The 54,810-nt window shown below is 69.0% G+C and carries 60 protein-coding genes (1 of these 60 only partly in view); 44 read left to right on the plus strand and 16 right to left on the minus strand.

What is annotated here, in order from left to right; translation table 11 throughout:
• Positions 1–236: hypothetical protein (locus ABZV58_RS05040; RefSeq protein ID WP_354998850.1), on the plus strand; the 236-nt coding region annotated here is incomplete at its 5' end.
• Positions 237–1,099: 863 nt separating this feature from the next.
• Positions 1,100–3,151 carry a CocE/NonD family hydrolase gene (locus tag ABZV58_RS05045; RefSeq protein ID WP_354998851.1) on the plus strand — a complete coding sequence of 684 codons (2,052 nt, stop codon included), beginning with the start codon at positions 1,100–1,102 and terminating at the stop codon, positions 3,149–3,151.
• 286 nt (positions 3,152–3,437) lie between these two features.
• On the opposite strand, the gene ABZV58_RS05050 is transcribed toward ABZV58_RS05045, so the two are convergent.
• Entirely contained in the window at positions 3,438–4,097 is a 660-nt protein-coding gene (locus tag ABZV58_RS05050) for an NAD(P)-binding domain-containing protein (RefSeq protein WP_354998852.1), read from the minus strand.
• Between the two features lie 496 nt (positions 4,098–4,593).
• Here ABZV58_RS05050 and ABZV58_RS05055 point away from each other — a divergent pair, with 496 nt between their 5' ends.
• The 3 genes from ABZV58_RS05055 to ABZV58_RS05065 all read left to right on the plus strand — a co-directional run bounded on the left by ABZV58_RS05055 (position 4,594) and on the right by ABZV58_RS05065 (position 7,248).
• Positions 4,594–5,067, plus strand: a complete 474-nt coding sequence (locus ABZV58_RS05055; RefSeq protein ID WP_354998853.1) for a helix-turn-helix domain-containing protein — start codon at positions 4,594–4,596, stop codon at positions 5,065–5,067.
• A gap of 259 nt (positions 5,068–5,326) precedes the next feature.
• A complete protein-coding gene (locus tag ABZV58_RS05060; RefSeq protein WP_354998854.1) occupies positions 5,327–6,562 on the plus strand; it encodes an ATP-binding protein in 1,236 nt (411 codons plus the stop codon).
• Positions 6,559–7,248, plus strand: a complete 690-nt coding sequence (locus ABZV58_RS05065) for a response regulator transcription factor (RefSeq protein ID WP_354998855.1) — start codon at positions 6,559–6,561, stop codon at positions 7,246–7,248. Before ABZV58_RS05060 ends, ABZV58_RS05065 begins: the two co-directional genes overlap by 4 nt.
• 102 nt (positions 7,249–7,350) lie before the next feature.
• On the opposite strand, the gene ABZV58_RS05070 is transcribed toward ABZV58_RS05065, so the two are convergent.
• From ABZV58_RS05070 to ABZV58_RS05085, 4 genes are all read right to left on the minus strand, one after another.
• Complete coding sequence (locus tag ABZV58_RS05070) at positions 7,351–7,683, minus strand: hypothetical protein (RefSeq protein ID WP_354998856.1); 333 nt, start codon at positions 7,681–7,683, stop codon at positions 7,351–7,353.
• 129 nt (positions 7,684–7,812) lie between these two features.
• Positions 7,813–8,277 (minus strand): hypothetical protein, encoded by a 465-nt coding sequence (locus ABZV58_RS05075; RefSeq protein ID WP_354998857.1) that lies wholly within the window; start codon positions 8,275–8,277, stop codon positions 7,813–7,815.
• Positions 8,278–8,471: 194 nt separating this feature from the next.
• Positions 8,472–8,966 (minus strand): hypothetical protein, encoded by a 495-nt coding sequence (locus ABZV58_RS05080; RefSeq protein WP_354998858.1) that lies wholly within the window; start codon positions 8,964–8,966, stop codon positions 8,472–8,474.
• 141 nt (positions 8,967–9,107) lie between these two features.
• On the minus strand, positions 9,108–9,986 hold the full coding sequence (locus ABZV58_RS05085) for a hypothetical protein (protein WP_354998859.1): 879 nt from the start codon (positions 9,984–9,986) through the stop codon (positions 9,108–9,110).
• Positions 9,987–10,051: 65 nt separating this feature from the next.
• On the opposite strand from ABZV58_RS05085, the gene ABZV58_RS05090 reads away from it, so the two are divergent.
• The 9 genes from ABZV58_RS05090 (at position 10,052) to ABZV58_RS05130 (ending at position 18,822) form a co-directional block, all read left to right on the plus strand.
• Positions 10,052–11,086 carry a Ppx/GppA phosphatase family protein gene (locus ABZV58_RS05090; protein WP_354998860.1) on the plus strand — a complete coding sequence of 345 codons (1,035 nt, stop codon included), beginning with the start codon at positions 10,052–10,054 and terminating at the stop codon, positions 11,084–11,086.
• Between the two features lie 114 nt (positions 11,087–11,200).
• Positions 11,201–12,817 (plus strand): hypothetical protein, encoded by a 1,617-nt coding sequence (locus ABZV58_RS05095; RefSeq protein WP_354998861.1) that lies wholly within the window; start codon positions 11,201–11,203, stop codon positions 12,815–12,817.
• A 139-nt stretch (positions 12,818–12,956) separates the two neighbouring features.
• A complete protein-coding gene (locus ABZV58_RS05100) occupies positions 12,957–13,832 on the plus strand; it encodes a sugar phosphate isomerase/epimerase (RefSeq protein ID WP_354999037.1) in 876 nt (291 codons plus the stop codon).
• 114 nt (positions 13,833–13,946) lie between these two features.
• Positions 13,947–14,834: a thioesterase family protein gene (locus tag ABZV58_RS05105; RefSeq protein WP_354998862.1), complete on the plus strand. Its 888-nt coding sequence runs from the start codon at positions 13,947–13,949 to the stop codon at positions 14,832–14,834.
• A 23-nt stretch (positions 14,835–14,857) separates the two neighbouring features.
• Complete coding sequence (gene proC, locus ABZV58_RS05110) at positions 14,858–15,679, plus strand: pyrroline-5-carboxylate reductase (RefSeq protein WP_354998863.1); 822 nt, start codon at positions 14,858–14,860, stop codon at positions 15,677–15,679.
• A gap of 191 nt (positions 15,680–15,870) precedes the next feature.
• Positions 15,871–16,161 carry a helix-turn-helix domain-containing protein gene (locus ABZV58_RS05115; protein WP_354999038.1) on the plus strand — a complete coding sequence of 97 codons (291 nt, stop codon included), beginning with the start codon at positions 15,871–15,873 and terminating at the stop codon, positions 16,159–16,161.
• Between the two features lie 244 nt (positions 16,162–16,405).
• The gene (locus ABZV58_RS05120) at positions 16,406–16,507 is read left to right on the plus strand and encodes an AURKAIP1/COX24 domain-containing protein (RefSeq protein ID WP_003402602.1); all 102 of its coding nucleotides are present in this window, start codon (positions 16,406–16,408) and stop codon (positions 16,505–16,507) included.
• 258 nt (positions 16,508–16,765) lie between these two features.
• A complete protein-coding gene (locus ABZV58_RS05125) occupies positions 16,766–17,797 on the plus strand; it encodes an NAD-dependent epimerase/dehydratase family protein (RefSeq protein WP_354999039.1) in 1,032 nt (343 codons plus the stop codon).
• Complete coding sequence (locus ABZV58_RS05130) at positions 17,794–18,822, plus strand: lysophospholipid acyltransferase family protein (RefSeq protein WP_354998864.1); 1,029 nt, start codon at positions 17,794–17,796, stop codon at positions 18,820–18,822. The genes ABZV58_RS05125 and ABZV58_RS05130 overlap by 4 nt, the downstream gene beginning before the upstream one ends.
• A 199-nt stretch (positions 18,823–19,021) precedes the next feature.
• On the opposite strand, the gene ABZV58_RS05135 is transcribed toward ABZV58_RS05130, so the two are convergent.
• Complete coding sequence (locus tag ABZV58_RS05135; protein WP_354999040.1) at positions 19,022–19,969, minus strand: HAD-IB family hydrolase; 948 nt, start codon at positions 19,967–19,969, stop codon at positions 19,022–19,024.
• Positions 19,970–20,156: 187 nt separating this feature from the next.
• Here ABZV58_RS05135 and ABZV58_RS05140 point away from each other — a divergent pair, with 187 nt between their 5' ends.
• From ABZV58_RS05140 to ABZV58_RS05165, 6 genes are all read left to right on the plus strand, one after another.
• A complete protein-coding gene (locus ABZV58_RS05140) occupies positions 20,157–20,441 on the plus strand; it encodes a glutaredoxin family protein (protein WP_354998865.1) in 285 nt (94 codons plus the stop codon).
• A 12-nt stretch (positions 20,442–20,453) separates the two neighbouring features.
• On the plus strand, positions 20,454–20,582 hold the full coding sequence (locus ABZV58_RS05145) for a hypothetical protein (protein WP_354998866.1): 129 nt from the start codon (positions 20,454–20,456) through the stop codon (positions 20,580–20,582).
• A 96-nt stretch (positions 20,583–20,678) separates the two neighbouring features.
• On the plus strand, positions 20,679–21,506 hold the full coding sequence (locus ABZV58_RS05150) for a redox-sensing transcriptional repressor Rex (protein ID WP_354998867.1): 828 nt from the start codon (positions 20,679–20,681) through the stop codon (positions 21,504–21,506).
• On the plus strand, positions 21,503–22,915 hold the full coding sequence (locus ABZV58_RS05155; protein ID WP_354998868.1) for a glutamyl-tRNA reductase: 1,413 nt from the start codon (positions 21,503–21,505) through the stop codon (positions 22,913–22,915). The genes ABZV58_RS05150 and ABZV58_RS05155 overlap by 4 nt, the downstream gene beginning before the upstream one ends.
• Entirely contained in the window at positions 22,912–24,003 is a 1,092-nt protein-coding gene (gene hemC / locus ABZV58_RS05160) for a hydroxymethylbilane synthase (RefSeq protein ID WP_354998869.1), read from the plus strand. The genes ABZV58_RS05155 and hemC overlap by 4 nt, the downstream gene beginning before the upstream one ends.
• Positions 24,000–25,562 (plus strand): bifunctional uroporphyrinogen-III C-methyltransferase/uroporphyrinogen-III synthase, encoded by a 1,563-nt coding sequence (locus ABZV58_RS05165; RefSeq protein WP_354998870.1) that lies wholly within the window; start codon positions 24,000–24,002, stop codon positions 25,560–25,562. The genes hemC and ABZV58_RS05165 overlap by 4 nt, the downstream gene beginning before the upstream one ends.
• Positions 25,563–25,710: 148 nt before the next feature.
• Here ABZV58_RS05165 and ABZV58_RS05170 read toward each other — a convergent pair whose 3' ends face one another.
• The 3 genes from ABZV58_RS05170 to ABZV58_RS05180 all read right to left on the minus strand — a co-directional run bounded on the left by ABZV58_RS05170 (position 25,711) and on the right by ABZV58_RS05180 (position 27,406).
• On the minus strand, positions 25,711–25,992 hold the full coding sequence (locus ABZV58_RS05170) for a hypothetical protein (RefSeq protein ID WP_354998871.1): 282 nt from the start codon (positions 25,990–25,992) through the stop codon (positions 25,711–25,713).
• A gap of 106 nt (positions 25,993–26,098) precedes the next feature.
• Complete coding sequence (locus ABZV58_RS05175; protein WP_354998872.1) at positions 26,099–26,482, minus strand: DUF4189 domain-containing protein; 384 nt, start codon at positions 26,480–26,482, stop codon at positions 26,099–26,101.
• A 129-nt stretch (positions 26,483–26,611) separates the two neighbouring features.
• Positions 26,612–27,406 carry a tetratricopeptide repeat protein gene (locus ABZV58_RS05180; protein ID WP_354998873.1) on the minus strand — a complete coding sequence of 265 codons (795 nt, stop codon included), beginning with the start codon at positions 27,404–27,406 and terminating at the stop codon, positions 26,612–26,614.
• Positions 27,407–27,614: 208 nt separating this feature from the next.
• On the opposite strand from ABZV58_RS05180, the gene hemB reads away from it, so the two are divergent.
• The 6 genes from hemB (at position 27,615) to ABZV58_RS05210 (ending at position 30,934) form a co-directional block, all read left to right on the plus strand.
• The gene (gene hemB / locus ABZV58_RS05185; protein WP_354998874.1) at positions 27,615–28,592 is read left to right on the plus strand and encodes a porphobilinogen synthase; all 978 of its coding nucleotides are present in this window, start codon (positions 27,615–27,617) and stop codon (positions 28,590–28,592) included.
• Positions 28,589–29,119 carry a hypothetical protein gene (locus tag ABZV58_RS05190; protein ID WP_354998875.1) on the plus strand — a complete coding sequence of 177 codons (531 nt, stop codon included), beginning with the start codon at positions 28,589–28,591 and terminating at the stop codon, positions 29,117–29,119. The genes hemB and ABZV58_RS05190 overlap by 4 nt, the downstream gene beginning before the upstream one ends.
• 341 nt (positions 29,120–29,460) lie before the next feature.
• On the plus strand, positions 29,461–30,063 hold the full coding sequence (locus ABZV58_RS05195; RefSeq protein ID WP_354998876.1) for a hypothetical protein: 603 nt from the start codon (positions 29,461–29,463) through the stop codon (positions 30,061–30,063).
• The gene (locus ABZV58_RS05200; RefSeq protein ID WP_354998877.1) at positions 30,060–30,308 is read left to right on the plus strand and encodes a hypothetical protein; all 249 of its coding nucleotides are present in this window, start codon (positions 30,060–30,062) and stop codon (positions 30,306–30,308) included. Before ABZV58_RS05195 ends, ABZV58_RS05200 begins: the two co-directional genes overlap by 4 nt.
• A gap of 73 nt (positions 30,309–30,381) precedes the next feature.
• Entirely contained in the window at positions 30,382–30,621 is a 240-nt protein-coding gene (locus tag ABZV58_RS05205; RefSeq protein WP_354998878.1) for a hypothetical protein, read from the plus strand.
• Positions 30,622–30,715: 94 nt separating this feature from the next.
• Positions 30,716–30,934, plus strand: coding sequence for a hypothetical protein (locus ABZV58_RS05210; protein WP_354998879.1), 219 nt, complete (start codon positions 30,716–30,718; stop codon positions 30,932–30,934).
• 134 nt (positions 30,935–31,068) lie between these two features.
• Here the strand turns inward: ABZV58_RS05210 and ABZV58_RS05215 are convergent, their stop codons facing one another.
• Complete coding sequence (locus tag ABZV58_RS05215) at positions 31,069–31,461, minus strand: hypothetical protein (RefSeq protein ID WP_354998880.1); 393 nt, start codon at positions 31,459–31,461, stop codon at positions 31,069–31,071.
• A gap of 167 nt (positions 31,462–31,628) precedes the next feature.
• Here ABZV58_RS05215 and hemL point away from each other — a divergent pair, with 167 nt between their 5' ends.
• The 7 genes from hemL (at position 31,629) to ABZV58_RS05250 (ending at position 38,901) form a co-directional block, all read left to right on the plus strand.
• Positions 31,629–32,966, plus strand: a complete 1,338-nt coding sequence (gene hemL / locus ABZV58_RS05220) for a glutamate-1-semialdehyde 2,1-aminomutase (protein WP_354998881.1) — start codon at positions 31,629–31,631, stop codon at positions 32,964–32,966.
• Between the two features lie 560 nt (positions 32,967–33,526).
• Positions 33,527–34,144 (plus strand): histidine phosphatase family protein, encoded by a 618-nt coding sequence (locus ABZV58_RS05225; protein ID WP_067792212.1) that lies wholly within the window; start codon positions 33,527–33,529, stop codon positions 34,142–34,144.
• Positions 34,141–34,797: a TlpA disulfide reductase family protein gene (locus ABZV58_RS05230; RefSeq protein ID WP_354998882.1), complete on the plus strand. Its 657-nt coding sequence runs from the start codon at positions 34,141–34,143 to the stop codon at positions 34,795–34,797. Before ABZV58_RS05225 ends, ABZV58_RS05230 begins: the two co-directional genes overlap by 4 nt.
• Before the next feature lie 28 nt (positions 34,798–34,825).
• The gene (locus ABZV58_RS05235; protein WP_354998883.1) at positions 34,826–35,650 is read left to right on the plus strand and encodes a cytochrome c biogenesis CcdA family protein; all 825 of its coding nucleotides are present in this window, start codon (positions 34,826–34,828) and stop codon (positions 35,648–35,650) included.
• Positions 35,647–37,308: a cytochrome c biogenesis protein ResB gene (locus ABZV58_RS05240; RefSeq protein ID WP_354998884.1), complete on the plus strand. Its 1,662-nt coding sequence runs from the start codon at positions 35,647–35,649 to the stop codon at positions 37,306–37,308. The genes ABZV58_RS05235 and ABZV58_RS05240 overlap by 4 nt, the downstream gene beginning before the upstream one ends.
• Positions 37,309–37,310: 2 nt before the next feature.
• Entirely contained in the window at positions 37,311–38,276 is a 966-nt protein-coding gene (gene ccsB, locus ABZV58_RS05245) for a c-type cytochrome biogenesis protein CcsB (protein WP_354998885.1), read from the plus strand.
• A gap of 232 nt (positions 38,277–38,508) precedes the next feature.
• Positions 38,509–38,901 carry a hypothetical protein gene (locus ABZV58_RS05250; RefSeq protein ID WP_354998886.1) on the plus strand — a complete coding sequence of 131 codons (393 nt, stop codon included), beginning with the start codon at positions 38,509–38,511 and terminating at the stop codon, positions 38,899–38,901.
• Positions 38,902–39,010: 109 nt separating this feature from the next.
• On the opposite strand, the gene ABZV58_RS05255 is transcribed toward ABZV58_RS05250, so the two are convergent.
• The gene (locus ABZV58_RS05255; RefSeq protein ID WP_354998887.1) at positions 39,011–39,811 is read right to left on the minus strand and encodes a hypothetical protein; all 801 of its coding nucleotides are present in this window, start codon (positions 39,809–39,811) and stop codon (positions 39,011–39,013) included.
• Between the two features lie 884 nt (positions 39,812–40,695).
• Here ABZV58_RS05255 and ABZV58_RS05260 point away from each other — a divergent pair.
• The 3 genes from ABZV58_RS05260 to ABZV58_RS05270 all read left to right on the plus strand — a co-directional run bounded on the left by ABZV58_RS05260 (position 40,696) and on the right by ABZV58_RS05270 (position 43,022).
• The gene (locus ABZV58_RS05260; protein ID WP_354998888.1) at positions 40,696–41,355 is read left to right on the plus strand and encodes a hypothetical protein; all 660 of its coding nucleotides are present in this window, start codon (positions 40,696–40,698) and stop codon (positions 41,353–41,355) included.
• Between the two features lie 224 nt (positions 41,356–41,579).
• Complete coding sequence (purN, locus tag ABZV58_RS05265) at positions 41,580–42,188, plus strand: phosphoribosylglycinamide formyltransferase (protein WP_354998889.1); 609 nt, start codon at positions 41,580–41,582, stop codon at positions 42,186–42,188.
• Between the two features lie 228 nt (positions 42,189–42,416).
• Positions 42,417–43,022, plus strand: a complete 606-nt coding sequence (locus tag ABZV58_RS05270; protein ID WP_354998890.1) for a hypothetical protein — start codon at positions 42,417–42,419, stop codon at positions 43,020–43,022.
• A 157-nt stretch (positions 43,023–43,179) separates the two neighbouring features.
• On the opposite strand, the gene ABZV58_RS05275 is transcribed toward ABZV58_RS05270, so the two are convergent.
• Positions 43,180–43,380, minus strand: a complete 201-nt coding sequence (locus ABZV58_RS05275) for a hypothetical protein (protein ID WP_354998891.1) — start codon at positions 43,378–43,380, stop codon at positions 43,180–43,182.
• 117 nt (positions 43,381–43,497) lie between these two features.
• Positions 43,498–43,710: a BldC family transcriptional regulator gene (locus tag ABZV58_RS05280; RefSeq protein WP_067792165.1), complete on the minus strand. Its 213-nt coding sequence runs from the start codon at positions 43,708–43,710 to the stop codon at positions 43,498–43,500.
• 184 nt (positions 43,711–43,894) lie between these two features.
• Between ABZV58_RS05280 and ABZV58_RS05285 the strand changes: the two genes are divergently transcribed.
• From ABZV58_RS05285 to ABZV58_RS05305, 5 genes are all read left to right on the plus strand, one after another.
• On the plus strand, positions 43,895–44,242 hold the full coding sequence (locus tag ABZV58_RS05285) for a DUF4229 domain-containing protein (RefSeq protein ID WP_354998892.1): 348 nt from the start codon (positions 43,895–43,897) through the stop codon (positions 44,240–44,242).
• Entirely contained in the window at positions 44,239–45,324 is a 1,086-nt protein-coding gene (locus tag ABZV58_RS05290; protein WP_354998893.1) for a PLP-dependent cysteine synthase family protein, read from the plus strand. Before ABZV58_RS05285 ends, ABZV58_RS05290 begins: the two co-directional genes overlap by 4 nt.
• A 109-nt stretch (positions 45,325–45,433) precedes the next feature.
• Positions 45,434–45,652 (plus strand): hypothetical protein, encoded by a 219-nt coding sequence (locus ABZV58_RS05295; protein WP_067792172.1) that lies wholly within the window; start codon positions 45,434–45,436, stop codon positions 45,650–45,652.
• Positions 45,652–46,230: a Clp protease N-terminal domain-containing protein gene (locus ABZV58_RS05300; protein ID WP_354998894.1), complete on the plus strand. Its 579-nt coding sequence runs from the start codon at positions 45,652–45,654 to the stop codon at positions 46,228–46,230. Before ABZV58_RS05295 ends, ABZV58_RS05300 begins: the two co-directional genes overlap by 1 nt.
• Positions 46,231–46,290: 60 nt before the next feature.
• A complete protein-coding gene (locus tag ABZV58_RS05305) occupies positions 46,291–46,683 on the plus strand; it encodes a phage holin family protein (RefSeq protein WP_354998895.1) in 393 nt (130 codons plus the stop codon).
• Between the two features lie 62 nt (positions 46,684–46,745).
• Here the strand turns inward: ABZV58_RS05305 and ABZV58_RS05310 are convergent, their stop codons facing one another.
• Positions 46,746–47,708 (minus strand): NAD(P)-dependent alcohol dehydrogenase, encoded by a 963-nt coding sequence (locus ABZV58_RS05310; RefSeq protein WP_354999041.1) that lies wholly within the window; start codon positions 47,706–47,708, stop codon positions 46,746–46,748.
• Positions 47,709–47,772: 64 nt separating this feature from the next.
• Positions 47,773–48,930 (minus strand): oxidoreductase, encoded by a 1,158-nt coding sequence (locus ABZV58_RS05315; RefSeq protein ID WP_354998896.1) that lies wholly within the window; start codon positions 48,928–48,930, stop codon positions 47,773–47,775.
• Positions 48,931–48,988: 58 nt separating this feature from the next.
• Between ABZV58_RS05315 and ABZV58_RS05320 the strand changes: the two genes are divergently transcribed.
• Together ABZV58_RS05320 and ABZV58_RS05325 are read left to right on the plus strand one after the other, a co-directional pair.
• Positions 48,989–49,969 (plus strand): ATP-binding cassette domain-containing protein, encoded by a 981-nt coding sequence (locus tag ABZV58_RS05320; protein ID WP_354998897.1) that lies wholly within the window; start codon positions 48,989–48,991, stop codon positions 49,967–49,969.
• A complete protein-coding gene (locus ABZV58_RS05325; RefSeq protein WP_354998898.1) occupies positions 49,966–50,802 on the plus strand; it encodes an ABC transporter permease in 837 nt (278 codons plus the stop codon). Before ABZV58_RS05320 ends, ABZV58_RS05325 begins: the two co-directional genes overlap by 4 nt.
• 99 nt (positions 50,803–50,901) lie before the next feature.
• On the opposite strand, the gene ABZV58_RS05330 is transcribed toward ABZV58_RS05325, so the two are convergent.
• On the minus strand, positions 50,902–54,231 hold the full coding sequence (locus ABZV58_RS05330; protein WP_354998899.1) for a BTAD domain-containing putative transcriptional regulator: 3,330 nt from the start codon (positions 54,229–54,231) through the stop codon (positions 50,902–50,904).
• A 222-nt stretch (positions 54,232–54,453) separates the two neighbouring features.
• Between ABZV58_RS05330 and ABZV58_RS05335 the strand changes: the two genes are divergently transcribed.
• On the plus strand, positions 54,454–54,810 hold the 5' portion of the coding sequence (locus tag ABZV58_RS05335; RefSeq protein WP_354998900.1) for an SRPBCC family protein. Its footprint extends 102 nt past the window's final position; the window shows 357 of its 459 coding nt (coding positions 1–357); its start codon is at positions 54,454–54,456; its stop codon lies beyond the right edge, outside the window.

Raw genomic sequence — 54,810 nt, forward strand, 5'->3', positions numbered from 1 at the left:
GGCCGCTGGGCCGCTGGGCCGCTGGGCCGCTGGGCCGCTGGGCCGCTGGGCCGCTGGGCCGCTGGGCCGCTGGGCCGCTGGGCCGCTGGGCCGCTGCGCCGCTGCGCCGCTGCGCCGCTGGGCTGCACGGCTACGGGGCCGCGGGACTGCGGGGCCGCCCCGAGCTGGTGGCGTTGGCCATTCGGGCTCTCGTGTGCCGAGGAGCGCCGTCCGAGGCGATCCGGCTGCGCTGCTGACCTGCCGCGCCGCTGGACCGCTGGGCTGGTTGAACTGCGGCCGCGGAGCTTTCGAGTTGCTGGGCCGCCGCGCCGCTGGGCCGCGGGCTGCGAGGCTGCGCGGCTGCGCGGCCGCGGGACTGCGGGACCGCCCCGAGCTGGTGGCGTTGGCCATTCGGGCTCTCGTGCGCCGAGGAGCGCCGTCCGACGCGATCCGGCTGCGCCGCTGACCTGCCGCGCCGTCGGGCTGCTGGGCTGCTGGGCTGCTGCGCCGTCGGGCTGCTGGGCTGCTGGGCTGCTGCGCCGTCGGGCCGCTGGGCTGTTGAACTGCCTGGCTGCGGAGCCTTCGAGTTGCTGGACCGCCGCGCCGCTGGGCCGCGGGGCTGCGCGGCTGCGGGGCCGCGGGACTGCGGGACCGCCCCGAGCTGGTGGCGTTGGCCACTCGGGCTCTCGTGCGCCGAGGAGCGCCGTCCGACGCGATCCGGCTGCGCCGCTGGGCTGCTGGGCCGCTGGGCCGTCGGGCTGCTGGGCCGCTGGGCCGCTGGGCCGTCGGGCTGCCGGGCCGCCTCGGGCCGAGGGCGTCGACCCACTCGCCCCCACGCCGGAGAACACCGCCCGGCGCGATCCGGCTGCGGAACTCGCGAATCCGCCCGATTTTGGCCTGCATTCCGGCGTGTACACGGGTCTCGGCGCGGTCGATACGGTAAACCTTCGTTCTGGCGCTCGGATCCCGCGAAGATCTCCATATTCAGCGGTTATTGCGAGCCGTCAAGCATATGTGAATGGGTATTCCAGACGAACTTCGCGAATCCGGGGGTACTTACCGACTGGTAAGTTGTGTATGCTTCCGGACGTTCGACAGTCCGAGAGGTGGATCACGTCCGATGAAGTACGCGCTACGGGCCACAGTCGCGGCGCTCGCCGCCGCCGTGCTCGTTCCATTCCTCACCACCGGTGCGACCGCCGCACCTGTCGCCACGGGTCCCGACGGCGGCGCGGCCGGAGCGGCGTGGGTCGCCACCGAGGACGGCGTCCAGCAGTACCCGAACGTGCACATCGAGTGGGATGTGCCGATCACCATGAGCGACGGCACGGTGCTGAAGGGCAACGTCTACCGGCCCGCCGACGCCTCCGGCCGCCCGATCGACGCGCCGACGCCGACCATCGTCAACATGACGCCCTACACCAAGCTGGTGTCGAACCTCGCCGATCACGCGCAGTCCGTTCCGGTGCTGTCCGAAGCGCTGCTGAACCTGTTCCGGCAGATCGATTTCAGCGGCACCCCGCTCTCCGGAGTCACCGATCTCACCAAGGCCTTCGGTGGCGGCGAGCTGCGCAACTTCACCGTGGACCGGCAGCTGATCAAGAGCGGGTACTCGCAGGTCGTCGTCGACGTGCGCGGCACCGGCTTCTCGCAGGGCGAATGGGACATGCTCCGCTCCCGGGAGCAGCAGGACACCCTCGAGGTGATCGACTGGGCTTCGCGTCAGCCGTGGTCGGACGGCAAGATCGGCATGAACGGCATCTCCTACTCGGGCATCAACCAGGTGCAGGCCGCGTCCAAGCAGCCGCCCGCGCTGAAGGCGATCTTCCCGGTGGTGCCGGGCAGCGACCTGGTCAACGACGTTCTCGCTCCCGGCGGCGGCTTCGGCTTCAACTTCATCCCGCTGTGGCTCACCGCGATCAACACCCTCAAGTGGGTGCCGGACGTGCAGTCCATCGTGAACGGCAAGTTCGACTGGGAGTGGCTCAACGATCGCGCCGCCTCCCCGCTCACCTTCATGGACGTGTTCCTGAACGCCTACACCGCGACGCGTTTCGAGGACGCGGACCCGCGCCTGCTCGACCTGCTCACACACAGCAGCCCCGAACGCGGCGACTACGTCAGCGATCCCACGCAGATCCGGGTGCCGACCTTCGTCGTCGGCGGCTGGCACGATTTGTTCACCTACTCGGAATCCAAGATCTACAACCAGATTCCGCTGCCCGCGGGCCAGAAGCAGCTGCTGATGGGCAACACCTACCACGTGAACTCCGGCAACGAGTACGGCAAGCCGGGCCTGCCGCCGCGGCTCGACGTGTTGCAGCGTGCGTGGTTCGACAAGTGGCTCAAGGGAATCGACAACGGCGTCGACAGCTACGGTCCGGTCACCCTGCGCCAGCAGGGCGGCGGCTGGGTCACCCAGAACGGCTTCGGCGATTCGGCCGTCGGCGAGGCTGCCGCGCGGCACCGCCGCATGTACTTGTCCGCGGCGCCCAGCGGCACGGCCCAGAGCGTCTACGACGGCTCGCTCACCGCTGAAGCGAACGCCGACACCGCGCGGCTGACCGTCGCGCCCGGCCTGACCACCCTGTGCTCCAACGACGCGGCGCAGGGCAGCGCGGGCGTGCTGTCGATCATCGACGGCTGTGCCAAGGACTCGCGGGTAGCCGAGCTGAACGCGCTCACCTTCACCAGCGCGCCGGTGGCCGAGGCGACCACCATCTCCGGCCCGATCGCGGTGCGGCTCAACACCGTTCAGGACGCGGCCGACGGCTACTGGACGGTGACCGTCAACGACGTGGCGCCCGACGGCCAGTCGACGGTGCTCACCTCCGGTCAGCTGATGGCCTCGCTGCGCGAGATCGACGAGGCGAACAGCAGCCGTTCGGCCAACGGCGACTACACCGACCCGCGCCCCTACACCTCGCTGGAGAAGCGGCAGCCGACGGTGCCCGGCGAGGCCACCACGCTGGACATCACGCTCAGCGCCACCGAGGCGATCCTGCAACCCGGCCACCGCCTGCGGGTGGACGTGTTCGCGAGCAACTTCCCGAAGGGACTGCCCGTCCTGCCGATGCTGCTCGACACGGAACTGAAGCCGCAGCACGTCCAGCTGGACCCGGCGCGGCCGAGCTTCGTCAACATCCCGGTCCGCGGCAACCACGGCTGGTGAATCCGGTCCTCTGACACCCGTTCTCGCTCAAGAGGCTCGGCGACCCCCTCGCATCCGGCACCGGAACCCCTTGCCGGTCAGCCCGAACCACCATTTCTCTCCCGTCGATAGAGAAATGGTGGTTGGGCCCAATCGACGGTGGTCAAATGGTGGCAAGTTGATCTTCAACAGCCACCTCTTGACTACCGTCGATTGCGTAGCCCCCTTGACAGGCTCACGGTCCGTGGCCGCCCACTCCAGAACGCACCAACCAAACCGGCGAACCCGCCCAACCGGACAACCTCCATCAATCCCGCGTAGCGAACGCCCCAGCCAACGGCGGCAACATCGCACGAGCGTCATACCCCCCGAACCAAAGCCCCACCGCCAGAACCGAAGCCGCTTCCAGATACCGAGCCCGATGCAATCCACCCGCGAGGAACGGTCGCAGCTTCAAATCCTCGGCCAACTCCGCGACGAGACGCACAGCAGCCGGATCATCGCCGCACAGAGGCACCGACAACGTCGCGCCCTCGAACTCGCGTATCTCCGCCGCCCACACCTCGGCCGCACACAGGTTGAACCCCTTCACCACCCGGGCGCCAGGAACGGTTCCGGCAATCCGCTCGGCCACCGCGTCTTCCCCGAGCACGAAGTTCTCCGTCCCGTCGGACGCCGCATCGGGCTCGAACGCATTGGTGCAGTCGACGAGTACGCGCCCGTCGAGCCCAGGCGTCCCCCGCAAGATGTCGTCCAACGCCTCGACCGGCACCGCCAGCAACACCACGTCACCGAACCCGGCCGCCTCCTCGATGCTTCCGCCCCGCGCGCCATACCCGACGGCAGCAGCGACTTCGGCCGCCGCCGCACCCCGCCGCGCGCCGAAGCAGACCTCGTGCCCCGCCGCGGCCCAACCACCGCCCAAGGCCCGTGCCATCGCACCCGCCCCGATGATCCCGATCCGCATGTCCAACTCCTCACTGTCGAATGTGCTTCCGACGCTAGGGAATTCGATAGGCACCTCCGGGTGCCCAACGCCGATGCCATGCTGAACCCATGCCCGCGTCCCACGCCTCTTCGGCAAACACCGGCTCGCTGCCTCGCGGCCTCTGCCACCCCACCCGGACGCGCCCGCGCCGACCTGCCCGTCGCCCGGCTCGCGACAAGCCCCGACCCAGGACTCTCAGCCGGACGCGCTGCCACGCGCGACCTATGGCTCACCACAAGGAGACTCGGCCGCGATGGCCCAGCAGGACGCGCCGCCCCGCCCGCCTCACAGCTCGCCCCGCTATGCCCCCACTCCGGTCTCTCCACCGCACGCACCCGCACCGACTCGCGTATCCCACGGCTCGTCGCAGCAAGACCCCCTGGTCGCCCACGCGGACGCGCCTACCCTGACCCGGGCATCCGACAGCTCGTCCCGGTATGCCCCTACCCCGGTCACCCAGCTGCCGGTGCCTACCTTGACTCGCGTATCCGACAGCTCGCCCCGGCACGCCCCTACTCCGGTCACCCAACTGCACGCGCCCGCCCTGACCCAGGCATCCTACGGTTCGCCACGGCAAGTCCCCGATCTCGTCACCTACCCGCCCTACGGCGACTACGAATCCGACTGCCCCGCCCGCATGGGCGTCGACCTGTTCGGTAACTCCTGGCTGCCGGTGATCGTCTACATGCTGCGGGACGGGCCGATGCGTCCCGGCGAGCTGCGCACCGCGATCGGCGGGATCAGCCAGAAGATGCTGACCCAAACGCTGCGCCGCATGGAACAGCTCACCCTCGTGCACCGCCGCCGCTACGCCGAGGCGCCGCCGCGGGTCGAGTACGAACTCACCGAAGCGGGCCGCGATCTGCTCGGGCCGATCTACGCGCTGGGGGAGTGGGTCGACAAGCACGGGCGCGCGGTGAACGCGGCGCTCGCGGGAGATGCGGATTGACCGTGCGGCCCAGTCTTTCCCGATCGATCTCGGCGACCCGAGCCGATTTCGACGGGCACTCAGCGCCGCCGAAAGTCGATCTTCGCGAGGCTGACGGCAACACTTCGAAGTCGATCTTCCCGGCGTCGCCCCTCCTCGGCACCCTCGAGTCCGAACAACGCGTAAACACACGGCTAACGGCCCTGGAAGGCCCCATGACCTGCGTGAAACTTCGTGTACCCGGCGTTGGTCAGTCGGTCGGCGACCGTACGATTCAAGTGTGAGTGTTCCGCAGGCCGTGTTGTTGGCAGTCCTCGCGGCTGTCGTCGGCCTGGCAGTCGGCGGGCTGCTCATTCCGTACGTGAACGCCCGCCAGGCCGCCCGAAGACAGGCCGATTCCGGACTGACCATGTCGCAGGTGCTCGACCTGATCGTGCTCGCCTCCGAGAGCGGCATCGCGGTGGTCGACCAGTACCGCGACGTGGTGCTCGTGAACCCGCGCGCCGAGGAGCTCGGCCTGGTCCGCAACCGCCTGCTCGACGAACGCGCCTGGGCGGCCGTGGAGAAGGTGCTCAACACCAGCGAGTCCGCGGAATTCGACCTGACCGCGAAGAACCCCATGCCCGGCCGCAGCAGGATCGCCGTGCGCGGCGTCGCGCGGCCGCTCTCGCCGGAGGAGACCGGCTTCACGGTGCTGTTCGCCGACGACGATTCCGAGCAGGCCCGCATGGAGGCCACCCGCCGCGACTTCGTCGCGAACGTGAGCCACGAGCTCAAGACCCCCGTCGGCGCGATGAGCCTGCTCGCCGAGGCGCTGCTGGAATCGGCCGACGATCCCGAGGCCGTGCGCCACTTCGGCGAGCGCGTGCTCGGCGAATCCCGCCGCCTCGGCAAGATGGTGACCGAACTGATCGCGCTCTCCCGCCTGCAGGGCGCGGAGAAGCTGCCCGAGCTCGAGGTCGTCGACGTCGACACGGTCGTCATGCAGGCGGTGGACCGCTCCCGCACCGCGGCCGAGGCGGCGGGCATCACCGTCAGCACCGACCGGCCGAGCGGACTCGAGGTCCTCGGCGACGAGACATTGCTCGTCACCGCACTGTCCAACCTGGTGGAGAACGCGATCGCCTACTCGCCGACCGGCTCCCACGTCTCGGTGAGCCGTTCGCTGCGCGGCGATCATGTCGCCATGGCGGTCACCGACCGTGGCATCGGCATCCCGAAAGAAGACCAGGAGCGGGTGTTCGAGCGGTTCTTCCGTTCCGACAAGGCGCGCTCGCGCGCCACCGGTGGTACCGGGCTCGGGCTCGCTATCGTCAAGCACGTGGCGGCCAACCACAACGGTGAGATCACCCTGTGGAGCAAACTGGGCACCGGATCGACGTTCACCTTGCGAATACCCGCCCACCTCGAGACCGACGGCGAGGAAGAAGCCGAGAGTCCCACGGTGAGCACGAAGGAAACCGGCCCGCGTCCCCAGGGGCCGGGCAGACCCAATGGTGTGGAGGCACGCAGATGACGAGTGTTCTTATCGTCGAGGATGAGGAGTCGCTGGCCGATCCGCTCGCGTTCCTGCTGCGCAAGGAGGGCTTCGAGGTCACCGTGGTGGGCGATGGACCCTCCGCGCTCGCCGAATTCGACCGTTCCGGCGCCGACATCGTCCTGCTGGACCTGATGTTGCCCGGCATGAGCGGCACCGATGTGTGCAAGCAGCTGCGCACCCGCAGCGGCGTGCCGGTCATCATGGTGACCGCGCGAGACAGCGAGATCGACAAGGTGGTCGGTCTGGAACTCGGCGCCGACGACTACGTCACCAAGCCGTACTCCTCGCGTGAGCTCATCGCGCGCATCCGCGCGGTGCTGCGCCGCGGCGCGGGTGAGGAGATGGAGGGCGGCAGCGAGAACGGCGTGCTGGAGGCCGGTCCGGTGCGGATGGACGTCGACCGCCACACCGTGATGGTCAACGGCAAGCCGGTGACGTTGCCGCTCAAGGAATTCGATCTGCTCGAGTACCTGCTGCGCAACTCCGGCCGGGTGCTGACCCGCGGCCAGCTGATCGACCGGGTCTGGGGCGCCGACTACGTCGGCGACACCAAAACCCTCGACGTGCACGTCAAGCGGCTGCGCTCCAAGATCGAGGCCGATCCGGCCAAGCCCGAGCACCTGGTGACCGTGCGCGGCCTCGGTTACAAGCTCGAGGCGTAGTCGACCGAACAGACAACGAGCCCCGGTTCCGCCTCCTCACCCCGAGCGCGGAACCGGGGCCCGTTCGTCGTAGGTACGTGAGCGGCCCCCGGCGGACTCCCCTTAGGGGAAATAGACCCAGGTCGGGCCGATGGCGGGAACATCGGTCTTGCGCAACGTGATCCAGCCGAGGTCGTCTTCCTGCATGCAGTCGTAGAGCGGCACGGTGGTGCCGTTGCCGCGGCAGGCGATGGTGCGGCTGACGCCGTAGGGGCTCATGATGACGTTCTTGCCCTCTTTGGCGGCGTTCACCGCGGCCGGATCGGTCGCGGGCACGAAGGTGGCGGTGAAGTCCGCGAACTTGGTCGGATCCGCGTCCGGCTCTGCGTGCGCGCCGCCTGCCATGGAGAGGGTCGCGCCGATGACGAGTGTTGCGAGGGTGAGCGCTTTCTTCATGACCCGAGATCAAACCCGAAACTGGTGACGCCCGCATGGCGAGCAGATGACCTGCCGGGTGCGTTCGGCGCACCCGAGCTGGTCGGCCGCTGTGCGGGTCGCCGAGTGACGACCCGCACACCGCGCGCGTCAGCTGCTGCCGAACAGGCCGCCGAGCAGCCCGCCGAGCAAACGTCCCGCACTGCCGGTCCCGCTGCCGGATGCGCTGCCCGAGCTGCCGGTGCCGCCGCTGCTCGCCTTGGACACCTCGACCATGATCGACTTCGTGCTGCCGCCCTGTTCGACGGTGATGATGTGCTCGCCCGGCGTGCTCGGCTTCCATTCGATGGTCGCGGTGCCCGGCGGCCACGGCACCTTGGGGCCGCCGATGAATTCGCCGTTGTCGCTGAAGTAGACGAGCAGACCGCCGGAGGCGCCGCCGACGTCGGCGGTGATCGTGTACGTGCTGCCGACCTTGTGGTTGCTGCCGTCGACGGAGACCGACTGCACGGCCGCGTATGCCGAGGGCGCGGTCAGGACGGCGACGGCGGTGGCGGCCGCGAATGCCGTGAGTCCGACGCCCGCCCCGCGCCGGATGCTGCTTGTTGATGTCATGGTGCTCCTCCTGTGCCGACCATGCGATCGACTGGACCCTACTCTTTGAAGCGGAGATGTTTCAGATTTCGGCTCGAGTTCGCCGAGTCGAAATATCGTGCGGCGCGGACTTTTCCGACGGCGCCTGCGAGTTGTGCCTGATGGGCATAGCCGGACGCGGGCCGCGCACGGCCGGAGCGAAGGCGGAGGTACGCCTAGCTCCCGTTGCCGAACAGGCTGCCGAGCAGCTTGCCCGCGCTGCCCGTTCCTGCGCTGCCGGTGCCGCCGCCCGGATCGCCGGGATTGCCAGGATCTCCGGGGTCGCCCGGATCTCCGGGATCATTCGGGTCCTTCACCTGGACGACGATCGTCTTGGTGCTACCACCTTGTGACGCGGTGATGAGGTGCTGTCCCGGGGTCGTCGGCGTCCAGCTCGCGGAGGACTCGCCGACGGGCCACGGTACCTTCGGCCCCGAGATGTCGTCGCCATTGTCCGACCAGTAGACGAGCAGCCCGATGCCCGCGCCGCTCAGCTTGGCGCGCAGCGTGTAGGTGGTGTTGATGGTGTGGTCGGCGCCCGAGACGGTGATCGAGTCGACGGTGGCGTGGGCCTGCGGCGCCGCGAAGACGGCGACGGCCGTGGCCGCGGCGAAACCCGCGAGCCCGGCGCCGATCCGGCGTCCGACCAGGGCGGAGGTGGTGTAACTCATGGTGTGCTCCCTGTGCTGCCCACTGGATGTGGGCCTCCGCACAGTAAGCGACCGAATGTGTGAAATGTGGACGTTTCGCAAAACTGGACAAGCGTCCGCTAGGGGTTATCTCTCTCGCGCTGTGCCGCGCCCAGCCCGGCTCTACTCTGCCGCGCCGTGCGCCGACTGCTCCGCATTGCGCTGCGCGTGCACCGTCGCGGGATGCACCGCGATCAACCCCAGCCCTTCGCGGCGCTTGCAGTGCCTGGCCAGTTCCTCGTAGGCCGGTTCGCCGAGCAGTTCCTTCAGCTCGGGCGCGTAGGACTGCCAGACCGGCCGCGCGCCGACGTGCGCGTCCGGCGAACCCGAGCAGTACCAATCGAGATCGAGTCCGCCTGGACCCCAACCGCGCCGGTCGTACTCGGTGATCACAGTGCGCAGGATCTGCACGCCGTCGGGCCGGTCCACCCACTCCTGGGTGCGCCGAATCGGCAACTGCCAGCACACATCCGGCTTCACCGTGTGCGGCTCCATACCGCGGCGCAGCGCCATCGTGTGCAGCGCGCAGCCGACGCCGCCCGCGAAGCCGGGCCGGTTCAGGAAGATGCACGCGCCCTCGAAGCGGCGGGTGCGCAGGGCGGGTTCGTCCTCGAGCTCGTCGAGTTCGAGATAGCCCTTCTTGGTGATCTTGCCCTTGGCGTTCTGGGCCTCGCCCATCAGCTGCCAGTCGGCCGGTGTGAGCATTCTCACAGCGTTGCGCAAGCGCTCCTGGTCGTCCTCGTCGGAGAGGAAAGCGCCGTGTGAACAGCAGCCGTCGTCCGGGCGATCGGCGATGATGCCTTGGCAGGCGGGCGTGCCGAAGACGCAGGTCCACCGGGACAGCAGCCAGGTGAGGTCGGCCACGATCAGGTGCTCGTCATTTGCTGGATCCACGAACTCGATCCATTCGCGCGGAAAGTCCAGATCGACCTCGGGTGCCGGGTCGATCTTCGCCGCTGGTCGGGGCCGGGTTCGGCTGTTCGCCGCTGCGCCTACCGTCACATCTGCAGACGCTAACAGTTCGATCGCCTGGCCTGAAGTGGTGGTCGACCCAGTACCGTGTTCATGTGCGGCTTGGGGTACTCGACGTCGGAAGCAATACCGTTCACCTGCTCGTGGTGGACGCCCACCGGGGTGGCCACCCGATGCCGATGAGCTCGACGAAGGCCACGCTCCGGCTGTCGGAGAACCTGGACGAAGAGGGGCGGATCACCGTCCAGGGCGCCGAGCGACTCATCAAGACAGTGGCCGAATTCGCCAATATCGCCGAGACTTCCCGCTGCGTCGAGCTGATGCCGTTCGCCACCTCCGCGCTGCGCGAGGCCACCAACTCCGAACAGGTGCTCGCCAGGGTGCGCGCCGAGACCGGCGTCGATCTGCAGGTGCTCACCGGCGTCGACGAGGCCCGGCTGACCTTCCTCGCGGTGCGCCGCTGGTACGGCTGGAGCGCGGGCCGCATCCTCAACCTCGATATCGGCGGCGGCTCGCTGGAGATGAGCAACGGCGGCGACGAGGAGCCCGATGTCGCGCTGTCACTGCAACTCGGGGCGGGCCGGCTCACCAGGGAGTGGCTGCGCGAGGACCCGCCGGGCAAGCGCCGGGTCGCGGTGTTGCGCGACTGGCTCGACGCCGAACTCGTCGCCCCCGCCAAACAGCTGATCGACGTGGGTAAGCCCGACCTCGCCGTCGGTACGTCGAAGACCTTCCGATCGCTCGCGCGGTTGACCGGAGCCGCACCGTCGGCGGCGGGCACGCGGGTGCGCCGTACACTCACCAGCTCGGGCCTGCGCCAGCTGATCGCGTTCATCTCGCGGATGACGGCGTCGGACCGTGCAGAATTGGAAGGCGTAAGTTCCGATCGGTCACAGCAACTGGTGGCTGGCGCATTGGTCGCGGAGGCGAGTATGCGGGCACTATCGCTGGATACGCTCGAGATTTGTCCGTGGGCGCTGCGGGAAGGACTGATCCTGCGCAAACTGGATACCGATATGAACGGTGGACCCAGAGCGTCGTTGCTGACGGGACCGGCGGCCGAACCAGGCAAGCCGGCGTCCGACGGTGGGGCGGGGCTTTCCGGTCCGGTCGAAACGGTGTCGTCATGAACGAACGCAGTGAGCCGAGCGTCAGCGAGGCGCAGGCATGAGCGAACGCAGTGAGCGAATCATGTGCCAGCGTGCATCGCGCATGCCGGAGCCGAGTGTCAGCGAGGCGCGGGCATGAGTGATGAGTCCAAGCAGCTATCCGTTGCCGAGCTGCTGGCCCGCAACGGGCAGCAGGGCGCGTCGTCCTCCGGCGGCGGTCGCCGCAGACGCGGTGGCCGCGGCATTTCCGTCGCCGAGCTGACGGGAGATCTGCCGGTCATCCGGGATGGCGGCAGCCACTCCGCGCACGCCGCGCCCGACGACGAGGTCGCCGAAGCGCCGCCGTCGTACGAGCCCGCTGCCTACGCGCCGACATCGTTCGAGCCACCGTCTTTCGAGCCGTCCTCGTACGAACCGGCAGCTTACGAGCCCGCCGCATTCGAACCGGTTGCGCCCGAGCCGGTTTCGTACACCGCCCCGGACCCCGTCGCGGAGCTGCCGAGCCACTCGCCGATGTCGGGCCCGATCACCCGCTACGACCCGCTGGCGCCGTTCCGGGAATCGACGTCCTATCCCGAGCCGACGCCCTACCCGGCGACGCCGTCGTACTCGGATCCGCCGCCCGGGCGCTCCAACCTGGTGATGCCGGGACGCGACATGTCCTCCGGCTCCCGGCACAGCGCGCCGGACCAGACGGAATCCGCGGCTTCCTACGCCGATCAGCTGTCGGAGGCGCCGCGTAGCGGTCGCGGCGGCCGCAGGCGCAAGCCGGACCCGGACGACGACGTCACCATGGTGGTCGGCCCGCCGCTGCGCGATCCGGTCGATTTCGACATCCCCCGCAACGGGCACCCGGAAGAGCCGCGCGGCTCGGACCGGCAGGAGCGGGGCCGCGGTGGCCGGGCCGCGCGCCGAAGGGCGGCGGAGGCCGACGAGGCAGGCCCCTCGACCGCGGCGTGGGCGCCGCCGTCGAACGATTTCGCCCCTGATTCCGCGCCCTTGCCGCTCTCTCCGCTGCCGGAACGCGCCAAGCCGTCCGGCCGCGCGCCGAGCCAGGAGCCGCGGGAGGAGCAGCGAAGATCCTCCCGGTCCGAGACGCTGCGAGCTCGTGCCGAGGGTGCGGTGCCCGCGTGGTCGGCGAGGAGGCACAAGCCGGAGCCGGAGAAGTCCGTCTCCGAGCCGGAGTCGGGCGGCATCCCGACCGCCGCGTGGTCGCTGGCCAGCCAGGATCAGCAGCTGCTCTCCGGCTCCACGGTGGCGGGCGACCTGCTACGCGACGGTGTCGAGCGCGCCGAGCGCGCGGGCGGTCGCGGTCGGTCGCGCGGCGGCCGCGCCCAGGTCGAGGTCGACGAGGGCTTCACCGATGTGCACGACCCGTTCCTGCTCGAAGACGACGAGGACGAGGACGACGCACCGGAGCCGCAGCGGAAGCCCGCCGCGCGTCCGGCACAGCGCCGCTCCCGCGCCGCGCGCAAGGCGGAGTACGACGCCAACCGCAAGCAGTGGATGATCCTCGGCGGCCAGAGCGCGGGCGCGGCAGTCGCCGGAATGTTGCTGTTCAAGGGTTTCGAGCGAATGTGGGAGATGCTCCCCTGGGTGGCGCTGGCGCTGGCGATGATCGTGATCCTCGGCCTGGTGGCCCTGGTGCGGATTCTGCGCCGGACCGACGACATCCTCAGCACGGTGATCGCCGTCGTAGTGGGCATCTTCGTCACGCTGGGACCGCTAGCCTTTCTTCTCAGTACGAACTGAGTAGGGAGCGGCTGTGGGGAACATCGGGCAGGCGGACGACACTCGGATCGGTAGCGCGGTCGGGGGACCGGCGCCTGATCAGAGCGGACAACCGGACGGGGGGACGCCGGGCGGGGCGGGGAGCCCTCCGGGCCGCGACATTCTGGTCGGGCTGTCCAGCGCGTCGGTCTACCCGCAGAACACCGAGGCGGCCTTCCGGTACGCGGCCGATCTCGGTTACGACGGCGTCGAGTTGATGGTCTGGGCCGAGCCCGCCAGTCAGAGCATCGCGACCGTGCAGAACTACACCCGCAAGTACGGCGTTCCGGTGCTCGCGGTGCACGCGCCGTGCCTGCTGATCTCCCAACGCGTGTGGGGCGCGGACCCGGTGGCCAAGCTGGAACGCAGCGTGCGCACCGCCGAGGCGCTCGGGGCGGACACGGTGGTCGTCCATCCGCCGTTCCGCTGGCAGCGCCGCTACGCGGAGGGCTTCGCCGAGCAGGTCGCCGAGCTCGAGGAGCACAGCCCGGTCGTCGTCGCGGTGGAGAACATGTTCCCGATGCGCGCGGACACGCTGTTCGGCCGCGGCGCGAACGCGGCGAAGCGGCTGGAGCGGCGCGGCGGTCCCGGTTGGGGCTTGACCGCGTTCAGTCCGTCCTACGACCCCACCGACACCGGCTTCCGGCACTACACCCTCGACCTCTCGCACACCGCGACCGCTGGAGCGGATCCGCTCGCCCTCGCCGCCAGGATGGGACAGGGCCTGGCCCACCTGCACCTGGCCGACGGGCGCGGCGCGGCCCACGACGAGCACCTCGTCCCGGGCGACGGCACCCAGCCCTGCGTCGAGCTCTGCGCGCAGCTGGTGCGCAACGGTTTCACGGGGCACGCCGTCGCCGAGATCAACACCCAGAACGCCCGCACCACCGCCCATCGCGCGGCGATGCTGCACCGCACGCTCGCCTTCGCCCGGCTGCATCTCAACGGCGTCGCGCTCAGTCCCGCGCCCGCCTCGGCGCAGGCGAATCGGGCATGACGCGAGCGCTTCGCTCGGTGTGATATCGATCGGCCTCCCCGCGGGGAATGTCCCTGCCGCTACCGCGGGTTGTACGCTGTACGAACGCTCGCAGGCGGCAGGACAGGAGTGACGATGACGCTGGAGTTGACCACCGACGCGGTCGAGCCGACGGCGGCCGACGCGCCGTTCGGCGAGGTGTGCGCGCTGACCGAACTGCTCTCCGCCGACCCCGAGCTCGGCCGGTACGCGGGCGTCATCGACAAGATCTGGACCATCGGGCCGAAGGTGCACGGCGGCACCATGGTCGCCGCGAGCGCCGCGGCCGCCACCCGCTGGCTGCGCGCCTCCGATCCGGCGCTCGCCGACATGGCCCCGATCGCGGCGAGCTCGGACTTCCTCGGCGCGCCCGAGCCGGGAGAGGTCGAGTACGAGGTGCGCGTCCGCAAGATCGGCCGCCAGATCTGCCTGGCCGACACGACCCTCACCCAGAACGGCCGCGCCATGGTGCGCACCGCGTTCACCTTCGGCCACCTCGACGACATCGAGCCGCTCTACGCGCCCGAGCACGGCGACATGCCCGCCGAACCGCCCGCCGGCGCGATGGGCTACGAGGGTTCGCCGATGGGCAAGATCGTGAACGTCGCCAAGGGCGCCGACCTCTACCTGGACCGGTCGTGGGCGCCGTTCCTCGAGGGCGCGAAGGGCGAGCCGCGGCTGCGGCTGTGGATGCGCCCGTTCGAGGGCGATCAGCGCGACCCCGAGGTGTCGATGTACTTCGCCATGATGGCGGCCGACATGAGCCCGCCGGTGCCGATGAACCTCGGCCACTTCGGCTGGGCCCCCACCGTGCAGATGACCACGTACTTGCGGCGCAGGCCCGCACCGGGCTGGCTGCGCGTCATCGCCACCTCGCACGAGGTGGGCGGCCGCATGTTCGACGAAGATCAGCTCATCCTGGACAGCACCGGCGCGGTGGTCGCGCAGAGCCGTCAACTCGCACTGATTCCCCAGCGCCGCTGACGCGCCCACTAACCTTGACCACCATGACGAGAATTGCGGTGATCGGTGGAGGCCGGATCGGGGAGGCGTTGATCGCCGGTTTGCTGGAGTCCGGCAGGGCGAGCAAGGATTTGGTCGTCGTCGAGACGCACGCCGATCGGGCCGAGCTGATCGCGAGCCGGTTCGGCGTGCGCGTCACGGGCGAGGCGGCCGACGCGGCCGTGGGCGCCGATCTGCTGGTGATCGCGGTCAAGCCGGGTGACGTCGACACGGTGCTGACCGAGCTGGGCAAGGCCGAGCTGAACGCGGGCGACCGTGACCAGGTGCTCGTCTCGCTGGCCGCAGGGGTGCCGACAACGCGGCTGGAGGCCAAGCTGCCCGCGGGCTTCCCCGTGGTGCGGGTGATGCCGAATACCCCGATGCTGGTCGGCCAAGGCATGAGCGTGCTCGCGCCGGGGCGCTACGCCAAGCCCGAGCAGCTGGAGCTGGTCACCGACGTGCTCGGCGCGGTCGGCAAGGTCGTGACCGTCGCCGAGTCGCAGATGGACGCGGTCACCGCCGTGTCCGGTTCCGGCCCCGCCTACTTCCTGCTGGTCGTCGAGGCCATGGTCGACGCAGGCGTCGGGCTCGGCCTGACCAGGGACGTCGCCACCCAGCTCGTGGTGCAGACGATGGTCGGTTCGGCCGCGCTGCTCGACGAGTCCGGCCAGAGCGCGGTGGACCTGCGCGCGGCCGTCACCTCGCCCGCTGGCACCACCGCGGCGGCGTTGCGCGAACTCGAGCGCGGCGGCGTTCGATCGGCGTTTCTCGAGGCTTTGCACGCGGCCAAAGAGCGTTCCGCCGAGCAAGGCGCGTCGGCGGAATAACACACAACGCGTACATCTAGCGTTCGCATTGGGGCAAACCGGGCGTCAGAAGCTGATTTCTCACACACGTCGCAGTAATCCCACTAGCCCCGCTAAGCTTCAAGGAGCACGTGCGTGTCTGTTCCGCCGGTGGGGAAGCCGGCGGCGCGGACGTGCCGGAGGTCAATGGTGCAATGATGTCTTCCAACAAGATGTCTGCAAATAGCTCGGGGACGTCGCCAGGTTCGTCCGGCCCATCAGGTGGCCGTAGCGGTGGCCGAGCGCAAGGCAGTTCGGGATCGTCGGGCCAATCGATACTCGGCGGTGGTACGCAATTCCTCACCGTCGCCGAAGTGGCGAATCTGATGCGAGTGTCCAAGATGACGGTCTACCGGTTGGTGCATTCGGGCGAGCTGCCCGCGGTGCGAGTCGGCCGGTCGTTCCGGGTGCACGCGAAGGCCGTGCACGACTACCTGGAGACGTCTTACTTCGACGCCGGTTGAGGCGGTTTCGACCACCAACGGGCCCCGCGTGGCATGCGGGAGCCCGCGAATGACGGCGTGCGTGCCCGCGAGGGCCGTTGCTCGTGCCGCCATCGGATACCGGTAGGATGAACCCTCGGTTCGTGTTCGCCTGCCTGCGGCGCCAGTTCGTGGTGTCCGGTGGCCGCTGGCGGCGCGGATGCCGAAATCAGCTAGGCGTACGCGACGGCGTGCGCGCCGAGTAGAGAGAACGCGAGGACACCCTATGGGTTCTGTGATCAAGAAGCGCCGCAAGCGCATGTCGAAGAAGAAGCACCGCAAGCTGCTTCGCCGCACGCGTGTTCAGCGGCGCAAACTCGGCAAGTGAGCATGCGCGCCCTTGGCGCGAGATGAGGCCCGTCACCAGACCGGTGGCGGGCCTCTGTTTTTGAAACGGTTCAGTTTGAAATATTTTCATGTAACCGGTGACTGAAGTCATCGTTAGAACCTGATTAATACCCTCGGCGACCCAGACGGCAGCGGCTACTCTGGAACCGCCGAAAAAACGTAAATGGGGGCCTGGTAGGTGGGATCGGGTGCTGCGGTGGGATCTGACATAAGAGACGGGCACACGCCCAAAGTCGTGATGGTGACCGGCGCCAGCCGCTTCTTCGGCAGCGCCGTGGTAGCCAAGCTCGCCCAGGATCCGGCCGTCGAGCGTATCCTCGCCGTCGACACCATGACCCCGAGCCGGGAGCTACGGCGCCGCATGGGCCGCGCCGAGTTCGTCCGCGGCGACATTCGAAATCCCCTGATCCGCAAGGTGATCGGCGGCCACGAGGTCGACACCGTCGTACACACCGCGATATTGGCCAAGCCGCCCGCCGGCGGTGGCCGCGCGGTGATGAAAGACCTCAACGTGCTCGGCGCCATGCAGTTGTTCGCCGTCTGTCAGAAGTCGCCTTCGGTGCGGCGCGTCGTGGTCCGCTCGACCTCGGCGATCTACGGGTGCAGCGCCAAGGATCCGGCGAAATTCACCGAGGAAATGAGTGCCCGCACGCCGCCGCGCGGATGGTTCGCGCGCGACATGATCGAAATCGAGGGTTTCGTGCGCGGCCTCGCTCGCCGCCGCCCCGATATCGCGGCATCGATTCTGCGTTTCGCGCCCATTGTCGGCCCGCGACTGGCCGGCCGCGGCGTACAGTATCTCCGTTCACCGGTAACCCCGACCGTCTTCGGCCGGGACCCTCGAATGCAGCTGTTGCACGAAGAAGATGCGGTGGCCGCGCTCGCACACGGGGCGCAAGCGGCCCCCGGTGGTACCTACAACGTCGCGGGTGATGGTGCGTTGGCGCTGTCGCAGGCAGTGCGTCGAGCGGGGCGCATCGAACTGCCGGTGCCGTTCACGGTGTTCCGCACCGCGGGTCGCGCGTTGATGGGGCCGGTGATGCGGGAATTCACCGGCGAACAACTCGATTACTTCCATTTCGGCTGTGGCCTGGACACCACGCGGATGCGAAACGAACTCGGTTTCGAGCCGCGCTGGACAACGGTTCAGGCGTTCGACGACTTCATCGGGGGCGCAGCGTTGCGGCCCGTCTTCGATCCGGCGTGGATCGATGCCGCAGAAAAGAAACTGCTCGGCCTCATCGGGGCCGGTACGGGAGCACACCAATGAACGACGTGGCGAAAGTCATCCAACTTCATGATCTGAATATCGAAACCAGGCAGCGCACCAGCACTCGTCGCTGGCCCGAAGCGCCGAAGGGCGAGACGAAGCCGAGCCGCGTCACGTCACTGACCGATCGGCTCGCCTCGGCCGTGCCGCAGACGCCGCAGTCGCTGTCCGACCTGATCCGCAAGGAGGTCGGCAAGCAGATCGGCCGCACCGCCGACTTCGCGCGCCGCCGCGTCACCGGCGACTACCAGGTCGACGAGTTCGGCTTCGACGAGCACCTGCTCGAGTCGGTCATCCTGCCCGCGCTGCGCCCCCTGTCGGACCTGTGGTTCCGCGTCGAGGTCAGCGGCATGGAGAACATCCCCGAGGTGGGCGGCGCGCTGGTGGTGGCCAACCACGCGGGCACCGTTCCGCTCGACGGCCTGATGCTCCAGCTGGCCATTCACGACCACCACGCCAAGCAGCGGGCGCTGCGCCTGCTCGCCGCCGACCTCATCTTCGAGCTGCCGTTCCTCGGCGTGCTGGCCCGCAAGGCCGGGCACACGCTGGCCTGCCGCGAGGACGCCGAACGCCTGCTGCGCTCCGGCGAGCTGACGGGCGTCTTCCCCGAGGGGTTCAAGGGCGTCGGCAAGCAGTACTCCGACCGCTACAAGCTGCAGCGCTTCGGGCGCGGCGGTTTCGTCGCGGCCGCGGTGCGCACCGGCGTGCCGATCATCCCGTGCTCGATCGTCGGCTCCGAGGAGATCTACCCGAAGCTGGCCGACATCAAGCCGCTCGCCCGCCTGCTCGGACTCCCGTACTTCCCGGTGACGCCGACGTTCCCGCACCTCGGCCCGCTCGGCGCGCTGCCGCTGCCCTCGAAGTGGTACATCGAATTCGGCAAGCCCATCGCCACCACGTCCTACGAGCCGGAGGCCGCCGACGACCCGATGACCATGTTCGAGGTCACCGACCAGGTCCGCGAGACCATCCAGCAGACGCTCTACAAGCTGCTCACCAAGCGCCGCAACCCGTTCACGGGATAGTTGGCTGTGTTTTTGGCGCGCTGGCGCGCGCGTGTTCGCGGCCTCTATGTCTCGCTTCCCAGCGGTCGAGACTCGCGACTTCGTCGCATGCGCTTCGACCGCTGGGAAGCGAGACGGCCGCGAACGGTCGCTCGTCGGGCTCGCTCCGTGCGGGGTGATCGGGTGCCGACGTTGTGTGTGGTGGTCTGCTAAGCCGCGGTCAGTGTTCGCGTCGCCTGGTGACCGCCGCCGCGACGGCCCCACCTGCTGCGCCCAGAGCGAGCGCCGTCGGCACGCCGATCTTGGCCGCCTTGCGTCCGGTGCGGAAGTCGCGAATCTCCCAGCCGCGGTTCTTGGCGACCTCGCGTAGGTCCGAGTCGGGATTGATCGCGACCGCCGTGCCGACCAGCGAGAGCATGGGCACGTCGTTGTGGCTGTCGGAGTACGCGGTACAGCGCTTGAGGTTCAGGCCCTCGCGGACGGCCAGCGTGCGCACCGCGTGCGCCTTCCCGAGTCCGTGCAGGATGTCGCCGACCAGGCGTCCGGTGAACTTGCCGTCGACGCTCTCCGCCACGGTGCCCAGTGCGCCGGTCAGGCCGAGCCGCTTGGCGATCACCTGGGCCAGCTCCACCGGCGTCGCGGTGACCAGCCAGACCTGCTGGCCCGCGTCCAGGTGCATCTGCGCGAGCGCCCTGGTGCCCGGCCAGATCTTGTCGGCGATGATCTCGTCGTAGATCTCCTCGCCGAGCGCCGCCAGCTCGGAGGTCGGGCGGCCCGCGATGAACGAGAGCGCCTTCTCCTTGCCGGAGGCCATGTCGGTGCTGCTCTCCTTGCCGGTGACGCGGAACTTCACCTGCTTCCACGCCACGTCGACCAGGTCGGAGGTCTTGAAGTACTTGCGCGCCGCCAGACCGCGCGCGAAGTGCACGATCGAGGCGCCCTGCACCATCGTGTTGTCCACGTCGAAGAACGCCGCGGCGGTCAGGTCGCGCGGCACCTCCGGTCCTATCGGCTCGGCCGCCGCGAGCTCCGATTCGTGCAGCGAGAGCGCCGCGTCGGCACTGGCCTCACCGGCCAGATTCGCCCGGACCTCCTCCTCGGTAGGTCCGAACGGGCTGCGGGAGATGCGGGCGAGCTGATCCTGCAGGCCCTGGCCGAGCGGGCCCAGGTGCCACCGCACCGGGAACTCGCCGAACCGGCCCGCGATGAACCCGGCCCTCTCCACCTTCGATCGTTCCGGCACCAGTACCTCCGCCCGTTCGCGCGAACCACGTCCACAGTAACTGGCTTCGGCGACAGTCACCCGGAGACCACGCGCACCGCGGGTGCGGTGGCGAGAGGATTTAATATCCGCCATGACCAATCCCACAGATGGCGCCGCCGCGCCGTCCGAACACGAAGTGATTTTGCTGACCAGAGCCGGCTGCGGGTTGTGTGCCAAGGCACTGGAGCAGTTGCGCGCGATATGCGCGGATTTCGGCATCGAACCGGGCGCCCTCGACGTCGATATCGCCGCGGAAACCGACCCTGGCCTGCGCGCGGAGTACGGCGACAGGCTTCCTGTCGTACTGCTCGACGGCCGCGAACACAGCTACTTCGACGTCGACGAGGCGCGTTTGCGGGCGGATCTGGGTCGCTGATCGGTGTGATCCGTGTCCGATTTGGCCGCCGCGCTGGTCGCGGCGGAAAATGAGGCCAATTTCACCGACTTTGTGCAGGGCTTCACAAGCGGTTACGGTGGTGGCAACGCGACCCGCATGCCGAGGCTGCGGACGCCTTGAAATCCGATACTTCGACCATGGCACCGGACCGCCGCCGGGCTCGAGGTCGAACGACGAACCGGACCTGTGCGCAGGCCGGAACGAGGAGCCGACGACGTGACAGAGCAGCATGAGGCGCCGGGCGGCGTCTCCAGGGCTCTGCAGAAAGACATCCCGCAGGCCACTGTGGCGCGGCTGGCTACCTATCTCCGGGTCCTCGCCATGTTGGCCGACGACGGTGTGCTCATCGTATCGAGTGAGGAACTCGCTGTCGCGGCGGGTGTCAATTCGGCCAAGTTGCGCAAGGACTTGTCCTTCCTCGGCCCCAACGGCGTCCGGGGCGTCGGCTATGACGTCGCGAAGTTGCGAACCAGGATCGAGGACGTGCTCGGTCTGTCGGGTGGACATCGCGTGGTGCTCGTCGGCGTCGGAAATCTGGGCCGGGCCCTGGTCGGCTACGGCGGCTTCCGTCGCCGCGGATTCAGCGTGGTCGGCCTCTTCGACGCCGATCCCGACGTGGTCGGCCGGTCGGTGGCCGGACTCACCGTGCGCGATGTGGCGGGCTTGGCCGCGGGCGTGGCCGAACTGGAACCCACCATCGCGGTCATCGCGGTGCCCGACGACGCGGCCCAGGACGTGTGCGACCAGCTGGTCGCCGCCGGGTTGCAGTCGATTCTGAGCTTCTCCGCGTGCGGGCTGATCGCGCCGCCCGCGGTGGAAGTCCGCCGGGTGGACCTGGCGGTCGAAATGCAGATGTTGTCGTTCGAACGGACCCGTAACGCCGAGCCGGAGCCGCTGCCCGAGGTGGCGCACGTGGGGTCCGGCCGGATCGCGCGCCGCGTGCCGACTCCGCACTCCCCGGCCGGGCACCCGGCCCTCACGCACTCGACGACCTCGCATTCGGCAACGGAGCCAAGCAGCAAGGGATCGGTGGTCACACCATGAGTATTCTGCTCGTCGGGATTTCGCATCGGAGCGCTCCCGTCGCAGTGCTGGAGAAGGTCGCCATCACCGATGCCGACCGTCCCAAGCTGATCGATCGAATGCTCGCCTCCAGCCACATCTCCGAGGCCATGATCGTCTCGACCTGTAACCGCGTCGAGGTGTACGCGGTGGTCGACGCCTTCCACGGTGGTCTCGCCGAGGTCGGCGATCTGCTCACCAAGCATTCCGGGCTGCCGCTGCCCGATCTGACCAAGCACGCTTATGTGCGCTACAGCGAGGCGGCCGCCGAGCACCTGTTCGCGGTGGCCAGCGGGCTGGACTCGATGGTCGTCGGCGAGCAGCAGGTGCTCAGCCAGATCCGCGGCGCCTACGCCACCGCCGACGCTCAGCAGGCTGTCGGGCGCACCTTGCACGAGCTGGCCCAGCACGCGCTGCGCGTCGGCAAGCGAGTCCACTCCGAGACCGGCATCGACCGCGCGGGCGCGTCCGTGGTGTCGGTCGCGCTGGACCGGGCCAAGCAGGTGCTGGGCGATCTGGCCGGCCGCACGGCCGTGGTGGTCGGCGCGGGCGCGATGGGCGGGTTGGCCGTCGCACATCTGTCGCGCGCGGGTATCGGCCGCATCCTGGTGGTGAACCGGACCATCGCGCGGGCGCGCAGACTCGCCGAGACCGCGGGTTCCTACGGCGTCGAGTCCTCGGCGCTGGAGCTCTCCCGGCTCACCGAGGCGATGGCCGCCGCCGACGTGGTGGTCACCTGTACCGGAGCGGTCGGCGCCGTGGTGACGCTGGCCGACACGCACCGCGCGCTGGCCGATCGCGATCGCGTCGAATTCCCGGCGACCGAGCGTCCGCTGGTGTTCTGCGACCTCGGTCTGCCGCGCGACGTCGAGCACGCGGTGGCGGGTCTGCCGGGTGTTGCGGTGATCGACATCGAGACTTTGCAGCGCGATCCGGCCGCGGGCGCCGCGGCCGACGACACCGCCGCCGCGCGGTCGATCGTCGCCGACGAACTCGCCAAATACCTGGCGGGTCAGCGCATGGCCGAGGTGACCCCGACGGTCGCCGCCCTGCGCCAGCGGGCCGCCGAAGTGGTGGAAGCCGAACTGCTGCGGCTGGACTCGCGGCTGCCGAGCCTGGCCGATCCGGAGCGCGACGAGGTGGCGCGCACCGTGCGCCGGGTCGTCGACAAGCTGCTGCACGCGCCGACCGTGCGGGTGAAGCAACTCGCGTCGACGCCGGGCGGCGACAGCTACGCCGAAGCGCTACGCGAACTTTTCGAACTCAAACCAGGTGCGGCGCAAGCGGTTGCCGCTCCGATGGAAATCAGCACGCTCACCGGTGATCTCGGTCTCGGCCTCGCCGACGATTTCACCGCGGGACATCTCGGCGAGGAGGGCAAGTCGGCATGACCGTCGTTCAGGAAGAGGACAACATGACCGCCGACGGCACCCGCGCGCCGTGGCGCATCGGCACCCGAGGCAGCCTGCTCGCGCTGACCCAGGCGGGCACCGTGCGCGACGCGCTGATCGCGGCCGGGCATCCGGCCGAGCTGGTCGTGGTGAAGACGCCCGGCGATCTCTCCTCCGATCCGGTGCAGACGATCGGCGTCGGCGTGTTCACCTCGGCGCTGCGCGACGAGCTGGCCGCGGGCACGATCGACATCGCGGTGCACTCCTACAAGGACCTGCCGACCGCGCCGGACTCCCGCTTCACCATCGCCGCGATTCCACCGCGCGAGGACCCGCGCGACGCTTTGGTCGCCCGCGACGGACTGGTGCTCGGCGAACTGCCCGCCGGTTCCCGCATCGGCACTTCGGCGCCGCGCCGCGCGGCTCAGCTGGCGGCCCTCGGCCTCGGCCTGGAGATCGTGCCGCTGCGGGGCAACCTGGACACCCGCCTGCGCAAGGTCACCGACGGTGAACTCGACGCGGTGGTGGTGGCGAGAGCCGGTCTGTCCCGGATCGGCAGGCTCGACGCGGTGACCGAGGCACTGGAGCCGGTGCAGATGCTGCCCGCTCCCGCGCAGGGCGCGCTCGCTGTCGAATGCCGCAGCGACGACGCCGAGACCATCGAGGCGCTTACCCGGCTCGACGACGCGGCCACCAGGGCCGCCGTCATCGCCGAACGGTCGCTGCTCGCCGAGCTGGAGGCCGGGTGCACCGCGCCGATCGGCGCGCTCGCCGAGGTCGTCGAGTCGCTCGACGACGACGGCCGCATCGTCGACGAGCTCTCGCTGCGCGCCTGCGCCGCCGCCGCCGACGGATCCGAGGTGCTACGCGCTTCGGTGGTCGGCGCACCCGCCGAGGCCGACCGGCTCGGCCGCACGCTCGCGCAAGAGCTCTTGGAGCTGGGGGCGCGCGAGCTGCTCGGTAACCCCGGACCAGACGACGCCACCGATGCGAGATCCGACGGTGACGTCCCGAACACGCAGCGGTCGCGACCGGGCGCGGCCGAAGGTCGTATCAGCAATCCCAGCCCAATGGAGAACAACCAATGAGCCGAGCCACCAAGAAGCACCCCGGTCGGATCTTGTTCGTCGGGTCGGGTCCCGGCGACCCGGCGCTGCTGACAGTGCGTGCGCGCGAGGTGCTCGGGCGGGCGACACTGGCTTTCACCGATCCCGATGTCGACAAGGGTGTGCTCGCGCTGATCGGCACCGCCGTCGAGGAGAACGAGGACGGCACCCGGCCGGTCGACGTGCGACCCGCGCTCGGTGAGCCCGCGGAGGTCGCCAAGACGCTCATCGCCGAGGCGCGCAACGGCCACGACGTGGTCCGCGTCGTCGCGGGCGATCCGCTGACCGCCGATTCGGTGATCACCGAGGTCACCGCGGTGACCCGTTCGCACATGGTCTTCGAGGTGCTGCCCGGCCTGCCGAACGGTTCCGCGGTGCCGAGCTACGCGGGCATCGCGCTCGGCTCCGGCCACACCGAGGCCGACGTGCGCGGCGAGGTCGACTGGGCCGCGTTGGCCGCCGCGCCGGGCCCGCTGGTCCTGCACGCCACCTCCGGCCACCTGGCCGAGACCGCGAGCGCGCTGGTCGAGCACGGCATGGCGCCGCAGACTCCGGTCGCGGTGACCGTGCGCGGCACCACCCGCCAGCAGCGCACCATCGAAGCGACGCTGGCCACGCTGAACAGCGCCGCCTCCGAGCTGGTCGGTCCGCTGGTGGTGACCATCGGCAAGGCGGTCGCCACCCGGTCGAAGATGTCGTGGTGGGAGTCGCGCGCGCTGTACGGCTGGACCGTGCTCGTGCCGCGCACCAAGGATCAGGCCGCCGAGATGAGCGAGCGGCTGGTCACCCACGGCGCCATCCCGATGGAGGTGCCGACCATCGCGGTCGAGCCGCCGCGCAGCCCGGCGCAGATGGAGCGCGCCGTCAAGGGTCTGGTCGACGGCCGCTACCAGTGGGTGGTGTTCACCTCCACCAACGCGGTGCGCGCGGTGTGGGAGAAGTTCGCCGAATTCGGTTTGGACGCGCGGGCGTTCAGCGGCGTGAAGATCGCCTGCGTCGGCGAGGCCACCGCGGACAAGGTGCGCTCGTTCGGCATCAACCCGGAGCTGGTGCCCTCGGGTGAGCAGTCCTCCGAGGGCCTGCTCGCCGACTTCCCGCCCTACGACGACGTTTTCGATCCGGTGAACCGGGTGCTGCTGCCGCGCGCCGACATCGCCACCGAGACGCTGGCCGAGGGTCTGCGCGACCGCGGCTGGGAGATCGACGACGTGACCGCCTACCGCACGGTGCGCGCCTCGCCGCCGCCCGCGGAGACCCGCGAGATGATCAAGACCGGCGGTTTCGACGCGGTCCTGTTCACCTCGTCCTCCACGGTGCGCAACCTGGTCGGCATCGCGGGCAAGCCGCACGCGCGCACCATCGTGGCCTGCATCGGCCCGAAGACCGCCGAGACGGCCATCGAGTTCGGTCTGCGCGTGGACGTGCAGCCCGAGACCGCGCAGGTCGGCCCGCTGGTCGAGGCGCTCGCCGAGCACGCCGCCCGGCTGCGCGCCGAGGGTCTGCTGCCGCCGCCGCGAAAGAAGAGTCGCCGTAGCCGGTAAGTGCCGTCCGCTCCGCGCCCGGGTGTGATCGGCGCAGCGAAACGCCCGCCCATGGTGGGCGTTTCGCGTTTCGGGGTCTCGCGCGCGGCGAAACGCCCACCGCGTTGTGGACGTTTCGCTTTCGCGCCCGGCCTTGGGCCGGACGTCGTCAGCGGCTGTAGCGCAGCAGAGTGCGCACCAGGCGGCACGTGGTGTCCGATGGCGGGCGGATGCCGACGACTTCGGCGGTGTGGCGGATCTTCTCGTTGCTCGCCTGGGTCGGCAGGTAGATCCCGGAGTCGAGAAGGGCGATGCTCAGCCGCATCGCCTTGAGCCTGCGGTTGTGCGTGACGTACCACTTGCGTGGACGTCCAGCAGGCAGCGGACGCTTTTCCAGCGGCCGGTAGGGCGTGATGATCGTGGACTTTCGGGCGGCTGCGGTCGCGGGCACTTGCGTCCTCCCCTCGCGATCGGGAACCCGGCGGATCCCCTCGAACACAGCTTCGATTCTACCCGCACCCACCGACAAAAACCGCTGGCCGCAACCCTTTTCGCACTCAGTCGGTGCACACCGATTGCTTGATCTGCGGGTTGCGTCCGGTCGCCGAGCCGATCGCGTTCGCGGTCGCGTCGGCCCTGGTCGGACCCCGGCCCCAGGACCAGCTGTTGTCTTTGGCTCGCGCGACGGCGCCGCACTTGTCGACGAAGTTCACCAGCACGCGGCAGTCGGACTTGCCGCACGTGTCGACAGCGACGCGTTCGGCCCTCGTCTTCGTGCTGTAGTTGCGCGCGCCGCCGGTGGCCCCGGTCGACGGCGAGTAGGCGATGGCGCCCCACTCGTCCGCACGCGCCACGGCCGGTCCCGCGGAGACGCTGAGCAGCGTTCCGGCGACGGCCGCGGTCAGCGTCACGCGCAATACGGTGGTGGTCAGCTTTTTCATCGGGATCCCCCAAAAGATCTGTCCGGCAGCTCGTTTGCCGCGTCGAATCGACCCTATCGAGCCTGCTTACCGTCCTCCGAACGATTCCTTAACACCTCGAACCCCTACGTCCCGAGGATGTGGTCGTCGTCAGGGCTCGAGGAGGAGGCGGAGGGCTTCGGGGTGGCCGAGGTCGGCGGCTTGACGGAGCCAGGAGGTCGACTCGTCGGCGGTGGGGGAGTCCAGGGTGGCGGGAATTCCGCCGTCCCGCAGGGCGATTGCCAAGTGGAACATGGAGTCGGGGTCGCCGGACGCCGCCCCTCGGCGCAGCCAGTGCTCGCCTCGATCGGTGTCGCCGAGGTCGAGATACAGGGCGCCGAGCACCGCCATCGCGTCGCGGCGGCCGCGGCGCACGGCTTCGGTGAGCAATCCGACGGCGCGCTCGAATTCACCCGCGCGGGCCGAGTACACGCCGAGACTGCGCATGGCCGTGGGGTTTCCGCCTTCGGCTGCGCGCTCGTACCAGCGCACGGCCGTTTCGTCGTCTCCGCGCCGGTGCGCGATGACGCCCATGTTCGCCATCGCCTCGGCGTCCCCGGCCGCGGCCCCGGGCTGTAACCAGCGCTCCGCCGCATCCAGTTCCCCGCGCTCCAGATACAGCGCACCGAGTTGCAGATCCGCGCCCGCGCAACCCGCGGCGGCCGCCTGCTCCCACCATCCGACGGCCTCCGCGACGCGTCCGTCCGCCTCGGCGAGCTCGCCGAGCGGGCCGAGCGCCGACACGCTCCCGAGTTCCGCGGCCCGCCGTAGGTAGTGCTCCGCACCGCCCGCGTCGTCGACCTCGCGCAGCGCCTCGGCCAGCCGCTCCATCGCCCACACGTCGCCGCCGTCGGCGAAGCGCCGCAGCGCCGCCACGCGCTGTCCGTACCGGTCGTAACCCGTCATCGCTCTGCCTCCGAATCCGGTTCGCCGAGAGGTGCCCCGTCGTCGAGAAACCTCATCTTCAGGATCGCGCAGAAATCTCGCTTTCGGTCGCCATGGCATCGATTCCGTCGACCGGTTCGGCGGCCACGCGTCGGTCGGGCGGTGGGCCGGATCACCACCGCCCCATGCGCTCGCGACACCTCCGCTCAGCAGGCGTATCGTGCGATTCATGACCGGAATGGACCGCCCGCGGCGGTTGCGCCGTACTCCCGCTCTGCGCCGTCTCGTGGCCGAAACCACATTGGAACCACGGCAATTGGTGCTGCCGATGTTCGTGGCCGACGGACTGGACGAGCCGCGCGAGATCGGCTCGATGCCGGGGGTCCACCAGCACTCGATGGACTCGCTGCGCAAGGCGGCGGTGGAGGCCGTCACGGCGGGCGTCGGTGGGCTCATGTTGTTCGGCGTGCCCAAGCCGGAGGACAAGGACGCCACCGGCAGTCAGGCCAGCGACCCGAAGGGCATTCTGAACCGGGGTCTGCGCGCGCTGTCCGAGGAGGTCGGCGACGCGACGGTGATCATGGCCGACACCTGCCTCGACGAGTTCACCGATCACGGCCACTGCGGCGTGCTCGCGACCAACGGCGCGGTGGACAACGACGCGACCCTGCACCGCTACGTCGACATGGCGATCTCCCAGGCCGAAGCGGGCGCCCACCTGCTCGGCACCAGCGGCATGATGGACGGTCAGGTCGGCGCGATCCGGCGCGGCCTGGACGCGGTCGGCCGCACCGACACCGGCATCCTCGCCTACGCCGCGAAGTACGCCTCGGCCTTCTACGGCCCGTTCCGCGAAGCAGTCGGCTCCTCGCTGGAGGGCGACCGCCGCACCTACCAGCAGGACCCGGCCAACCGCAGGGAGTCGCTGCGCGAGCTCGAACTGGACCTGGCCGAGGGCGCCGACATCGTGATGGTCAAGCCGGCCATGTCGTACCTGGACATCCTGCGCGACGTCGCCGACCGGTCGACGGTGCCGGTGGCGGCCTACCAGATCTCCGGCGAGTACGCGATGATCACCGCCGCCGCGCAGCGCGGCTGGATCGACCGCCGCGGCGCGATCCTGGAATCGCTGGTCGGCATTCGCCGGGCGGGTGCGGACATCGTGCTCACCTACTGGGCGACCGAGGCCGCACACTGGTTGTCGTGACGAACTACCCGAGACCGATGGGCGTCGCGCCGTTCCCGCAGCGGCCGCCGATGCCCGAAGACATCCGTACGGCCCGCCAAGTGTGGTGGGGAATCATCGGATTCGGCGTGGTGCAGCTGGTCGGCACGGTGCTCACCTCGTTGCAGCAGCGCGACGACCTCGACCAGCGGATGTTCGACCAGGGCAAGGCGGGCGACCCGAATTTCGCCATGGCCACCGCCGAACTGGTGGTGTCCCTGATGCTCGTCGGAATGGTGCTCGGTGGTCTCGCGCTGGCCGCGGGCGCGTTCGCCGTCGTGCACCAGTTCGGCCGGGGCAAACTCTGGGCGCGCACGGTCCTGACCGTCGTCGCGATCTGGCTGGTGCTCGGTGCCGTCGCGGCCCTGTTCGCCCTGGACGCGGTCACCGGTGTTGCCTCGCTGGTGGCGGGCGGCGCGGCTATCGTGCAGGGCGTGTTGGCCGGTGGCGCGCTGTATCTCAGCTACCGTCCGGAGTCCACGACTTGGTTCCAGCCGAACCGCCGCTGAACGGATGACCGCGGCGTCACCGAGTTTGTCGCCGTAGTGCAGACATGTATGGTGAGGGTTGTCACAGTAGACATGGGAACCGGTAGTTATTGGTCATGCGTTGTCTTGCGTTGCGTGAGGGCGTCATCCAGTGAGCTCCGGGAGATCGGAGGCATAGATGCGAGTGGTGATCCAACAGCCGCAGAGCATTCGGCGAGATTTGCTCGTCCTCAGCCTGCTGATCCTGTTCGGCGTGGTCACCGTCGCGGTCCTGCTGCTGCCGGGGCTGGTCGGCTGAATTCACCGGCGGTGCGAGCCGGAGCCCCGCGCGTTCGGATGCGCGATCTGATGGGTAGTGCGGCGTGAGCGACGGCGACGCGGTCTTGTTCGCGGAGCCGGGTGCGCGGTGGCGCGCGGTGGCCTACGGCCCGCTGCTCTGTCTTCTCGTCCTCGTGCTGGAACTGGTCACGTCCAGTCCGGCGCACTGGTTCGCGCTGATCTTCTGCGGCGCGCTGATCGCGGCTTTCGTTGCGCTGCAAGTTTTCGCGGGCCGCCGTCACGTCAGCGTCGAGTTGACCGAGTCGACCCTGCGCCAAGGCGCCGAGACCCTGCCGCTGACCGGCATCGCGAGCGTGCTGCCGGAGCGCGACGAGCACTCCTGGAATGATGAGGACTGGGAGTCCGCGCGTGCGCTCGGCGAGCTGAGCGGTGTGCCGCGCAGACGCAAGGGAATCGGGCTGCGGCTGCGCGACGGCGGACTCGTGCAAGCGTGGGCGCGCGATCACCGCGGCCTGCGGACCGCACTCACCGCGGTGCTGGATCGTGCGGGGGTCGCGGCGCCGGAGTCCGAGGGTGTTGCGGCGCAGCGGTCCGAGGACACCGTGGCGACGGAGATCGAGGGCGTCGCAGTGCGGGAGTCCGAGAGCAGCGAAGAACGGCACAGCGAGAACGGAGCGGACCGGTGAGACGTGACATGGAGGTGGCGGTCGGCGAGGCCCTCGCGGCCGTCGTCGCGCTGGTGCTCGCGGTGCTGAGCTGGAACCGCGGGACCGTCGCCACGGTGTTCGCGCCGCTCGGCGAGATGCCCGCATTCGAGGCGACCCGCTATGTCGGGCCGTGGCTGATGCTCGCGGCGTTCCTCGTCGCGGTGGCGGGCCTGCTCGGCATCGACGCCGTGACCCGCGTGCTGCGGTCCGCCGCGGAGAAATGACATCGACCGGACAACCCGGTCGACACGGATAGCCGCCCCGTTTCACCTGCGCGGGGGCGGGAACATCCACCCCATGAAGCCGACAATCCACGCGAAGAAGATCGCCATCGGGGTTGTGGCCGGTGGCCTGATCGGTGCGGCCGGTGCGGTCCCGGCAGCCGCGGCGCCCGTCGAATACACACCGCCGCCGCCGGTGCCGGTGACACCCGCGTTCACCGCGACCGAGCCGCCCGGACTGATGAAGCTGCTGCCCCCGCCACTGGCCTGTCTGGCCACCACCGGGTTCGCGTTGTTCTGCGTGGGCATCACCTGAGCCCGGCATCTGAAACGTACTCGCTTCGAGAGCCGATACGCCTTGTGGCACACCGGTATTCGCCGGTGAGCCTATCGAATGGAAGGTGTTGCTCGTGAAGGTTCTCGGTGCGAGGTTCGGTGCGGCCCTTGTCGCGTTCGCGGCGATCGGTTTGGCGGCCGCGCCCGCCATGGCGGACGGCGCGGGGTTGCCCTTGGAGCCGACGGCTCCCGTCGCCGGTCTGGTGCCGGAGACCGGGTCGGCGGGCGCGCTGAACGGGCTCATGTGCTCGTTGCAGACGCTGTCCGCCTCGGCTCCCTGCATCAACACATAGGCGTAGCTCCGCCTCCGGTCATGCGCGGTCTGCGGGCGGACTTCGTCCGGCCGCGTCCCTTGGGACCCGAAACCGCTGTAGCCGAATGATTTACGCTCGCCCGCGGACTCCGGTCCGCGGGCGAGTTCCTTCGTTCAGTCCGTCCAGCTCTGGAAGACGTCGAGGATCCGGCCGTTGCGGGTGCCGGGGGCGTTCACGTACACGGTCACCGTGCCGTCGGAATGTCTGGCGGTCTCGGCGATCACCTGGCGCAGCGAGGCGTGCACTCCGCCGTGCTGATCGCGGTGGAGTTCGGTGTCTTTGTGTAGTCCCGCCCCCATGCGGTCCAACGGCACGAACATCGTGACCACCGCGGGCACCGGGCCGGCCGCTAGCGCGACCGTCTCCTCGTGGCTGAGCCGGACGCCGACGCGACCCTGCGCGGGATCGGCGACCGGTACGGCCGCCGCGGCGGTTCCCGCGCCGAATACCGCTGTCGCGGTGGTGAATACGGCCAAGGTAGCCGTGCTGACGAGTGCGAACCGCATGAAGAGCCTCCCGAGGGTAGCTGCTGCGACGACCAATCGAGATTACGGACGAGTCGCCCGATATCGCCGCAAACGCCCGCTCGGCGTGTTGTCCCGGATTGCGGCGCGCGTCACTCTCCTACACCCTGTCGTCGACCGGGTTCGCCGGGGCTGCGACACTGGAGGCCGTGAGTTCTTCTCCGCGCGTGACCAGGGCATCGGTGCCGGTTTCCGCTCAGCTCTTCGACCGGGCGAGTTCGGTGATCCCCGGCGGTGTCAACTCGCCGGTGCGGGCGTTCAAGTCGGTCGGCGGCACGCCGCGGTTCATCGCGTCCGCGAACGGATACACGCTCACCGACGCCGACGGCAACGACTACGTCGACCTGGTGTGCTCCTGGGGCCCGATGATTCTCGGGCACGCTCATCCCGCGGTGGTCGAGGCCGTGCAGCGGGCCGCGGTCGGCGGCTTGTCCTTCGGCGCGCCGACCGCCGCCGAGATCGAACTCGCCGAGTTGATCGTCGAGCGCGTCGCGCCGGTCGAACGGGTGCGGTTGGTGAACTCCGGTACCGAGGCCACCATGAGCGCGGTGCGCCTGGCGCGCGGCTACACGGGCCGCACCAAGATCATCAAGTTCAGCGGCTGCTACCACGGCCACGTCGACGCGCTGCTCGCCGACGCGGGCTCCGGCGTCGCGACACTCGGCCTGCCCACCTCGCCCGGCGTCACGGGCGCGCAGGCGAGCGACACCATCGTGCTTCCGTACAACGACCTCGAGGCGGTGGCGGCGGCCTTCGCGGCGCACCCCGGTCAGATCGCCTGCGTGATCACCGAGGCCGCCGCGGGCAACATGGGCGCGGTCGCGCCGCTGCCCGGTTTCAACGAAGGGCTGCGCGCGCTGACCGCCGAGCACGGCGCGCTGCTGATCATGGACGAGGTCATGACCGGGTTCCGGGTCAGCCGCTCCGGCTGGTTCGGCCGCGACGGCGTCACCGGTGATCTCTACACCTTCGGCAAGGTGATGAGCGGTGGTCTGCCCGCCGCCGCGTTCGGCGGACGCGCCGAGGTGATGAACCAGCTCGCTCCGCTCGGCCCCGTCTACCAGGCGGGCACGCTCTCGGGTAACCCCGTCGCCGTCGCCGCGGGTCTCGCCACGCTGCGCGCCGCCGACGACGCGGTCTACGCCGCGCTGGATCGCAACGCCGAACGGCTCGGCGGGCTGCTCGCCGAGGCGCTCGGCGCGGCAGGGGTCGAGCACCAGGTCCAGTTCGCGGGCAATATGGTGAGCGTGTTCTTCTCCGACCGTCCGGTCACCGACTACGCCACCGCCAAGGCCAGCCAGACCTGGCGTTTCCCAGCCTTCTTCCATGCGCTGCTGGACGGCGGCGTGTACGCGCCGCCGAGCGCGTTCGAGGCGTGGTTCGTCTCCGCGGCGCTCGACGAGGACGCATTCGACCGAATCGCCGCAGCTCTGCCCGCCGCCGCGAACGCGGCCGCGGCCGCAACCCCCGAAGGATCCCGCGCGTGAGTTCCGACCACGACCAGCCCGGCGCCGCCCGCCGCGAACTACCGAACAACCCGGACGAAACGACCGACGTCCCCCCGAACGTCGACTCGCCCTTCAGTGAGGCCGAGGCCGTCGGCGCGCTCACCGAGGCCGACATCGCCGAGGAAGCCGCCGCCCGCGCCGCGGCATCGGCGGCCGCCGCGGCCGAGCCCGTCTCGCCGGTCGACGAGGTCGTCGCGGATGCGCCCGCTTCGACCGAAGGTGACGCCGCCGCTGAGACCGACGAGCCTTCCGGTGCCGAGTCTCGGACCGAGATCGACGAACTGGCCGCCGCCGACGCCGCCGCTGAGGCCGAGAGCGCTGCCGCTGACGTGAACGCCGCCACCGGAGTCGAGAACGCCGACGCCACCGACTCCGCATCCGAGCTGCCCACGACCGCAAGCACCGCCGACGCGACCGTTACCCAAGCGGTCGCCGACGAGCCGCCCGCCGTCGCCAAGGACTCCGAAACCACCGCGCGCGTCACCACCAAGCCCCGCTCCGCCGAACCCGAGTTCGAGGCAGGCCCCGACGTCGAGACCATCGTGCATGTCCTGCGGCACGGCGAGGTGCACAACCCGAAGGGCATCCTTTACGGCCGCCTGCCCGGCTTCAGCCTGTCCGTCGCAGGTCGGGCGCAGGCGGGCGCAGTCGCGCGGGCGCTGTCCGATCACGACATCGCCGTGGTCATCGCCTCCCCGCTGCAGCGCGCGCAGGAGACCGCGGCGCCGATAGCCGAACAGCACGGCGTGCTCGTGCGCACCGACGAGAACCTCATCGAGGCGGGCAACACCTTCGAGGGCCTGCGCGTGTCCGTCGGCGACGGCGCGCTGCGCAAGCCGCGGCACTGGTGGAAGCTGCGCGACCCGTTCACCCCGTCCTGGGGCGAGCCGTACTTGCAGATCGCCCACCGGATGCTCGCGGCCGTGAACAAGGCTCGGGTCGAGGCGGCCGGGCGCGAGGCGGTGCTCGTCTCGCACCAGCTGCCGGTCTGGACGCTGCGCCGCTTCCTGCAGGGCCAGCGGCTCTGGCACGACCCGCGCACCAGGCAGTGCTCGCTCGCCTCGCTGACCTCGCTGGTCTACCAGGGCGACACGCTGGTCGACATCGTCTACTCCGAGCCCGCGGGCGGTTCGGATCCCACGGTGCACGGCGCATGATCCGCTCCACCGCGTCATTCGCGACAACCCGGCCGGCCTCCGCACGGAAGCTGGCCGGGCGGGTCGTGCCGGTGCTCCTCGCGTGCGTGGCCTTGGTCGCCGCGCTCGCCGGCTGCTCGACCGGATCGGACGCGGTGGCCACCGGCGGCACCTTCCAATTCGTCTCGCCCGGCGGCAAGACCGACATCTTCTACAACCCGCCCGCCGCGCGCGGCACCATCGGCGAGCTGTCCGGCCCGGATCTGATGACCGAGGGCAAGACGATCTCGGTCGCCGACTTCCCCGGCAAGGTGGTCGTGATCAACCTGTGGGGCCAGTGGTGTGGGCCGTGTCGCGCGGAGGCGCCCGCGCTGGAGCAGGTCTACGAGGCCACCAAGGACAAGGGCGTCGCCTTCCTCGGCATCAACGTCCGCGATCCGCAGCGAGACAAGGCGCAGGACTTCGTCACCGACAACAAGGTCGGCTACCCGTCCATCTACGACCCGTCCATGCGCACCCTGCTCGCGCTCGGCGGCAACTTCCCGACCAGCGTCATCCCGACCACTCTCGTCCTGGACCGGCAGCACCGCGTCGCGGCCGTCTACCTGCGGTCGCTGATCGCGGACGACCTGCGGCCGATCATCGAGACACTCGCCGGGGAGGCCCAGCAGTGACGCGGTGTGTGACCTCGCGGTGCGTGCGGTGACGGTGCTCGCGAGCGTGGGAGATTCGTTCCAGCAGACGGCGGCGACCGGGCCGCTGCTGCTGGCGCTCGGTGCGTGCCTGCTCGCCGGACTGGTGTCGTTCGCTTCACCGTGCGTCGTTCCGCTGGTGCCCGGCTATCTGTCGTACCTGGCGGGTTTGGTCGGCGCCGAGGCTCCGCCCGCGACCGCCGAATCCGCGAAGAGCCAGTCGGCGGTCGCGGTGGCCCAGCGCGGCGCGAAGCTGCGTGTTGCCGGTGCGGCCGGACTGTTCGTCGCCGGGTTCACCGTGGTCTTCGTGCTCGCGACGGCCACCGTGTTCGGCGTGATCCAGACCCTCAACGTGAATCGCGAACTGCTGCAACGCGTCGGCGGCGTGGTCACGATTCTGATGGGTCTGGTGTTCGTCGGTCTGGTGCCCGCGCTGCAGCGCGATACCAGGATGGAGCCGCGCCGCCTGACCAGCCTCGTCGGCGCACCGCTGCTCGGCGGCGTCTTCGCGCTCGGCTGGACGCCGTGCCTCGGACCGACGCTGTCCGGCGTGATGGCGGTGGCCGCGGGCACCGAGGGCACCACCGCCGTGCGCGGCGTGGCGCTCATCGTCGCCTACTGCCTCGGGCTCGGTCTGCCGTTCGTGATCCTGGCCTTCGGCTCGGCAGGCGCGCTGCGCGGTGTCGGCTGGCTGCGCCGCAATTCGCGAACCATCCAGATCGTCGGCGGCATCCTGCTCATGGCCGTCGGCGTCGCGCTGGTCACGGGGGCGTGGGATCAGTTCGTGGCCTGGGTGCGCGACGCGTTCGTCTCCGAGGTGACCCTGCCGATATGACCGTGACCGACCATCCGGTGACCGAATCGCCCCGCCCGCCCCGCCAGTCGCTGTTGGGCCGCGCCTGGGCGCTCGTGCGCAACACCTGGCGCGGGCTCACCAGCATGCGCACCGCGCTGGTGCTGCTGTTCCTGCTGGCCTTGGCCGCGATCCCGGGCGCCCTGCTGCCGCAGCGGAACCTGAACGAGCAGAAGGTCAGGGAGTACATCGCCGACCGTCCGACGCTCGGACCGTGGATGGACCGGTTCGAGCTGTTCGACGTGTTCTCCAGCTTCTGGTTCACGGCCGTCTACGTGCTGCTGTTCGTCTCGCTGGTCGGCTGCATCCTGCCGCGCACCTTCGATCACTACAAGGCGTTGCGGACCCCGCCGGTCCGCGCGCCGCGCAACCTCGCCCGGTTGCCGCACCACTATTCGGGCGAGTCGACGAACAGCCCCGAGGCGTTGATCGAGCACGCGCGCGCCCAGCTGCGCGGCTGGCGCACCGAGGTGCGGCCGGGCAACCGCGAGGGCGAACTCACTCTCTCCGGTGAGAAGGGCTACACCCGCGAATTCGGCAACCTGGTGTTCCACCTGGCGCTGGTCTGCCTGCTGGTGGCCATCGCGGTCGGCAAGCTGTTCGGTTACGAGGGCACCGTCATCGTGATCGCCAACAACGGTCCCGGTTTCTGCACCACCTCGCCCGCGGTGTTCGACTCCTTCCGCGCGGGCAACGTCAACGACGGCACCGGCATGACGCCGATCTGCGTGCGCGTCAAGGATTTCCAGGCCGACTACCTGCGCACCGGTCAGGCCGAGATGTTCACCTCGAACATCAGCTACCAGGCCGGATCGGATCTGACGACCGACACCTGGCGCGACGCCACCCTCCAGGTCAACCATCCGCTGCGCGTCGAAGGCGACCGTCTCTACCTGCAAGGCCACGGTTACGCGCCGACCTTCACGGTCACCTTCCCGGACGGCCAGACCAGGACCGAGACCATCCAGTGGCGGCCCGACGACGCGCAGACCTTCCTGTCCAGCGGTGTGCTGCGCATCGACCCGCCCGGCGGCCTGTACGCCACCGACGAGGAGCGCCGCAAGAACCAGATCGCCATCGAGGGCCTGTTCGCGCCGACCGCCATGCTGCACGGCAACTTGCTCACCTCGGTGTTCCCGAGTATGGACGACCCGGCCGTCGCGGTGGACATCTACCGCGGCGACACCGGCCTCGACACCGGACGCTCGCAGGATCTGTTCTCGCTGGACCAGGAGATGGTGCGGCAGGGACGGCTGACCAAGGAAGCGCGAGTCAACCTGCGCCCCGGCGAGTCGGCGACGCTGCCCAACGGCACCAAGGTGACCTTCGACGGCGCACACGAATTCGTGAACCTGCAGGTCTCGCACGACCCGGCGCAGCAGTGGGTGCTGGTGAGCGCGCTGGCCATGATGGCGGGCTTGCTGGTGTCGCTGCTGGTGAAGCGGCGGCGGATCTGGGTGCGGGTCTACCCGGCCGAGGAGTCTGCCGGTACCGTTGACCAACGACGCACTGTAGTAGAGATGGGCGGGCTCGCCAGAACCGATCAGGCGGGCTGGGGCGGCGAGTTCGACCGGCTCCGCGCGCGCCTGCTGGACGCTGGGGGCGACGTGAAGACCGACCGCGCAAGCACGGGAGAGTGAACATGCCGATCGACGAGACCCTCGCCGGGTACAGCAACCTCGCCTTCAAGTCGGCGTTCGTCATCTACGTGCTCGCGCTCGGCCTGCTGATCGCGCAGTACGCGTCGGTGCAGACGCGCAAGGCCGAGGCGCGCGAACTCGTCACCGTCGGCGGCGGAGCGGGCCCCGGCGTCCCCGGCAAGGTGGCGCCGCCGCCGCGCCGCTCGCGCGCCGAACAGTTCGGCAACATGGCGTTCGCCGTACTGCTCGTCGGCATCTTCTCGCATTTGGCCTCGATCGTGTTGCGCGGCTTCGCGACCCACCGCTTCCCGCTCGGCAACATGTACGAGTTCATCACGATGGCGTGCGCGGCGGCGCTGATCGTCGGGCTCGGATTCCTGTACGAGCAGAAGTTCCGTGCCATGTGGGTGTTCCTGCTCGCGCCGGTGCTCGTCCTGATGTTCCTGGCCGGGCAGGTGCTCTACGCCGACGCCGCTCCGGTGGTGCCCGCCCTGAAGTCGTTCTGGCTGCCCATCCACGTCACCGTGGTGAGCGTCGGCAGCGGCATCTTCCTGCTCTCCGGCGTCGCGAGCCTGCTCTTCCTGTACCGGATCCGCCAGCCCGAGGGCCAGGAGTCCGACAACCTCCTCGGCAAGATCGCCCGCAGGCTGCCCGACGCCCGCGCCCTCGACCGCCTCGCCTACAAGACCACCATCATCGGCTTCCCGCTCTTCGGCGCGGGCGTCATCCTCGGCGCTGTCTGGGCCGAAGCCGCCTGGGGCCGCTTCTGGGGCTGGGACCCCAAGGAAACCTGTTCCTTCATCGCCTGGGTCCTCTACGCCGCCTACCTGCACGCCCGCGCCACCTCCGGCTGGCGCGACACCAAAGCGGCCTGGATCAACGTCGCCGGTTTCGTCGCGATGCTGTTCAACCTCTTCATCATCAACATCGTCATCTCGGGTCTGCACAGCTACGCCGGGCTGAACTAAACAGCTTCTACCTGTGCGTTCAGGTCTCTCCGTCATCACTTGCGCCCGGCTCACCGGCCTCGGTACGCAGTGAGTACGCAGTGGAACCGGGCCACTCCCGGATCGCCGCACCGACGGCGGTACGAGTTGTCTCATCCGCATCCGGCCACAGGTGCGCGTAGTGGTAATGCCGATTACAGACTGTCGGTACCGACTCGTAAGGTGGCCTGGCCGAGTCGAAGGGTGGATGTTCGTGACTGAGACCATTACGGGCCTGACGGAAGAGGATGGGCAGACCATCGGGTTCGTGGTGAGCTGCTGGTACAACGATGTGATCGAACTTGCCGAGCTCCGCAAGTGGTGTGAGCACGTAATCATCACGAACGAGATGCAGGACATCCCTCACTACATGTTCGACCTGGTGAATGTCGACTCGCCCGGCGAGATCCTGGACATCATCGGTTTCTTGCCTGGCGAGGTATCGCGACAGGAGGACCGCGCGTTGTACGGCATCGCCTTTGGCCGCGGCCGGGATGTTTTCGACCCTCCCCTCAGCCGGACGGCAGCGCAGCGCGCGTTGCAGGCCAGACCGGATGTGCTGCAGCGATTCCGGGACGTTTTCCCGTTCATCGAACTGGATACATAGGCGCGGCAACGCCCTCTCCTGCCGATGAGCGCGTCGCCAGACGCGGTGCGACGGCATTCTGGATGCACCGACAGCCGCTGGATGGAGGACCTACGCGGTATCAGCCGCGCTAATCGGTCTGGAGTTGCCAGCCCTCCGCCTCGATGTGGTCGAATGCCGCATCGAGCATGGTTCGACCCGGGGCGTCTTCCTCCCACCACAGCGACCAGTGCACTGAAACCGACAACCTGAGTTGGTCGTAGTGGAAGTGAGTGTCGGAGTATCCGAAATCACGGTCGACATGCAGTGTCAGCGGTGTCCAAAATCCGAGATCCGGTCGGCTCACCCACGCAGTGTCCTGTCGACGGACCAGCGGTATCCGAAGGTCCCGCACCTTGTTGTCGTCGTCATCGACGATGAGGTAATCGACCTGCTCGGGAATCAGGTTGTCCGGCACGCGGACCGAGGTGTTCCACACATACATTTCCTCCCAAGCTGGCCATTGATCGGCAGCGAGTTCACACGGCGCGGCAGCTAACGTGTCGACCAGTTCGAGCATGGCAGCTGTATCGATCGTCTCCACCTCAGTGATGATCGCGCCGTTGTACACCGGATCGGTCGCTGCATCTTGGCGTTTGAGGTACCAATGCCACTCCGGCAGTTCTGACTCGGCCTTTAGCCACACGTCGTCCGGTCGGTGCATCACCCGCTTGGTGAGTCCGAATTCCTGGAACAGGACGAAGTCCTGGGAGAACTGCACCAATGCCGTGACGGCAGCTCGAGCGGCTTCGCGTTCTCGCTCGATTGCGGTCGTGTCCGAGTTGGCGTCCCACTCGAGTTCTCGCCAGTAGTCGACACCGTAAATGGTGTTGTAGATGCGATGACCAGAGTGTCCGCTCGGTTGCATAGTCGCCGATACTGCCTCTTTCATCGAGATCCGGGCAAACGGGTTGATCTGGAGTGGAATCGGTTCAGCCCTTGCCGCAGTACCTGTACCTGGACGCACTATGTTGCCGCTTATCGGCCGATTTCCCCGCCACTCATGGCCCAATGGTCTGACTTCAGTCCGGGCGAGTAACGGGCGCTACGCGTCACTACGTGATGCCTACGGCACCCTTGACTAGCCCTCCCTCAGCACAGGACGGCCAGTATGGGAAGCGGGGGAGAGCAGGTGTCGGACCGGAACGCAGACGGTACGCAGCGCCCGCACTCGGGACCATTCTTCGCCAACGCTGCCAGCCCTGAGAGCACGCCGATAGCGCCCGCCTTCCGACGGGCGCTATGCGATTCCGGTCAGTTCAGTCCGGCGTACGAGTGCAGACCCGAGATGACGAAGTTGATGATGAACATCCTCCTGGACGTTTGCGGAGGTGGGTAGGCATTGGGCCGGTGGGCTGACCTGGGTCTGGTCGCGACCGAAACGCCGGAATCGGCGTGGTCTCGGGGGTGGGGAATCCGGATTCGCGCGGGCTGCTGGGCGACTTCGGAACGTGTGGATGGACTCGGGACGCGCTGAGCTTCGGTGTCTGGTCGTCTGGCGGTTGTCCCCGCTGGACCAGCGGAAATGCGGGATATTGCGACGGTCGCCGTGTATCGCGGCAGCGGCGGTGACGGAATGCGCTCGGAAATTGCCGGGAATGCGCGCGACCCTCAAAAACCTTGCCCCCCAATCGGTTCCCTATTGTTCACAATCTCACAAGAGTTGCCTCGCCGATCTTGGAACGGCTACCAATAGGGCGTTCACATCGCACGACACGACGTTCGATTCGTCCACGTGGGGGGTGGGTCGGGGGTTGGGAGGGAGAAATGATTTCAATGTTGCACAACGCTGCACTGCGGGTCGGTCGGAAGGCGCTCATCGGTGCGCTGCCGCTGGTCGTGGCGACCACGTTCGCGGGCGCCGGAGCCGCGTCGGCCGACAACCACGCCGATCAGCAGGCGCGGTTGGCCGCGGCGATCTCGACGTCGGGCACGGCGGGGGAGCTGGGCTACCGCACCACCGTGGCGCCGGATCTGAGCACCGTCTCCGCCACGCTGGACGCGGGGACGTTCCAGCTCGGTGAGTCCTCGATCAAGGTCGTGGACAAGGCGGGCGCGGCGGTCAGCGAGCTTCCGCTCGAGCTGGCCACGCCGTCCGGCACCAAGATCGAGCTGGACGCCGCGGTTTCCGAAGACGGCCACACCCTGTCGGTGAAGACCCCCGAGGTCTCGGCCGCGACGGGCGCCGAGCTGAAGGACATCGCGACCAACCCGCACGCGCAGTACCCGGACCCGGTCCAGAACGGTGCGGCCGCGGGCGCGGGCGTCGGTGCGGTCCTCGCCCTGATCACCTGCGTTCCGACCCTGGCGATCTTCGTCGTCGGCTACGCGCTGTGCGCCGTGGTCGGCGTGGTGACCACCGGCGTCATGGGCGCCATCATCGGCGCGCTCGTCGGTACGGCCATGCCCGACGTCATCCCGCAGGTCCTGCCCTGACAACCAGCGACTGACCTGCTGAACTGAAATCCGAGAAAGGCACTGCGGCGGACCCGATCCGCCCCAGTGCCTTTCTTTTCGCGCCGAGGAGGCCGATACGCGGGACACCGGCTCGATATCGAGAAGCCGTTCCCCAACGCCTTCGATCCCGCCGAACTGCTGGACGTCGAGCAGGACTGGTAGCGGACCTGTGGCCAGGCGCTGCCGTGTGCGAGACTGCGGATATGGCGAGGGTTCGGGTTGCGGTGTTGGCGTCGGGCAGGGGATCGAATTTGCGGGCGCTGCACGAGGCTTCGCTCGAGGGGGACGCGCGGTTCGCGGTGAGTCTGGTGATCGGGAACAACGGTGGGTCCGGGGCGTTGGCGTATGCGCGGGAGGTCGGGATTCCGGCGGTGCACCTGTCCGGGCGCACGCATCCGGATCCGGACGAATTGGATGAGGCGATGCGGGCGGCGCTCGTCGCGCACGGTACCGGGCTGGTCGTGACGGCGGGCTATATGAAGAAGCTCGGGCCGCGGACGCGCCGGGAGTTCGACTCGCGCATCATCAACGTCCATCCGGCGCTGCTGCCGCGGCACGGCGGAAAAGGCATGTACGGCAATGCTGTTCACGAGGCCGTGCTCGCCGCGGGCGACCAGGTGTCGGGCGCGACGGTGCACTTCGTGACCGAGGAGTACGACACGGGCGCGATCATCGCGCAGAGCGAAGTGCCGGTGCTGCCGGAAGACACGGCCGAGTCGCTTGCCGAGCGAGTATTGGCCGCCGAACATCTGCTGCTTCCGACCGTTGTGCAGATCATCGCGACTCGTAACGCCGCACCCGCCGAACTCTGACAGTCCACGCGGCGCGGACCTGACCGCGAGCCTCGAATCGCCCCGCGACACATGGCTTCTCGGGCAACGCGCGTGTCACGACGACCGAAGAATCAACTCCGCTGTGGCAGGATCGGCCGGGTGAGTGGGGAGAACGCCTTGGGGGCGGAACAGTCTTGGCCCGATCGGTGGCGATGGGACGAGAAGCGGGAGCGGGACTATCGACGTCGTGGCTGGGCGGGCGTTCGGGTGGAGGACATCGAGCACGACGGCCTGCGGGAATCGGGGCTGCTTCTGGCATTCGGAAAGACGCACAAAATCGTCGGCGTGCTGGCGGCGATTCTGGGCATGGTTCTGCTCGCGGCCGCCGGAGGGAACGCGGTAGCCGCGGTCGTCGAGCGCACCTGGTTCGGCCTGGGTGCTTTGGTGGTCGTCGGCCCGCTGGGCGTGGTGGCGCTGCTGTCGGCGTACCTGATTCTGCGCGGACGCCGCGGGGTGGTCCCCGGAGTGCTCGTCACGCCGACCCGAATCCTGCGCCGCGACAACGCGGGCGACGTCGTCGCGATCCCTTGGCACGACGTCTCCGCAATCGAGCCGCGAATCCTGAAGCAGGGTGGAAGTAGCTACTCGAACCTCATCGCTATCGAAGCGCACCCGACCGCACCGGTCTGGGAGTCCGTCAACCCGGCCCTCCGGCGGCTGGCGCGCAGGCGCGACGATTCCGCCCTCTTGAAGGTGCAGGACAACGCTCTGCTCATGAACCCCCTGATCGCGTACCACCTGCTGCGGCACTATCTGGCGAACCCCGAGCAGCGTCGGGATATCTGCCACGCAGCACCGGTCGATCAGCCCTGACACCGCACATCCTGCGAACCCCGCGCGTTTCCGGATGGCGGCGACAGGCGAGCAGAGCCGTGACCATGCGCCGAAGCGCGACGGTGGGGGCACGTTGTCTCGGGGGGTGAACAAGGCAACCGGGCGCGCGACTACCGCCCCCTCGGCACCGACCAGTTCAGCGCTCGGTGGTGCCGTCGCTGTCGGGATGCTCCTGCCGCGAGATCCGCCAGAGGAACTCGGGATCGTCGTCGGGGCCGAGAATCCGCTTCCGCTGGGGTGAACGTGGATTCAGTCCACTCTCCCGCACGGGGCCGAACGCCTTCCAGCACAACACCGCGACAGCCACTATGGCGATGAGTGCCAACAGGTACGTCACGTTCGCTCACCTCCTGCTATCGAGGGTAGCCGCGCGCGACGTCGGAGCACACCGCGGAGACGAAATACCTCGACATGACCGGGCGCGGGCATCGACGCCCGCGCCTCGGTCGGTCGTTCAGCGGGTGGGGGTTGCTTCCGTGGTCAGCGACTTCAGCAGCTGGAGAACCTCGGATTCCCGGAATCGGCGGTGCCCGCCCGGAGTGCGCAGCGAGCCGAGGCGCCCGGCGTGGGCCCAGCGGGTGACGGTCTTCGGGTCGACGTGGAACAGGGCAGCCACTTGGCCGGGTGTCAGCAGAGTGTCCTGGCCGCCGACGGTGATCGCAGTCATAGCAAACCTCTCCGTTCTCGACAGTTCCCTCATCAGATGAGCGCCATCGTTGCACCCCGACCCCTAGGTACGCGAACCACCTACAGTTGGTAAAGGCGAAGTAATGGACAAAACGGATCGTCGTCCGGCCTCGGGAACGGGTGTGGGCCGAGGGCGGGCAACAGCTTCGCATACGCTGGTTCTCGTGAGCGACTCCCCTCGTCCGGACGGTGCATCGTCCCAGTCCACCGCGCGTCCCGGCCGCAGACTGGCCGTGAACCTGGCGCTGTACACCCTGGCCAGGCTGGCGCTGGTCGCGGCGATCACCGCGCTGATCTGGCTGGCCGCTGACCTGATCTCGGTGGAGATCCCGATCGTCGTCGCGGCGCTGTTCGCGCTGATCATCGCGATGCCGCTGTCGCTGACGCTGTTCAAGAAGCTGCGCGCCAAGGTCAACGAGGACATCGCGGTGGTCGACGAGAAGCGCCGCAGGGACAAAGCGCAGCTGCGCGCGCGCCTACGGGGTGAGGACGGGCCCGAGGCGGGCAAGTGAAGTACTGCGATCGCAGCACCCCGCGCGACTGGGTCGACAACGCGGTGCGGCTGATCGACGCCGACGCGCAACGCTCCGCCGACACGCATCTGCTTCGCTACCCGTTGCCGGTCGAGTGGAACATCCAGCTCTACCTCAAGGACGAGTCCACCCACATCACCGGCAGCCTCAAGCACCGCCTGGCCCGCTCGCTGTTCCTCTACGCGATCTGCAACGGCTGGGTTACCGAGGGAACCACGGTGGTAGAGGCGTCCTCCGGTTCGACCGCGGTGAGCGAGGCCTATTTCGCCAAGCTACTCGGGCTGGATTTCGTCGCGGTGATGCCCGCGAGCACGTCGCCGCAGAAGATCGCGCTGATCGAAGCGCAGGGCGGCCGTTGCCATTTCGTGCAGCGTCCGCCGGACATGTACACCGAGGCGGCGCGCCTGGCCGCCGAATGTGGTGGCCACTACATGGACCAGTTCACCCACGCCGAGCGCGCCACCGACTGGCGCGGCAACAACAACATCGCCGAATCCATCTTCGAGCAGATGATCCTGGAGACGCACCCCGTGCCAGAGTGGATCGTGGCGGGCGCGGGCACCGGCGGCACCAGCGCCACCATCGGCCGCTACATCCGCTACCGCAGGCACGCCACCAAGCTCGCCGTGGTCGATCCGGAGAACTCCGCCTTCTACGGCGGCTACGAGACCGGCGACGCGGGATATCAGACGGGCATGCCCTCGCGGATCGAGGGCATCGGCCGCCCGCGGGTGGAGCCCTCCTTCGTCGGGCAGGTGGTGGACCGGATGATCGAGGTTCCCGACGTCGCCTCCATCGCCGCCATGCGGCATGGCAGCCGGGTGCTCGGCCGCCGCGTCGGCGGGTCGACCGGCACCAATCTGTGGGGCGTGTTCCATCTGATCGCGGAGATGCTCGCCGCCGGGCGCAGCGGCAGCGTGGTCACTCTGCTGTGTGATGGTGGGGACCGTTACGCGGGAACGTATTTCGACGACGAGTGGGTCACCGCGCAGGGCATGAGCCTGGCCGAGCCGACCGCCGTCCTCGATGAGTTCCATGCCACCGGTATCTGGAACGGTTAGGCGGACCTCCGCTTCCGGTTCGTGCGCGGTTTGTCCCGCGCGCTGTACGCCCTTCCCGATCGTCAATTTTTGTTGACATGCGCCCCTCGCGTCAATCAAAATTGACGACATGACTGAGGCAACCACCCTGGCGGCCGCCGCGGGCAGTCCCGACCCCAAGGTCGGGCTGCGCGCCGTGCTCGCGCTGCGTCGGCTGCTCGAACGGCTGGAGGCGATCCAGGTGACCAACGCCCGCGCGCAGGGCTGGTCCTGGCAGGCGATCGCCGACGCGCTCGAGGTCAGCAAGCAGGCGGTCCACCAGAAGTACAACCGGAAAGGCAGGGGCTGATGTTCGAACGGTTCAGCAGGGCGGCGCGGACGGCCGTGGTGATCGCGCAGGAAGACGCCCGCGAGCTGCGGTCGCCGAACATCGAGGTCGAGCACGTGCTGCTCGGTTTGCTCGCGCAGGGCGAACCGGAGCTCAAGGCGCTGCTCGCCGAGGCCGGGCTCACCCACGAGAGTGCGTTGAACGCGTTGAACGCGAAGGGGCGCGGCGAGCCGCTCGGCCCCGAGGACGCGGAGGCGCTGCGCTCGATCGGCATCGACCTCGACGCGGTCCGCGAATCACTGGAGGCGGGCTTCGGCGCGGACGCGCTGGACCGGCCGATCCCGGAGGAGCGGCGCGGCTTCTTCGGGCGTTCCCGGTGGAGCGGCAACCACATCCCGTTCACCAAGGACGCCAAGAAGGTGCTCGAGCTCTCGTTGCGAGAAGCCTTGGCGCGCAAGGACAAGAGCATCGAGTCGGGGCACGTGCTGCTCGGCATCCTGCGCGCGCCGAATCAGACCACCGTCGGCCTGTTCGGCGGTTCCGGTCCGATCCAGGACCTGCGACCGAAGGTGCACGCGCTGCTCGACCGAGCCGCCTGAGGCGTCGCGAAATCGGTTTCTCCCCCAGCGGCGGCCGGTGCGCGCACTTAGCATGTGCGCATGCAGCTTGTGCTTCGGTTGATCATCAACGCGGTCGCCATCTGGTTGGCCGCCGCCTGGGTGAGCGGTATCGACATCCTCAGCCCCGAGGAGAACGGCACCGCGGGGAAGGTCGTCGTCGCGCTCGTCATCGCGGCCATCTTCACGGTGGTGAACGCGTTGGTGAAGCCGCTGGTGAAGTTGCTCTCGCTGCCGCTGATCATGCTGACCCTCGGCCTGTTCCTGCTGCTGATCAACGCCCTCATGCTCTGGCTCACCGCGGAGATCACCGAACTCGCCGAGAATGCCGATTTCGGCCTACAGGTCAACGGATTCTGGGCCGCGGTGCTCGGCGGCATCATCATCTCGCTGGTGAACTGGGTGCTCGGCGTCCTCGTCCCCGACAACGACTGATCCCACGACCTGATGCTTCGGCACCAGGCGCACTACGCAAAGGCGCTGTGCTGGGCCGGATCTCAGGGCTCCAGGATCAGCTTGCCGGTCATCCGGCTGGTCCGGCTGAGCCGGTGCGCCTCCTCGGCGCTGGTGAGCGGCAGCTTCTGAGCGACGGCTACCCGCAATTCGCCTGCGGCGACCGCGGCCATCAGTGGTTCCAGTCGCTCGCCGGTGGGCTTGCCCAGGATGGTTTTGGACTTGAACGGCGACACCAGCATTTGCACAACGGCGGCGGGGCTGTCGCCGGCCACCATGATGTGGCGCCCGCGTGCGGACAGGAGGGCTCGGCAGTCGGCGCCGGAGTAGCTGCCCACGCAGTCGACGACTATGTGAAAGGGTGCGTGCGCCCTGGCTTGGGCGAGCGCATCGCCCTGGGTGTAGTCGAGGACCACGTCGGCCCCGAGACCGGCGACCATCTCCACGTTCTTCGTCGAGCAGACACCGGCAACGAAGGCGCCCTCCGATTCGGCGAGCTGCACCGCCAGCTGACCTACGCCACCGGAGGCGCCCAGCACCAGCACTCGGCGGTCGGCGGGCCGCACCTCGCGGATGCGGCCCAGGTCGATCACCGCCATCCGGGCGGTGACGCCGCTGATGGGCAGGGCGGCGGCCTCGGCGATGTCCACCGAATCGGGGACATGGCAGAGCTGGTCCTCGCGGACCAGCACCGTGTCGGCGTAAGAGCCGCGCTGGCCGCGCGAGAAGTTGGTGCCGCCCACCACACGATCGCCCGGGACGGCCCGCGTCACGCCCGGGCCGACGGCCTCGACCACCCCCGCGAAGTCCACCCCCACCACGACCGGTGGCTTCGGTCCCAGCAGGCGGGCCGCCAGCCTCAGGGGACCGTAGCTACGCATCTTCCAGTCGACCGGATTGACCCCGATGGCTCGGACCCGCACCCGGACCTCGTGCTTACGCGGCTCGGGTGTGGGCAGTTCCAGGAGTTCCAGCGGCTCTCCGGCCTTCCAGGTTCGCTGCGCCATGGCTTTCACGCCACTGAGCGTAGGGAATCCCCCGCGAGCCTGCCCCGGAACCTCAGGGCCTGAGTCACCTACTCGCCGAGGTGGACACGTCGATCGGCACTCCGGTCTCACGCTCGGAGACCTCCCACAGCTTGGCGATGGCGCCGCTCATGCCGATTTTGCGGAGGATCGGTTTGCGCACAGGCGGCCCGTTGTTGACGAACAGCGGACCGTAGAACTCACCGCCGTTCGCGGCCGGGTCCGTCGCGGCGCGCAGCTGCGGCAGCGCCCCGTCGGGCGCGGACATACCGGTGTGCACAGCGGCCCAGCGACTGAACCGCTGCGTCGCGCCGCCACCGGATTCCTGCACGCTGACTGCTTGGAGGTTGGTGTTCGACAGGCCCGGGTGCGCGATGAGGCTCGCCGCGCCCACGCCCGCCCGCTCGAACTCGCGCTGCAGTCCCAGGCCGAAATGAAAGTTCGCGAGCTTGGCCTGGCCATACGCGCGCCACGGCCCGTACCGACCTTCGAGGTGCGGATTGGCCGGATCTACGGCGCGGCCCATGTGATGGGCCGTGCTCGTCACGGTCACGACCCGAGCGTGCGCGCCGCGCAGCAGCGCGGGCATCAGCAGCGCGGTCAGGGTCCAATGCCCCAGATGGTCCACACCGAACTGCATCTCGAAACCGTCGACGGTCTTCGCCTCGCCGGTCGCCATCACTCCCGCGTTGTTGATCAGCAGGTCGATGCGCGGATGTGCGCCGAGGATCTGTTCGCTCGCCGTGTGGACGGATGCCTGCGCGGAGAGATCGAGCGCCACCAGCTCGAGGGAGGCGTCCGGCGTCGTCGCGCGGATGCTTTCGATCGCGGTCGCGGCCTTGTTCTGATTGCGCACAGCCATCACGACATGCGCGCCCTTCGCCGCCAGTTGCCGGGCCGTCTCCAGCCCGAGCCCACTGTTGGCCCCGGTCACCACCGCTTTCCGGCCGCGCTGATCAGGGATGTCGGTTGTATTCCAGAACATCGCGAACCTCCTGGCCGAAGGGTTCGTTCGGCAACGAAATCTACCAAAACGAGCTCGGGAGAAGTCGGCTTCGAGCGGAGAGGTCATCGAGGCGCCGCGGGATCGGCCGCATCGTTCGTCTCGAGCCGCGGCCGGCGAATCGTCACCAGCCCCGGCTGGCCGTGGGCAATTGGCAGGTGCCGATGAGGCACGGATGAAAGCCGTGGCGGCGTGCTGCAAGAGTGCGCGCAATCGTGGTGCAAGGGTGGTGCAAGCGTGGGGCGACAGAGTTCGGGGTATGAAATCTTTCGCACCACATGCGGCGCTCGCTGTCGAGGCGGACGCTCTGGTCAAGGTGTTCGGGGAGCAGCGGGCCGTGGACGGGGTGAGCCTGGCGGTGCCGCAGGGCTCGGTGTACGGGGTCCTCGGGCCGAACGGCGCGGGCAAGACCACGACCATCCGGATGCTCTCGACGCTGCTGCGGCCCGACGGCGGACGGGCCAGGATCTTCGGCCACGACGTGGTCGCCGAGCCGACCGCGGTCCGGTCGCTGCTCGGGCTCACCGGCCAGTACGCCTCGGTCGACGAGGATCTGACCGCCACCGAGAACCTGTTCGTCTTCTCTCGCCTGCTCGGCCTGAGCCGGGCCGAATCCCGGCGTAGGGCAGGCGAACTGCTCGAGGAGTTCGACCTCACCGCGGCGGCGGACAAGCCGCTGAAGAACTTCTCCGGCGGTATGCGCCGCCGCCTCGACCTCGCGGCCAGCCTGATCGCCACCCCGCCGCTGCTGTTCCTCGACGAACCCACCACCGGCCTCGATCCGCGCACCCGCGCGCAGATGTGGGACACCATCCGCCGTCTGGTCCGCGAGGGCGCGACGGTCCTGCTGACCACCCAGTACCTGGACGAGGCCGATCAGCTGGCCGACCGGATCGCCGTGATCGACCGCGGCAAGGTGATCGCCGACGGCACCGCCGACGAACTCAAGGCCTCCGTCGGCGGCTCTTCGCTGCATCTGACGCTGGTCGATCGGGACCAGCTCGCCGAAGCTCGCCGCATCGTCGGCGATTTCCTCGGCGTCGACGCCCAGATCACCCCGGAGGCAGGCCGTCTCACCGCGCCGCTCCCGGACGCGAGCGTCACCACCGACCTGCTGATCCGGCTGCGCGAATGGGAAGTCGCGATCGATGAGATCACGGTGAGCAAGCCGAGCCTGGACGAGGTCTTCCTGACCATCACCGGCCACCCGGCCGACGACGACGAACGGAGCGTGGCATGACGACACTGACCGCACCACCGACCGACCACACCGCAGCGCCGATCCGGATCCCCGAGGCGCACAACCGAATCGGCATCCGCCAGACGGTATCCACCTCGCTGACCATGGCCTACCGCGGCATCCTCAAGATCAAGCACAAGCCCGAGCAGCTGTTCGACGTGACCGTCCAGCCGATCCTGTTCACGGCGCTGTTCACCTACATCTTCGGCGGCGCCATCGCGGGCAACGTGCACGACTACCTGCCGATTCTGATCCCGGGCATCCTGGTGCAGACCGTGGTGCTCACCTCCGTGGTGACCGGCACCCAGTTGCGCGAGGACATGGACAAGGGCGTCTTCGACCGCTTCAAATCCCTTCCGATCGCGCGCATCTCGGCGCTGGCCGGTGCGCTGATCGCCGACATGGTGCGCTACGGCATCGCCACCGTGCTCACCGTGATCGTCGGCCTGTGCCTGGGTTACCGTCCCGGCGGCGGGGTGCTCGGCGTGCTGGTCGCCACGGTGGTCATCGTGCTGTGCTCGTTCGCGATCAGCTGGATCTGGGCGCTGGTCGGCGTCACCGGCAAGAGCGCTGCCTCGGTGCAGGGCATTTCGATGATGGTGATGTTCCCGCTGACCTTCATGTCCGGCGCGTTCGCCTTGGTGAGCACGATGCCGGGATGGATGCAGGCGATCAATCACGCGAACCCGGTGTACTACATGGTGAACGCGGCCCGAGAGTTGATGAACGGCAATGTGTACAGCAGCAACCTGGCGTGGTCGTTGGTCGGCTCGGTGGTGGTGATCGCGATCTTCGCGCCGCTGACGGTCAAGGCGTACATGCGCAGGGCATGATCGACGCCCGCGGGCCGGAACTCCTCGAAAGGGGTTCCGGCCCTTGTACGTACCTCCGCCTTCGCTGCGATGCGCGGTTCGCGGACCGACTTGTGACTTCTAAGCGTCCAGCGTTCCGCTGAACTCTCGCAGCAGCGCGATAATCCGTGCGGCTCCGATCCTGCGGCGCATTCCGGCGGCCGAGCCGAGGGCGGCGCTCAATCGCTCCGCGCCGACCCGCGGCTTGTGCAGGTCCAGGTGTCGTTGCACCACCATCGACGGATAATCCTGTCGGGCAACGACCTTCGCGGAGAGCGCGAGCAGTTCGATGCCGAGGTCGGAGCCCGGATCGATGGCGAGTAGATACGAGCCGACCCCGCAGGCCACCGCGCCGATCTGCGGCAAGTCGTAGAGCTGGGCGAGACGGCACGCCGCGCCCGCGGCCAATTCGGCGGTGAGCTCCGTCGCGGCGTCGACACGTCTGTGGAGCACGTGCGCGGCGACCATGGCGCCGGCCAACATCAGCCCGCCGGGTCCAGGCGTCAGCTCGTCCTCGGGCCAGCCCAACAATTCGAGCGACCGCCGGTAGTACCGCATGCCGGAATCGATATCGCCTTCGGCGAGCGCGAGTTCCGCGACTCCGGCCGACACCGTGGCCAGCCGGTGATTGCGCCGGACGTTCGGATCGTCGAGCGGCGCGAGATAGGCCGGATCGTCGGAAGATCCGAGCGCGAAGGACAATTCCACGCGCGCCTGATCCACCCGGCCGATGCCGATCAGCGCGACCGCGAGGTAGCTGCGAATCTCCACGATCTCCTCGTGCGCGCGCAGGGTGCGCAGCGCTTCGACGGCACGGCGGTAATAGTTCACCGACTCCGCGTAGCGTGCCCTCTGACCGCCGAGTTGACCGAGGTGCTGGCAGACCATCGCCGTGCCCCACAGATCGGCGGGCTCGACAAGCCGCAGTGCGCCGAGCGCGTCGCGCGCCGACCCGTGCACGTCGCCCGCGTTCTCCCGGATGTTCGCCCGCGCGATTAGGGCGGCCGTCCGTACGTCGGGATCGGGCGAACGCGCGCCTTCGGCGAGCTTGCGTGCCACACCCTTTCCCGAGACGTCCGCGACGAGCAGGTCGCCGAGGAGGCGCAGCCCGGGATTCATGTCCACCGCGGTACCAAGCAGCGCGCGGGCCCGCGCGCGCACCGCCGCCAGCGGGCGCAGGCTGGAGTTCAGGTAGATCATGTGCAGCCCGATCACCACGCCCGCCAGCATCCGTAGATCCGCGACGACACCGCGCGCGGGTCCTGGTTCGGGCGTGAGGCGCAACACGCGCGGCGCCCACGACGTCAACTCCAGGTGCGCACCGCGAATCATCCACAGCATCGCGGCGACCGGAAACACCCGATACACCGTCGCGGAATCGCCCCGGTCCAGCGCGTACCGCAGCACGGCGGTGAGATTGTCCAGTTCGGCGGCGACCGACAGCACCGTGCTCACCTGCTCGTCGGTGCGGTAGCGCCGGGCGGCCGTCACCGCGTATTCGGACGCCCAGTGCGACATGCGCCGCATCACCAGCTCGCCCTCGTCCACGGCGGTCAGCTGTTCCTCGCCGAATTCCCGGACGGTCTCCAGCATGCGATAGCGCGTGCCGTCCTCGTCCTCGAGCACGGTGAGCAGCGACTGGCCGACCAGACCGTCCACCGCGGCCGCCACGTCGCCAACGTCCGGTCCGCCCGCTACCGACTCCGCCGCGGAGAGCGTGAAACCCGCTGGGAATCGGCACATTCGGCGCAGCGTCGCCTGCTGCGGCGGATCCAGCAGGTTCCAGCTCCACGCGATCACCGCGTGCAGCGTGCGGTGGCGTTCCGGTGAGGAGCGGTCACCACCGCGCAGCAGCGCGAACCGGTGCTCCAACCGGGATTCGATCTCTTCCACACTCATGGTTCGAGCGCGAGCCGCGGCCAATTCGATGGCCAGCGGCAGGCCGTCGAGCATCGCGCACAGCCTGGCGACGGCGTCCGGATCCAAGCGAACCGTCGGACGCACCGCGCGGGCCCGCGCGCTGAACAGGTCGGTGGCGGGCGAGCCCGCGGCGTCGATGGCCAAGGGCGCCAGGGGATAGACGCTCTCGGCGCTGATGGCCAGCGGGGCGCGGCTGGTGGTCAGTACCGTCAGCTGCTCGCAGCCGCCGATCAAGTCGGCGACGACCTCGGCCACGGCATCGATGAGATGTTCGCAGTTGTCCAGGATCAGTAGCATCGGTCGGGCCGACAGCGCCTCGCGCAGTCGCTGACCGGCGTCGATTCGTCCTGGCCGCAACAGTCCCGGCTCGCGCACCACCTCGCCGATACCGAGCGTCGTACTGATCGCGGACTCGATGTCGGCGCGCGCGTCCGCGACAGAGGTCGACCGCACCGAGGCGAGTTCGACGAGCACCACGGATCCGTGCCGCGCCACCCTGGCCCCGATTTCATTGGCCACCCGCGTCTTTCCGGTGCCGCCCGTTCCGAGGACGGTGACCACGCGGGCGGCGCGCAGCAGTTCGACCAGTGCGTCGAGATCGGTGTCCCTGCCCAGCAGTGCGTTCGGCGCGGCGCGCAAGCCGATCGCCTCGTGCGGCGTGTCGGTGCGGAGCTGCGTATGGGTCGTGATCGTGTTCGGTGCCCGGAGCACGGCAGCGACGGAATCGCCCGCACCGTCCGACCCGATCGCGGCCGGACCGCCGATGACCGCACCGCGCAGGATTGCGGTGTTAAACTCGACCAGCGCCCGGCCAGGATCGGCGCCGAGCTGATCGGCCAGGCGGGTGCGGAAAGCCGCGAAAGATTCCAGCGCCTCGTTCGACCGATCGGCCCTTGCCAGCAGACGCATGAGGTTCAGCTGGGCGGATTCGTCGAAAGGTTCGGCGGCGCAGCGGCGGCGCGCGAGGTCCAATGCGCCGCGAATGTCGCCGCCGGATTCGCGCGCGGTCAGTTCGATCGCGTCCAGTTCGGTCGCCAGCGAACCCGCGGTCCGGCGTAGTTCCTCCGCGAGTTCGCCTGGGGCCAGATCCGCAGCGGGCTCGCCGCGCCACAGCTCTCGTGCCGTGCGCACGGAATCGAGGCAGGCGGCGAAGTCCGCGGCCGCGAGCGCACGGCGGGCGCGGGTCAGTAATTCGCCGCCGAGCGTCAGGTCGACTTGTTCCGGCGCGAAGGTGAGGCGGTAGCCCGCGGGGCCGATCTCCAGCGCGCCGTCGGGCAGCGCCGAGCGCAGCCGGGAGACCTGGGTGTGCAGCGCGTTCATCGGCGAACGCGGCGGCTGCTCGGCCCACACGTCCTCGATCAGCGCCGGTGCGCTGCGGCTGCGGCCCGGTCGCAGCGCGAGCGCGGTGAGCAGCAGGCGGGAGCGGGTGCCGGGTACGGGTGTGAGCGCGTCGTCGCGGCGCAGCGCGACCTCGCCGAGGAGGGCCACCACGACCGATGCGCCGCTTGGCGTAGCGAGGGGATTCGGGCCGTCAGGGCCGCGCCGATCTGGAAACATGCCGTGGTCATCGTATGCGAGCGCTCCGTCGAGGCCGACATCGTTTTCCGGTACCCCCCTGCGCAGGAGTGTCGCTATCTGTACCTCGCGCACGTGCTCAGTTCCTGCGCGGTCTGTCGGCGGGCTACGTCCAGCAGCGCGCACTACTCTGTCCGCATGGCTGACTTCGAAGTGGTCCGGCGCATAGTCATCTCGGCCCCGCCCGCGCGCATCCACGCGCTCATCGACAACTTCCGGGAGTGGACCAAGTGGTCCCCGTGGGAGGACCTCGACCCGCAGCTACAGCGCACCTACTCCGGCGCGGAATCCGGCGTCGGCGCGCACTACGCCTGGAGCGGCAACCGCAAGGCGGGCGCGGGCAGCATGGAGCTGGTCGCCGACGACGAACGCGAGATCGGGGTCCGGCTCGAGTTCCTCAAGCCCTTCAAGGCGACCAACGACGTCGTCTTCGAGCTGAACCCGACCGAGACCGGCGCCACCGAGGTGGTGTGGCGGATGAGCGGTCAGCAGCAG

Source organism: Nocardia sp. NPDC004654 (assembly GCF_040609595.1).
Lineage (GTDB): Bacteria > Actinomycetota > Actinomycetes > Mycobacteriales > Mycobacteriaceae > Nocardia.

Excerpts from the sequence above, each read along its gene's own strand:
- ccsB (WP_354998885.1), top strand. The coding sequence starts at position 37,311 with ATGCCGATCGACGAGACCCTCGCCGGGTACAGCAACCTCGCCTTCAAG.
- hemB (WP_354998874.1), top strand. The coding sequence starts at position 27,615 with ATGACCGGAATGGACCGCCCGCGGCGGTTGCGCCGTACTCCCGCTCTG.
- ABZV58_RS05295 (WP_067792172.1), top strand. The coding sequence starts at position 45,434 with ATGACTGAGGCAACCACCCTGGCGGCCGCCGCGGGCAGTCCCGACCCC.
- ABZV58_RS05325 (WP_354998898.1), top strand. The coding sequence starts at position 49,966 with ATGACGACACTGACCGCACCACCGACCGACCACACCGCAGCGCCGATC.
- ABZV58_RS05310 (WP_354999041.1), bottom strand. The coding sequence starts at position 47,708 with ATGGCGCAGCGAACCTGGAAGGCCGGAGAGCCGCTGGAACTCCTGGAA.
- ABZV58_RS05105 (WP_354998862.1), top strand. The coding sequence starts at position 13,947 with ATGACGCTGGAGTTGACCACCGACGCGGTCGAGCCGACGGCGGCCGAC.
- ABZV58_RS05045 (WP_354998851.1), top strand. The coding sequence starts at position 1,100 with ATGAAGTACGCGCTACGGGCCACAGTCGCGGCGCTCGCCGCCGCCGTG.
- ABZV58_RS05320 (WP_354998897.1), top strand. The coding sequence starts at position 48,989 with ATGAAATCTTTCGCACCACATGCGGCGCTCGCTGTCGAGGCGGACGCT.
- purN (WP_354998889.1), top strand. The coding sequence starts at position 41,580 with ATGGCGAGGGTTCGGGTTGCGGTGTTGGCGTCGGGCAGGGGATCGAAT.
- ABZV58_RS05095 (WP_354998861.1), top strand. The coding sequence starts at position 11,201 with ATGAGTGATGAGTCCAAGCAGCTATCCGTTGCCGAGCTGCTGGCCCGC.
- ABZV58_RS05130 (WP_354998864.1), top strand. The coding sequence starts at position 17,794 with ATGAACGACGTGGCGAAAGTCATCCAACTTCATGATCTGAATATCGAA.
- ABZV58_RS05305 (WP_354998895.1), top strand. The coding sequence starts at position 46,291 with ATGCAGCTTGTGCTTCGGTTGATCATCAACGCGGTCGCCATCTGGTTG.
- ABZV58_RS05215 (WP_354998880.1), bottom strand. The coding sequence starts at position 31,461 with ATGCGGTTCGCACTCGTCAGCACGGCTACCTTGGCCGTATTCACCACC.
- ABZV58_RS05280 (WP_067792165.1), bottom strand. The coding sequence starts at position 43,710 with ATGACTGCGATCACCGTCGGCGGCCAGGACACTCTGCTGACACCCGGC.
- ABZV58_RS05080 (WP_354998858.1), bottom strand. The coding sequence starts at position 8,966 with ATGAGTTACACCACCTCCGCCCTGGTCGGACGCCGGATCGGCGCCGGG.
- ABZV58_RS05070 (WP_354998856.1), bottom strand. The coding sequence starts at position 7,683 with ATGAAGAAAGCGCTCACCCTCGCAACACTCGTCATCGGCGCGACCCTC.
- ABZV58_RS05230 (WP_354998882.1), top strand. The coding sequence starts at position 34,141 with ATGATCCGCTCCACCGCGTCATTCGCGACAACCCGGCCGGCCTCCGCA.
- ABZV58_RS05240 (WP_354998884.1), top strand. The coding sequence starts at position 35,647 with ATGACCGTGACCGACCATCCGGTGACCGAATCGCCCCGCCCGCCCCGC.
- ABZV58_RS05140 (WP_354998865.1), top strand. The coding sequence starts at position 20,157 with ATGACCAATCCCACAGATGGCGCCGCCGCGCCGTCCGAACACGAAGTG.
- ABZV58_RS05300 (WP_354998894.1), top strand. The coding sequence starts at position 45,652 with ATGTTCGAACGGTTCAGCAGGGCGGCGCGGACGGCCGTGGTGATCGCG.
- ABZV58_RS05120 (WP_003402602.1), top strand. The coding sequence starts at position 16,406 with ATGGGTTCTGTGATCAAGAAGCGCCGCAAGCGCATGTCGAAGAAGAAG.
- ABZV58_RS05125 (WP_354999039.1), top strand. The coding sequence starts at position 16,766 with ATGGTGACCGGCGCCAGCCGCTTCTTCGGCAGCGCCGTGGTAGCCAAG.
- ABZV58_RS05255 (WP_354998887.1), bottom strand. The coding sequence starts at position 39,811 with ATGAAAGAGGCAGTATCGGCGACTATGCAACCGAGCGGACACTCTGGT.
- ABZV58_RS05050 (WP_354998852.1), bottom strand. The coding sequence starts at position 4,097 with ATGCGGATCGGGATCATCGGGGCGGGTGCGATGGCACGGGCCTTGGGC.
- ABZV58_RS05065 (WP_354998855.1), top strand. The coding sequence starts at position 6,559 with ATGACGAGTGTTCTTATCGTCGAGGATGAGGAGTCGCTGGCCGATCCG.
- ABZV58_RS05205 (WP_354998878.1), top strand. The coding sequence starts at position 30,382 with ATGAAGCCGACAATCCACGCGAAGAAGATCGCCATCGGGGTTGTGGCC.
- ABZV58_RS05180 (WP_354998873.1), bottom strand. The coding sequence starts at position 27,406 with ATGACGGGTTACGACCGGTACGGACAGCGCGTGGCGGCGCTGCGGCGC.
- ABZV58_RS05155 (WP_354998868.1), top strand. The coding sequence starts at position 21,503 with ATGAGTATTCTGCTCGTCGGGATTTCGCATCGGAGCGCTCCCGTCGCA.
- hemC (WP_354998869.1), top strand. The coding sequence starts at position 22,912 with ATGACCGTCGTTCAGGAAGAGGACAACATGACCGCCGACGGCACCCGC.
- proC (WP_354998863.1), top strand. The coding sequence starts at position 14,858 with ATGACGAGAATTGCGGTGATCGGTGGAGGCCGGATCGGGGAGGCGTTG.
- ABZV58_RS05165 (WP_354998870.1), top strand. The coding sequence starts at position 24,000 with ATGAGCCGAGCCACCAAGAAGCACCCCGGTCGGATCTTGTTCGTCGGG.
- ABZV58_RS05260 (WP_354998888.1), top strand. The coding sequence starts at position 40,696 with ATGTTGCACAACGCTGCACTGCGGGTCGGTCGGAAGGCGCTCATCGGT.
- ABZV58_RS05175 (WP_354998872.1), bottom strand. The coding sequence starts at position 26,482 with ATGAAAAAGCTGACCACCACCGTATTGCGCGTGACGCTGACCGCGGCC.
- ABZV58_RS05075 (WP_354998857.1), bottom strand. The coding sequence starts at position 8,277 with ATGACATCAACAAGCAGCATCCGGCGCGGGGCGGGCGTCGGACTCACG.
- ABZV58_RS05115 (WP_354999038.1), top strand. The coding sequence starts at position 15,871 with ATGTCTGCAAATAGCTCGGGGACGTCGCCAGGTTCGTCCGGCCCATCA.